The organism is Achromobacter pulmonis (assembly GCF_902859765.1).
GTDB classification, from domain to species: Bacteria; Pseudomonadota; Gammaproteobacteria; order Burkholderiales; family Burkholderiaceae_B; genus Achromobacter; species Achromobacter pulmonis.
Genome location: NZ_CADIJV010000023.1, coordinates 1 through 54,285 on the forward strand (window position 1 = coordinate 1; position 54,285 = coordinate 54,285).

Consider the following 54,285-nt stretch of genomic DNA (forward strand, 5'->3'; position numbering starts at 1 on the left):
GTCTCGGGCGGCGGCGCCGCCTCGGGCGCGGTCACGGCCGGGGCGACGGCATCGTTGGCGGCGTCGGGCGCGTTGGTCCAGGGGTCGCCGCGGCGGGCCACCGTAATCCAGACCGGGCCCAGCGGCACCGGGCGGTTGAACGGGGTGGCGGGCGTTTGGGCCGGCGCGGCGTCGTCCAGCGCCAGGTCCCAGCCGCCCTCGCCGATGCGCACGCGCGCGGCGCGCGGCCCCATGCCGTCGTCGGCCAGCACGATGTCGCAGGCCGGATCGGCGCCCAGCACCGAGCCATCGGCCACCAGGCAGCGGGCGTCGCGGTGCAGGCCGGACAGCACGCGGAGTTCCAGCGCTTCGCTCATGACAGGGCTCCGGTTGCGGGCGGATTCACAGGTCCACCCTGGCCAGCGGCTGCACGTTGATTTCCTGGGTCAGCTCCTGGTAGGACAGAACCGGCAGTTCGTACAGGTCCTGTTCGATCATCTTGCGCAGGTAGCGGCGAATGTCCATCGAGGTCAGCAGCACCGGCTTTTGCGCTGCCGCCGCCAGGTCGCCGGTGACGCGCTTGATGTTGTCCACCAGCTTCTTGGAGGCATTGGGGTCGAGCGCCAGGTAGCTGCCGGCGGAGGTCTGGCGGATGGCGCCGCGCACGGTTTCCTCGACATTGGGCGCGAGCAGGTAGGCCGGCAGGATATTCTGGCCGCTGGAGTATTTGTAGCTGATATGGCGCTTGAGCGAGACGCGCACGTATTCGGTCAGCAGCACCGAATCTTTTTCCTTCTGGCCCCATTCGATCAGGGCTTCCAGCACCGCGCGCAGGTTGCGCACCGAGATGTCCTCGGACACCAGCCGCTGCAGGATTTCGGCGATTTTCTGCACCGGCATCACGCGCAGCGCTTCCTTGACCAGGTCGGGGAAGCGGTCTTCCATGGCGGTCAGCAGGAAGCGGGTTTCCTGGATGCCGATGAAATCCGACGAGTATTTTTTCAGTACGAAGGCCAGGTGCCAGGTCAGCACCTGGTGCGGGTCCAGGAAGGGAATGCCGGCGGCCGACAGGGTCGGGGCCAGGCCGGCCTCGACCCACAGCGTGGGGATGTTCGGCAGGAAGCGCTTGTCGGTTTCATACGGCACCTGCAGCGCCTGCAGGTTCTGCTCGGTATCGCGCACCAGCACCGACCCCGGGCGCAGCTTGCCCTGGGATACCGGTACCTCGGACAGCAGAATGTTGTAGCTGTCCGGCGGCAGGGCGTCGTTGAAGCGCAGTTGGATGCCGGGGAATGGCACGCCCAGGTCGAAATACAGGGCGCGGCGGATCTTGAGCAGTTCGTCGTTGAGCTCATCGGCATCGAAGCTGCGCTGCAGCGCGGCGGCCACGTCGATCATCAACGGCAAGGTGGGCGCGAATTCGGCGCTGCCATCGGTGCGCGGCTTGGCCTGCGGTTTCTGGCCGTCGGCGGCCAGCGCCGGAATCTCGGTGATTTCGCCGGTCTTCTCGTCCACCACCTTGCGGGTGCCGCGCAGCAGTACGAAGCCGACGGTGCCGACCACCGCGGCCAGCGCCAGGAAGGTCAGGGTGGGCATGCCGGGGATCAGGCCCATGCCGATGGCGATGGCGGCCGCGATCAGCAGCGCGCGCGGCTGGGCCAGCACCTGGGCGCCGATGTCCTTGCCGACGTTGGAAGGGCCGTCGCCGGTCTGCACCCGGGTCACGATGATGCCGGCGCAGATGGCGATGAACAGGGCCGGAATCTGCGCGATCAGGCCGTCGCCGATGGTCAGGATCGAATACACCTGCACCGCTTCGCCGGCGGACAGGCCGCGCTGCATGGTGCCGATGAGAATGCCCCCGAGCAGGTTGACCGAGACGATGATGAGCCCGGCAATGGCGTCGCCCTTGACGAATTTCATGGCGCCGTCCATGGCGCCATAGAGCTGGCTTTCCTTTTCCACCAGCGAGCGGCGCTTGCGCGCCTCGTCCATGTCGATGGTGCCGGCGCGCAGGTCGGCGTCGATCGACATCTGCTTGCCGGGCATGGCGTCCAGCGAGAAGCGCGCCGCCACCTCGGCCACGCGTTCGGCGCCCTTGGTGATGACCACGAACTGCACGATGGTGAGGATCAGGAACACCACCAGGCCGACGATCAGGTTGCCCCCCACCACGAAGTTGCCGAAGGTCTCGATGATGTGGCCGGCATCGCCCTGCAGCAGGATCAGGCGGGTGGTGGCAATCGAAATGCCCAGGCGGAACAGGGTGGTGACCAGCAGCACCGAGGGAAAGGAGGAAAAGGCCAGCGGCGACGGCAGGTACATCGCCACCATCAGCAGAATCGCCGACAGCGTCATGTTGGTGCCGATCAGCACATCGACCAGGGCCGTCGGCAGCGGCAGGATCATCATGAAGATGATCGAGACGATCAGCACCGCCAGGACGATATCGTTGCGGCTGGTGGCGACGGCGACGGCGCGGTTCAGGGCTTGCATGGGACGGCTCAAGTCGTTTCTGCTTCGGTAGAGGCGGCCGCCGGGACGGGCCGCAGGGCAACATAGGCACGCATGGCCGCGGCGGCCTCGTCGCGGCGTTCCAGGGCCAGCAGCGCCTGCGAGCGGATCAGGTGGAAGGGCGCGTCGACGCCGCCCTGCATGGCCAGCTGGTCCAGGGTCGACAGGGCCGCGTCCGGCTTGCCGGCGCGCAACTGCGCCAGTGCCAGCGTGGCCAACTGGCGGCCGTCGGCCAACCCCAGCGTGCGCAGGGCATTCAGCAACACCGCGGTCTTTTCGGGCCGGTTGTTTTCGAGATAGACGTAGGCCAGCAGGCTGAGCAGCTCGCGGGCATCGGGCGGCAGGAGCATGGACGCGTTCATCCCTGGTACAGCGCGCTGCGATACATGGTGACCAGGTCGCGCAGTCCGGCTTCGTCCTTGAGCAGCCGCACCGCGCGGTTCAGCGCGCGCGCCTCGTCCGGACTGGCGTCCTGGCGCTGCTCGGCCGCGGCGGCCAGGCTGTCCAGCGTCGCTTGCAGGGTCTGCGCGAACTTGCCGGGCAGCAGCAGGTCGCGGTTGGCGATGGCGGGGCGCAATTGCTGGTCGAGGTAGCGGCCGGTATTGGGCGTGTCGAGCAACTGAGCCAGTTGCGCCTTGACGCCGTCGGTGGGCGGCGCCAGCTCCTGGCGTTCCGGCAGGTGTTGGCCGGCGGCTTCGCGGCCGGCATAGGAAATGCCGTCCAGCCCGCGGTCGAAGGCGAAACCACTGATGCGCATATCGGACATGGTGTGGGGGTCTCCGTCGCCAGGGTCAGTCGGTGCGGGTGTCGTCGAGCCAGCGCGCCAGCCGCTCCACCGCCTGCCGCAGCGCGGGCGCGTCGCTGTGGTCGATGGGCAGGCGGGTCAGGGCCAGCAGGCGGGGAATGCCGTCCTGTTCGCGCAGGGCGGCCTGCACCGGGGCGCCGTCCAGGTGCGCATGGTGCGCGCGCCGCCAGGCCCGCAGCAGGCGCGGTGCGGCGTCGTAGGGCACCGGGTCCGACACATAGACCAGCACCTCGGTCGCGGCCGCCTCGATGGCGACCCGGCGGCCCGAGTCCAGTTGCAGCGCCAGGTTGCCGCGCGGACCCAGGGCCAGCCGTTCCAGGCCGATGCTTTCGCCGAAGGCGCCGAGGGCGCGATCCAGGCTGTTCATTCGTATTCCTCGTCGATGGCCGCGTCCAGGGCCAGTTGCGCCGCGCCCAAGGCCGACTGGCGGGCATCCATGTCGGGGAACATCGGCAGCGGCAGGTCCTTGAGCACCGCCCGCACGCCGCCCAGGAAAGCGATGCGCGCGGCGACCGAATCGGCGCCATGCGAGGCCGCCAGGGCGGTGAAGCGCGATTCCGACAGCCACTTTTCGTTGCTGATGTTGACCAGGTCCTGCATCAGCCGCTCGGCCGCCAACGGCTTGCCGTGTTCGCGCGCCATCTTTTCGCCGAGTTCGCCGCAGCCGTCCAGCACGGTGACGGCCACGCCCAGTTGATACAGGTCCTGCATCAGGGCCTGCAACCGGTCGGGGCTGGTGGAGGGGCGCGCCGCGGCCAGGTCCAGGCCCAGCGCCTGGATCAGTTGTTGCAGGCCGCGCGTCACGTCCTGTCCGCCGAAACGTTCCAGCGCCAGCGAGAGGGTCTTGGCCAGCGAGTTTTCGCCCAGCACCACGTCCTGGTAGGTGCGCTGGAAATCTGCTACCCCTTGGGCGTCGTCGGCGTAGCCGGCGGCCGCGCCGACGGTGTTCAGGCTGGCGCGGATCTGCGGACCGCTTTCCAGTTCCAGGTCGGCCAGCGCCTCGCGCAGCCCGTCGAGCACCGCTTCGGGCGCGCCCTCGCGCTCGCCCTGGCGCAGCGCGTATTGCAGGCCGAGGTATTGCCGGGCCGGATCGCCGAATGCCTGGGCCGCGGCCTGGCGCGGATCGGCGCGGCCGGCCAGCAGATGGCGCGCCAGCTCGATCAGCTTTTCCTGGGCATCGGCGTCGTGCGATTCGGCCAGATAGGCCACGATGGCTTCGGTGCTGAGCAGTTGCAGCGGCGCTTCGCGGCCGATCTTGCGCTCGGCGTGGTGTTTGTCCTCGGTTTTCTCGGCCATGTGCAGGCTGAGTTCCTCGGCAGCATCGGCCAGCGAGACTTCGCCTTCGACCGCCATGGCGGCCTGACCCAGCATCGTGCCGACCTGCTGCTGGCCGTGCTGGGAGTCGGCATGCGAGGTCGTGGACGAGAAGGCGGAGGCGGGCAGGCCGGCGTCGATACGGTTCATGAGGGCGCGGGAAAGGGCGGCTGACAGCCGCGCATGGTCTGGGGTAGTAACGGCTGGGCGAGGAAAGTTCCATCCTGTCTGCATGGAACCAAGGCCGGCCGCCGGTTACGTACACCGGCAGGCCGCGGATTCCCCGGAACCCGGACGCGCCGCACCGAATTTCAGGGTTAACCCGTGCCGTCCAGGCGCCGTGCAGCGGCGCCAGCGGCCGAATCAAGGAGAAAGGAATGGCTACGGTTTCCGGAGTGGGAGTCGGGAGTGTCGCGGGCATGGACCTGTCGAGCATGGATCTGGAGACCGCGCTGATGGCGGTGCAGACCCAGCGTTCGCAGTTGCTGGAGGACGCCCTGCGCCAGCAGCTGGATTCGGTCAACGGCCGCAATGCGCAGATGGCGGGCCTGAACGAGTCGATGAATGCGAAGAACGCCGAGAACCTGAAGCTGGAGTCGTCCAGCGTGGCGCTGCAGGGGCAGATCGACCAGCTCAAGGATCTGCAGGGGCGCCTGTCGGCGAGCAAGTGTCCGAACCCCGAGGGCTGGTACGGCTTGTCCTGGGGGGGCAGGGCGACGACAAGGCGCTTTCGCACGCCACGCTTGACCAGATCAAGGCGGCGGGGCTGACGATCCCGACCGGCGACGACGCGCCCCGCGATGTCGATCGCAACGGCACCATGGACGCGAAGGGGCGGGTGGTGCAGGGCTTCGTCGACCAGCTGGGCGCCAAGATTTCGGCGCTCGAGGCCCAGATCGCCAGCAATGGCAAGACCATCGAGGCCAACAAGCAGGCGGTCACCGAAATCAAGAGTTCGCTCGACAACCTGAGCAACACCCAGCAGATGGAGATGCTGCGGCTGCAGGGGCTGACCGGCAAGCGCAACGAAGCCTTCGATGTGATGACCAACTTCATCAAGAAGATGCAGGAAAGCCGGTCGTCCATCATTGGCAACATGCGTTGATGGCGTGAACGGGGGCGGATGATGACCGGACCTGTGAGCGGCAGCCAGCCCAACCTGGGGGGGGCGTGGGGCTGGAGAGTTCCAGCGGTGTGCGTGGCGCCGACCTGGTGGGCGCCGACCAGGAGACTGCCATGCTCAGTGTGCAGGGCGAGCGTGGGCGGCTGCTCGACAAGCAGGTCGAGACGCAGATCCAGGAATTGCGCGCGCTCAACCGCCGCCTTGAGCTGCTCAACACGGTGCAGGCCGGCCTGAAGGCGGTGCAGGCGCAGTTCAACGCGGGCGCCAAGTACGACAAGGAATGGGACGACGCCAGCGGTGGCTGGAGCTTCGCGCTGGCCGATCGCATCAATCGGGCGGCGGCCGAGGCTGGCCTCAACCTGGGGTTCGCCGCCGACAGCAACTCCTGGCGCCTGTTCGGCCACATGGGCGACATGAAGGACTTTGCCCGCGCCTACCTGCCTGCCGATCAGGCCGATCAGTTGGCGCATTGGCGCGACGAGGGCGACCTGGGCGGCTATCTGCTGGCCGCGGAGCTGGTCGACCAGATGGCGGGCCACGATGGCTTCATGACCCCCGACTACCCCGGGCAAACCCTTAATCGCTGCCCGGGCGGCATCCGCTACGACTCGGAATATGGCGAGCTGCGCCAGGCCGTGACCCGGGTCCAGGGCGCCATCGACGAGGCTTCGAGCCTGCAGCAGGACCAGATGCTGCGGCTGCAGGCACTGATGAACCGCCGCAACGAGTCGGCCGACATGCTGAGCAATTACGTCAGGAAGATGCAGGACAGCCGGATGGCGATTTCCGAGAAGATTCGTGGAACCTGAAGCCGGGTTCCGTTACTTACGCTGCATAGTCGGTCAACCGCAACATCGAACCCGGACGATAGGGCCGGACCAGGAGCTTCTTCCATGAGCGTGAACATGAACCCCGCCGGCGTCGGCGCCATCAACATGACCGATCTTTCGGGCATGGACATCGAGACCGCCCTGATGATGGTGCAGATCGAGCGCACCAAACTGCTGGACAGCCAGCTCAAGAGCCAGATCGAGGAAGTGCAGAAGCGCAACGAACTGACCGGCGCGCTCAACGACATGCAGGCCAAGCTCAACGGCATGAAGGGCACGCTGGACTCCAAGGACGCCAAACCGGGCGACAGAGTCAGCGAAGGCGCCGGCACGCCCACCAACAAGACGCTGGCCACCGAATACGCGACCCAGGCGTTCAAGCTGGGCATGGATCCGGCGCCGGTGACGGCGACGCCGATCAAGGATGCCGCCGGCAATGTCGTCGGCGCCACCGTGACCGGCATGCCGACCCGTGAAGGGCTGGAAAAGGCCATTTCCGACCTCAAGAGCAAGCTCGATTCCGCCAGCAACAGCCAGCAGATGGACATGCTGCGCCTGCAAAGCCTGTCGAACAAGCGCAACGAGGCCTTCGACACCATGACCAATTTCATCAAGAAGATGCAGGACAGCCGTTCGTCGATCATCGGCAACATGCGCTGATCCTCCTTCCTTTCCACCTGCCCGCAATCCGGAGAACGGCAATGGCCGACACCCAAGACCAGAACATCCAGGACCTTATCGAACGCGCCGACGCCGCCGTGCGCGAAGCCCAGCGGTCCATCGAGGCATCCGACGACAACCTGCGCAAACTGGGGCTGGATCCGGACAAGGTCCGCGCCACGCTCCAGGCGCAGCCGATGGACGAGCGCCAGCGCGAGGAAGCCGAGGCGCTGTTCCGCCAGGACATGGAGGCGGTCGACCGCGAGGTCGAGCAGGAAGCCGCTTATGCGCGCCAGCGCAGCACGCCGCGGGCGCCGGGCGCCCCGGTCAAGCGTCCGCGCACGATGGTCTGACCCAGCCGCCCGGGAGCCCGCCATGAATACCGCCGCCCAGGCGCCGATGACCGGCGCGGAATACGCAGCGCTGCATGATCAGATCGTTGACCAGATGGCCCGGGGCGGCAGCCTGGGCCAGCTCAAGGGCATGACCGCCGACGAGTGCGAGGCGCTCTACGCCCTGGGCTATGGCCTGTATGAAAAGGGGCGCTATGCCGATGCGCTCAAGGTGCTGGCCTACCTGGTGACGCTGGACCACACCGAGCATCGCTACCTGGTGGCGCTGGGCGCCACGGCCCAGGCCATGGGCAAGCACGCCGATGCGCTGCAGCAGTACATGGCCGCCACGCTGCTTGACCCGCTGGAGCCGGCGCCCGTGTTCCATGCGGCCCAATGCCTGCTCGAAATGGGACAACCCGCCGCCGCCCTGCAGTCGTGCGACCTGGCGCTGGCCATGTGCAAACCGGATCGCCATGCCGCGCTGGCCGAGCGCGCGCGCGGCCTGCGCGATCTGCTGGCGGCGCGTGGCGCCAAGGAGAATTGAGATGATCAACGTCAACAACCCGGGCGCCATCAATCCGGCGCTGCTCGATCCGCTGGCCGGCGCGGAAGCCGCGCAGGCGGCAACCCCCGGCTATACCTCGCTGGATGCCACCCAGTTCGTCGGCAAGGGCGGCGCCGCCGACAAACTGGCGTCCCTGGGCCTGCCGCCGCCTGGTCAGGGGGACATCGCGGGCGCGGCCGATGCGCTGAACAAGCTGATGGCCAATGCCGATACCGACATGTACGCGGTGATGGCCCTGCTGCAGAAGATCTCGCAGGAACAGCGCAACGCGGCCCGGGCCGACCGCGCCGCCTCGCTGGATGCGCAGACGCAGTCGCTGCTGGCCGCGGCCGACAAGATCAAGGAAGCGGCCGAAGAACGCTTCAAGGGGGCGCTGGCGCAGGGCATCAGCCAGATCGTCGGCGGGGCCATGCAGGCCGGCATCGGCGCCGCGGGCGTGGCGGCCACGGGGGCCTCGGCCCGCATGACCACCACGTCCAGCCCGTTGACCGCGCAGCAGACCGTGACGCAGGCCAGGCTGGATGGCTTTGCCACCAATTCCGCCGGCATCGGCCAGGGCTTGAGTGGCATGACCGGCGGCGTGGGCGGCATTGTCCAGGCGGCCTATGACCAGAAGGCGGGCCTGGCCGACGCGGAGCGATCGCGGCTGGAAGCCGATGCCAAGGTCGCCGAATCGGGGGCGCAACACGCCAACGACGTGATGCAGCAGATGATGGACGTCATCCGCGATATCCGCGACAAGCTCGGCGCGATCGAACAGAGCCGCAGCGAAACCAATCGCGGCATCGCCCGCAATCTCTGAGCCTGCCAGGGGAGCCAAGATCATGGACATCCGCCCTTCCACCGGCAATGCCGGGCTGACGCCGGCGCTGGACCCGTCCGGCGCGGGCGCCGCCACGGGCGCGGCGGCCGAAGCCGCCCTGCGCGCCGCCAGCGGCCTGGACCTGGCCGCCCTGGCCTCGCAGTGGGCATCGAGCGTGGCGCAGGCGCGCAGCGGCGGCGGCGACGGCGTCACCAACGCCAATGGCAAGCCCGCCATCGCTCCGCCGAGCCGCGAGTTTTCGGCCGCCGAAATGGTGGACCTGCTGCGCGCCCTGCAGGGCAAGACTCAGGATGCGCAATTGCGCTCGGCCAAGGAGAACATCGAGAACAACCGCATCGAGCAGGCCAAGAACAACGAAGAGCAGGCCCGCAAGGTCGATGAATGGATCCAGAAGAGCAAGGAAGCCGAGAAAGGCGGCATCCTGGGCAAGATATTCGGCTGGATCGGCGCCATCGTGGCCGCGATCGCGGCGGCGCTGATGGTGGTGGCGGCGGTGGCGGCCACGGCCGTCACGGGCGGCGCCGCCGGTCCGGTCATGGTGACGCTGGCGGCGATCGCGGTGGCGGGCGCGGTCAGCCTGTTGGCGAACCAGATATCGGCCGAATGCGGCGGCCCCGAGATCAGCATCAGCAATCTGATCACCCAGGCCGTGAGCAAGCTGCTGCAGGCCTTCGGCGTCGAGCCCGAACTGGCCGAGAAGATCGGCAACATTGTGGCCGGCGCGTCCATGCTGATGACGGGCGCGGTCCTGATCGAGCCCGGCGCGCTGGGCAAGATGGCCGGCGCCATCGCGGTGGTGGCCGGGGCCGACCCGCAGACCGCGGGCTATATCGCCATGGCGGTCGGCTTGGCCGCGACGATCACGGTCGGGGTGGTGATGGCGGTTGCCTCGTTCGGCGCCGGCGCCGTGTCGGCCGGGGCCAACGCGGCCGCCAACGTCGGCTCGCAGACCGCGCGCAGCGTGGCCGATACCGTCAAGACCGCTGGCCAGGTGGCATCGGGCGCGGCCGCCGTGGCCAAGGGGACGGGGCAGGTCATCACCGGCGCCGAGACCATCAAGTCGGCGCAGGCGCAGGAGGCGGCCGACAAGGTGCTGGCCGACAAGAAGGCGCTGGAGGCCTTGCTGGTCAAGCTGCAGGCCTCGATGGAAGAAGACCGTGACCGGATCAAGAGCGTGATGCAGGCCATGGACGAGTCGATGCAGATGGTCAGCAAGATGATCAATGCGGCGGCCGACAGCATGAGCCAGGTCACCGCCAATATCGGCAAGCGCGCCATGGTCTGAATGGCATCAATATCGGAGCGAACCAAGTGTCCCTATCCTCACCCGCGACCTCGCGCAGCGCCTTCGGGCAGCAACTGTATGACGGCCTGGCCGCCTTGCCCGGCAGCCAGCGGCTCACCGCCGACCAGCTCGAGGTGATCTACGCCATGGCCTACGCCCACGTGGCGCAGGCCCAGTACGCCCAGGCACTGCCGCTGTTTGCCTTCCTGTCGCAGTACGGTCCGACCCGCAAGCATTACCTGACCGGGCTGGCGCTGTGCCTGCAGATGCAGGCCCGTTTTGACGAGGCGATCCGGATTTATTCGCTGATCGGCGTGTTGTACCCGTTGGCGCCGGAGGCCACGCTGCGCGTGGCCGAATGCCAGCTGGCGCTGGCGCAGACCGGGGCGGCGCGCGAATCGTTGCAACTGGTGGCGCAGGCCGCCCAGGCTGACAGTAGCCATGCGCCATTGGGGGCGCGCGCGGCCAGCCTGTTGGCGCTGCTCGACAAAGGCGCCCTGCCGTGAACCGGAAACGATATGAACGATAGGGTCGAAGCAGGCTCGGCAGCAGCCGTCTCGGATGAGACGGCTTTTGTGCTTGATGCCGACGACGCGCGCGTCTTGACCGAAGTGGGATTCCTGGCCGCCGGCCGCGGTGACGTGGCGCGCGCCGATGTCATCTTCCAGGCGCTGCGCGCCTTGCGGCCGGGCCGCGCCTATCCCTGGCTGGGACTGGCGGTGGCGCGCCTGAACGCGGGCCGGGCGGACGAGGCGGTGCGGCTGCTGGAGCAGGGCGAGGCCAGCGCGGCGGCTGAACGCGGGCTGCTGGCGGCCTGGCGCGGGCTGGCGCTGCAACTGGCTGGCCGCACTGCTGAAAGCACGCGCCTGCTGCAAGCCTGCGCGCAAGGCGGCGAGGGCGCGGAGGGCATCGCGCTGGCCCGTTCGCTGCTGGGCTTGCCGGCCGAAATGAACGACGACCCTTCCCGTGTGAACAAGTCCTAGGATAAATATGGAGATCACCGCGCTTTCCGCCGCAATGGCGCCCGTGCTGGACACGGTCAAGACCGCGCCGTCCGAGCTGGTCACGGAACGCTTCGCCCAATTGATGGCCGCGCCCGAAGCGGGCGCGCCCGCGCTCACCGGCCTGCAGGCTGCTTTGCAATCGGCCTTCACGCCCGCGATCGACGCCGCGCCTGCCACGCTCGGCAACCAGATTCTGGCCAGCCTGCGCAGTACCACCACCGAGTATTCGGAGAAGTGGCAAAACATCGCCGGCCGTCTCGATGCCATGTCGTCCGCGCCGGCCATTGCCGACATGCTGCGGCTGCAGGCCGACCTGGTGCAGGTGTCGGTGCAGTACGAACTGGTCGGCAAGGCGGTCTCGCGCACCACGCAGAACGTCGATTCGCTTGTCAGGATGTCCTAATGCACGCTGTTTCAACCCTGTCTTTTCCCGCGGCGCTGTCGCGCCTGCGCTGGCTGCTGCTGGGCCTGGCGCTGTTGCTGGCCGCTTGCGGCTCGCGCGTGGAGCTGTTCTCGGCCGCCAACGAAAGCGAGGCCAACGAGGTGCTGTCGGTGCTGCTCGATGCCGGCATCGCCGCGCAGAAGGCCGCCACCAAGGCCGGCGTGGCGGTGTCGGTGGACGGCGCGCAGGTGGCGCGCGCACTCGACATCCTGCGGGCGCGCGGCCTGCCGCGCGAACGCTTCGACGGCATGGGGCAGATCTTCCGCAAGGAAGGGCTGGTGTCCTCGCCGCTGGAAGAGCGCGCCCGCTACATCTACGCGCTGTCGCAGGAGCTGACCAACACGCTGTCGCAGATGGACGGCGTGCTGGCCGCGAGAGTCCACGTGGTGTTGCCCGAGCGCGGTGGCGTGGGTGAAAACACCACGCCCTCGACCGCCGCGGTCTTCATCAAGCACCAAACGGGCTACAACCTGGACGCGCTGCAACCGCAGATCCGCAAGCTGGTGACGCACGCGATTCCAGGATTGACGGAAGACCGGGTCTCGATCGCCCTGGTGTCGGCGCAACCGGCGGCCTCGGCGCCGGCCGCCGGCATGGCCACGCGGCAGGTGCTGGGCATCGAGGTCGGCGCGGATTCGTCGGCGACGTTGCTGGCCTGGCTGGTGGGGCTGATTCTGCTGGTGCTGATCCTGGCCGCCGCCCTGGGCTACCTGCTGTGGCGCTATGGCATGCCTGGCCGCGCCCAGCCCGCGCGCCGCGAGCCCGCGGCCGAGGCCCGTTGACGATGGCTTACGCGTCGGCCGTGCTGGATCGCAGGCTGGTTGCATTCAACCAGCTGCCCAGCCACACCCTGCACCCGAGCCGCCATGAACGCCATGCGCCGCCGGCCGCGTTCGCCGTGATCGCCGCGGCGCCTGCGCTGGCGCCGGCCTGGCATCGGCACTGGTCGCGCGACATCCTGGAGACGCTGGGCCTGTGGCAGCGCCCGGTCATCGATGCCACCCGCCCCGAACTGGCGTTGGCGCTGCTGGCGCCGGATGCGCTGGCACGCTGCGCGCGCCAGCTGGGCGCGGTGCTGTGCGGCCCATGGCTGCGCCGCGTCATCGCCGGCGACGACGTGCGCACGCTGATCGGCCGCTTCGGCGCCGACCTGCTGGATTTCACCCGCCGCACCGCCGGCGGCCTGCATGCAGGCCTGGCCGAGACGGCCGCCTGGTCATTGGACGACACTGCCGCCGCGGTCGACACGCTGGGCCTGGGCGCGCTGCGCGCGGCCCTGAGCGACGGCGGTCCCGAGCTGGCGCAGCGGGCCGAACTGAAACTGCCCGACCTGCCCGCGGCGCCCGCGCCGCTACCGGCAGCGCAGGCGCTGTCGCTGGGCTTGTCCCTGCTCAAGCAAACGGATCCCACATGGCTTTCCTCATTCCCCGCGATCCGCTGACGCCGCGCGCCGCGGACACCGGCGGCGCCGGGCGCATCGACCCCGCCGCGCGCATATTGCGGGCCGCCGAAAGGGCGGCCTGGGCCGATGCCGGCCAATTGCTGGCGCGGGCGCAGGCGCAGGCCGACGCCATCGTCGCCGGCGCTCAGGCGGCGTTCGAGGCCGAGCGCCAGCGCGGCTATGACGAAGGCCACGAAGCAGCGCTGCTCGACCAGGCCGAGAAAATGATCGAGACGGTCGGCCGCACGGTGGAGTATTTCGCCGGCGTCGAAAACGAAATGGTCGAGCTGGTGATGTCGGCCGTGCGCAAGGTGGTCGATGGCTTCGATGACCGCGAGAAGGTCATGGTGGTGGTGCGCAACGCCCTGGCGGTGGTGCGCAACCAGAAGCAGATGACGCTGCGCCTGAATCCGGCGGAAGTCGATACCGTGCGCGAGCAGATCAATGACCTGCTGGCGGCCTATCCCGGCGTCGGCTACCTGGACATCCTGGCCGACGGCCGGCTGGCGCGCGGCGCCTGCATCCTGGAAAGCGAGATCGGCATGGTCGAAGCCAGCCTGGAAGGGCAGATCCAGGCCTTGCGCCAGGCATTCCAGCGCACCCTGGGCAGCCGGGTCTAGCGATGCGTCAGTTCGACTACATCTCCGAGATGATGGCGCTGGCGCTGCAGGACACGCCGACGCTGCGCATCAAGGGCCGCGTCACGCAGGTGATCGGCACCATCATCAAGGCGGTGGTGCCGTCGGTGAAGGTGGGCGAGGTCTGCATCCTGCGCAACCCCGGCGAGAACTTCGAGATGAAGGGCGAGGTCGTGGGTTTTGCCCGCGATGCCGCATTGCTGACGCCGATTGGCGACATGTATGGCATCTCCACCGCCACCGAGGTCATCCCCACCGGCCGCGCCCACATGGTGCCGGTCGGGCCCGGCCTGCTGGGCCGGGTGCTGGACGGGCTGGGCCGGCCGCTGGACGAGGCCGAGCTGGGGCCGCTGGAGGCCAGCAAGTTCTACCCCGTGTTCGCCGAGGCGCCCGACCCGCTCAAGCGCCGCATCATCTCGCAGCCGCTGGAACTCGGCGTGCGCGCGCTGGACAGCGTGCTGACCTGCGGCGAGGGCCAGCGCATGGGGATCTTCGCGGCCGCCGGCGGCGGCAAATCGACGCTGATGGGCATGTTGGTCAAGGGCGCGGCGGTCGACGTGACGGTGGTCGCGCTGATCGGCGAACGCGGCCGCGAAGTGCGCGAATTCCTGGAACATGAGCTGGGTCGCGAAGGCCGGCGCAAAAGCGTGATCGTCTGCGCCACCAGCGACAAGTCGTCGATGGAACGGGCCAAGGCCGCCTATGTGGCCACCGCCATCGCCGAGTACTTCCGCGACCAGGGCAAGCGGGTGCTGTTCCTGATGGATTCGGTGACGCGCTTTGCCCGCGCCCAGCGCGAGATCGGCCTGGCGGCGGGCGAGCCGCCCACCCGCCGCGGCTATCCGCCTTCGGTGTTCGCCACGCTGCCCAAGTTGATGGAGCGCGCCGGCATGAACGAGCACGGCTCCATCACCGCCCTGTACACGGTGCTGGTGGAGGGCGACGACATGACCGAGCCCATCGCCGACGAGACCCGTTCCATTCTGGACGGCCACATCGTGCTGTCGCGCAAGCTGGGCGCGGCCAATCATTACCCCGCCATCGATGTGCTGGCGTCGGCCAGCCGCGTCATGAATGCGGTCATCACGCCCGAGCACAAGCGCGCCGCCGGCCGCCTGCGCGAACTGATGGCCAAGTACCAGGAAGTCGAGCTGCTGGTGAAGATCGGCGAATACAAGCGCGGCGGCGATGCGGTGACCGACGAGGCCATCGACAAAATCGGCGCCATCAACCAGTTCCTGCGCCAGCGCACCGATGAACGCGCCACGCTGGCCGAGGCGCTGGCGCAGATGAGCGGCATCGTGGGGACGGCATGAGCGTGTTCGACGAGCTGCTCGCCATCAAGCGCTTTCGCGAAGGCCAGGCCGAAATCGCGGTGTCGCGCCAGCGTCAGCGCCACGCCGAGGCCGAGGCCGCGCGCCAGGCGTCCGAGCAGGCGCTGGCGGATTTCCGCGACGAATCCGCGCGGCGCGAGCGCGCGATGTACCGCGACCTGTGCAGCCGCGTGGTGCGGGTGCGTGAGATCGAGAACGTGCTGCAGGGCGTGGCCGGCCTGCGCGACGGCGAGCGCCGCTGCGAACAGGCATTGGAGCAGGCGGCGCAGCGCCTGCGCGACGAAGCCCGGGCGCTGGCCGAGCGCCGCGAACAGCACCAGCAGGCGGTGCGCCTGACCGGCAAGTTCGTGGAACTGGCCAGCATCCACCTGGCCGAGCATCTCAAGGCGCTGGAGCACAAGGAAGACCAGGAAATGGAAGAGGCCGCCTCGCTGTCGCGCGATCGCGAGGACTGGGAACAGCACGAGGAGTTCGAACCGGCATGAGCATAGACCGACGCATCGGACTGGACACCGCCATCGCCCAGGGGTCGGGGTTGGCCCAATCGGACGGCCAGGCGCCTGGCCGCCAGGCCAGCGATGCCGACCGGCGCGCGTTCGAGCAGGCCATGGCGCAGGGCGGCGAGGCCGCGCCGGCCGATGCGCCGGCCACGCCGTCGCCGTTTTCGCTGTTCGGCGCCGGCCGCGCCGAGACCGCCCAGCCTGCCGCCGCGCCGCCGCAGGCATTGACGCAGGCGCTGCTCGGCAGCGCCGAGCAACTGCAGGTGGCCGATGGCAGCCAGGGCCGGCGCCAGGTGCGAGTGGAATTGAAGGATGAGGTGCTGCCCGGCGTCAGCGTGTCGGTCTACGAGGCCGAGGGCCGCGTCGTCGCCGATTTCAGCTGCGCCAGCGAGACCTCGCGTGAACGCCTGGCCAGTCTGGCGCGGCCGCTGGCCGAGCAACTGGCCGAGAGCCTGTGCCGGCCGACGCGCGTGCGCGTCGGCACCGATGACCCGGAAGACCCCTGCCTGGCGGAGACCGACGCCGACGCGCCGCTCCGTTGATCCCTGGAACCCATGACCGCAAGTACTTCATTTTCCCCTTCTCCGCTGCCGTTGCCGCGCCTGTCCGGCAACGAGGCCCGCGCGCGCTCGCTGATCGCCCGCCATGGCGCCGACCTGACGGTCATGCTGGCGCCGCTGGCCGGCAGCGATGCCGAACCCGCGCGCTGGCGCCTGGGCTTCACGCCTGGCGTGCCCGACGCCGTGCGGCAGTCGGCCACGCTGTCGGCCGATCTGGAATGGGCCGGCGCGCGGCTGCGCCTGGGCCTGCCGGCAGGCGCAGCCGAGGCCTGGCTGGCGGCGCGTCTGCCGGACCTGGATGCCGGCGAGCTGCCGCCGGCCCTGGCGCTGGCTGCCATCGAGACCTTGCTGGCCGAAGTGGTCGCGGGTCTGGGCCAGGCATCGCCCGGCGGCCCGCTGCGGGTGGTCGGCCGCGACACCCCGGCGCCGGCGCTGCCGCATGACTGGACGCTCGCCGCGCGCCATCCCGCCAGCGGCGATACGGTCTACGCCACGCTGGCGGCCGATGGCCTGGGCCTGATGCTGTTGGCCGGCCTGATCGGCCGTGCCGCGCCCGCGGCCAACGATATCGACGCCGACGCCGTGCCGGTGCGCCTTGCCGCCTGCCTGGGATGGACCCACCTGGGCGCGGCCGAGTTGCGCAGCCTGGCGCCGCGCGACACCGTGTTCCTCGACCATTGCCTGATCTCGCCCGACGGCGAGCTGTGGCTTGGCGCTGGCGGCCAGGGGCTGCGCGTGCGCCGCCAGGATTCCTCATACCTCGTTACCCAAGGCTGGACCTCCCTCATGACCGAGACGCCGCAACCGCCGCTGGACGCCGACGCGGGCGATCAGACGCCGCTCGATATCGACGCCATCCCCGTCCGACTGACTTTCGAACTGGGCGAACGCCAGATCACCCTGGGCGAGCTGCGCCAGTTGCAGCCTGGCGAGACCTTCGACCTGGCGCGGCCGCTGGCGGACGGGCCGGTGCTGGTGCGCGCCAACGGCGCGCTGGTGGGCAGCGGCGAGTTGGTCGAGATCGATGGCCGCATCGGCGTGACGCTGCACCGCCTCGGCAAGGCAGGCGCATGAACGGCGCGGATCCGATCAGTCTGGCGGTGGTCCTGGCGCTGCTGGCGCTGGTGCCGCTGGCCGCGGTCATGACCACGTCGTTCCTGAAGATCGCGGTGGTGCTGACGCTGGTGCGCAATGCCCTGGGGGTACAGCAGGTGCCGCCCAACATGGCCTTGTACGGGCTGGCGCTGATCCTGTCGGCCTACGTCATGGGGCCGGTGGTGATGCAGATCGGTGACGAACTGCGCGCGCCGCCGGCGGCGGTGGCGCCGGGCGCGCCCGAGCCGGACCGGCTCGAAGGCATCCTCGACGCGGTGACGCGCGGCGCCGAACCGATGCGCGCATTCATGCTGAAGAACAGCCGCGCCGAGCAGCGCGATTTCTTCCTGCGCACCGCCCGCGGCCTGTGGGGCGAGCAGCAGGCCCGCAACCTGAAGGAAGACGACCTGCTGGTGCTGATTCCGTCGTTCCTGTTGTCGGAGCTGACCGCGGCTTTCCAGATCGGCTTCCTGCTGTACCTGCCGTTCGTCATCATCGACTTGATCGTGTCCAACATCCTGCTGGCGATGGGCATGATGATGGTGTCGCCGGTCACGATCTCCATGCCCCTGAAGCTGTTCCTGTTCGTCATGGTCGACGGCTGGACGCGGCTGATCCAGGGCCTGGTGCTGTCCTACACCTGAGGCCACCATGGGAACCGTCGATCTTGTCTCGTACATGACCCAGGCGCTTTACCTGGTGCTGTGGCTGTCGCTGCCGCCGATCGCCGTGGCGGCGATCGTGGGTACCCTGTTTTCGCTGTTCCAGGCCCTGACGCAGATCCAGGAACAGACGCTGTCGTTCGCCATCAAGCTGATCGCGGTGTTCGCCACCATCATGCTGACGGCGCGCTGGCTCAGCGCCGAGCTGTACAACTTCACGATTTCCGTGTTCGACCTCTTCTACAAGATCCATTAGGAGCGGCCGGCCATCATGATCTCGGGCATCACTTACGCCGAAGCCAAAGTCTTCCTGGGGACGCTGGCGCTGACGCAGCCGCGCATTCTGGCGCTGTGCGCGATGCTGCCGCTGTTCAACCGCCAGCTGCTGCCCGGCATGCTGCGCTACGCCCTGTGCGCCGCCATCGGCCTGGTGCTGGTGCCGGCGCTGGCGCCGCGCTACGCCGTGATCGAGCTGAGCGCGGTCGATCTGGTGCTGCTGGTGGCCAAGGAAGTCTTCATCGGCCTGGTGATGGGCTTCCTGGTGGCGATTCCGTTCTGGATCTTCGAGGCGGTGGGCTTCGTGGTCGACAATCAGCGCGGCGCCAGTCTGGGCGCCACCATCAACCCGGCCACCGGCAACGACTCGTCGCCCCTGGGCATCCTGTTCAACCAGGCGTTCATGGTGTTCTTCCTGGTGGGCGGCGGCTTCATGCTGATGCTGACCATGCTGTACGACAGCTTCCGTCTGTGGGACCTGTGGGACTGGGCGCCGACCCTGCGGCGCGAAAGCGTGCCGCTGATGCTGGACCAGTTGGGCCGTTTCCTGCGGCTGACGCTGCTGTTCGCCGCGCCCGCCATCATCTCGATGTTCCTGGCCGAGGTCGGGCTGGCGCTGGTCAGCCGCTTCGCGCCGCAATTGCAGGTGTTCTTCCTGGCCATGCCGATCAAGAGCGCGCTGGCATTGCTGGTGATGGTGCTGTACATGAGCACGCTGTTCGAGTACGCCGCCGAGGCCACCGGCCAGATCGGCGTGGCCTTGCCGTTCCTGGACAACCAATGGCGGGCGCCATGAGCGGCGAAAAAACCGAACAGCCAACCCAGAAGAAGCTGCGCGAAGCGCGCCAGAAAGGCGACGTCGCGCACAGCAAGGACTTCACCCAGACGCTGCTGGTGCTGGCGTTGTTCGGCTACATGCTGGGCAATGCCCACGGCATCATCGAGGCCCTGGGCCGGCTGGTCCTGATTCCGTCGACGCTGGTGGGGCAGCCGTTCGAGCAGGCGCTGCCGGTGGCGCTGGAGGCGGCCCTGCGCGAGGCCGTCTACCTGGTGCTGCCGTTCGTGCTGATCGTGCTGGTGATCGGCATGTTCGCCGAGTTCCTGCAGGTGGGGGTGGTGCTGGCGTTCGAGAAGCTCAAGCCTTCAGCCAAGAAGCTCAATGTGATGAGCAACCTGAAGAATATCTTCTCCAAGAAAAACCTGGTGGAGTTGCTGAAATCCATCATCAAGATCGCGTTCCTGTCGGTGCTGGTGACGCTGGTGGTGCGTGATGCGTTGCCCGAGCTGATGGCGGTGCCGCACAGCGGCCTGGCCGGGCTGGAGGCGGGCGTGGGCGGCATGATGCGCACGCTGATCGTGAACATCGCGGTGGCATATGTGGTGATTTCCCTGGCCGATTTCGTCTGGCAGCGCATGCAGTACCGCAAGGGGCTGATGATGAGCAAGGAAGACATCAAGCAGGAATTCAAGGAGATGGAGGGCGACCCCCACATCAAGCACAAGCGCAAGCACCTGCACCAGGAAATGGTGATGCATGGCGCCGTCGCCAGCACGCGCAAGGCGTCGGTGCTGGTGACCAATCCCACCCACCTGGCGGTGGCGATCTACTACGAACCCGACGAAACGCCGCTGCCGGTGGTGCTGGCCAAGGGTGAGGGCGCGCTGGCCGAGCAGATGATGCAAGCGGCGCGCGAGGCTGGCGTGCCGGTGATGCAGAACATTCCCCTGGCGCGGGCGCTGATGGCGTCCGCGCAACCCGATCAATACATTCCCAGCGAGCTGATCGAGCCGGTCGCCGAAGTCCTGCGGCTGGTCAGGAAGCTGGCTGGCAATCCGGAAGACCCGACATGAATGCATCCCAGCACCCCCTGATTTCGGCCTATGCGGCGCGCCACGGCCTGCCGCCTTCGACCCGCGCCGATGGCCGCCTCACCGTGGTGATCGACCAGGCCTATCGCGTGCATCTGCAGCCGGCGCGCGATGGGTGGCTGGCCCTGAGCGCGCGCCTGTGCCCGCTGCCGGCCGGGCAGGCCGAGCGCGATGCCCTGGTGATCGAGCTTGGCAAGCTGGCCGCCGGCATGCTGTCGCGCCATGCGGCCTGCTGCGTGGTCGACCCGCAGGACCGGGCCCTGTGGCTGCAACAGACGCTGCAGCCGGCCAGCGGCGATCTGGCGCTGGACGAGGCCGTGGGGGCTTTTGCCAATGCACTGTCTTTTTGGGCCGGCGCCGTGCGGCGGCTGGCATGAATACGCGTTACGGGCATGCGGCCCGAGGAGAAAGAGTGTTGAAGCGGATGATTCTGGCGACCGCGCTGTCGCTGGGCCTGGCGGCCGGCGCGCAGTCCGCGCCCAACTGGCCGAACGTGCCCTACAGCTACTATGCCCGCGACGAGAACCTGCAGACGCTGCTGCGCGAATTCGCCGGCGGCTTCAGCCTGTCGCTGCAACTCGGGCCCAACGTCAATGGCACGGTCAACGGCAAGTTCAACGCCAATTCGCCGACCGAGTTCATGGACCGGCTGGGCGGGGTGTACGGCTTCAACTGGTTCGTCTACGCCGGCACGTTGTTCGTCAGCCGTACCAACGACATGAAGACGCGCTCGGTCAGCGCCATGGGCAGCTCCATCAGCGCGTTGCGCCAGGCGCTGCAGCAGCTCGGCGTGCTGGACCCGCGCTTCGGCTGGGGCGAGCTGCCCGATCAAGGCATCGCGCTGGTGTCCGGCCCGCCCGGTTACGTCGACCTGGTCGAACGCACCGTGGCCGCCTTGCCGATGGGGGCGGGCGGCCAGCAGGTGGCGGTGTTCCGACTCAAGCACGCCTCGGTCAATGACCGCACCATCAGCTACCGCGACCAGAAGGTGGTGACGCCGGGCCTGTCGACCGTGCTGCGCAACCTGATCACGGGCGGCGGCGGTGGCGCCAACAATGAAACCCTGGCCGCCATCGCGGCGCCCTTGCGCGACAATCCGCCGGCCTTTCCGCAGGTCAATGGCAGCGATGGGGCCGCCGGCCAGGCCGGGGCCCAGCCGGCCGCGCCCGCGGCCACCGGCAAATCCGGGCTGCGCCTGCGCGAACCCACGGTACAGGCCGATGCGCGCCTGAACGCCATCATCGTGCAGGACATTCCCGACCGCATCCCCATCTACCGCAGCCTGATCGAGCAGCTCGACCTGCCCAGCACGCTGGTCGAGATCGAAGCCATGATCGTGGATGTGAATTCGGACCTGGTCAGCGAACTGGGCGTGACCTGGGGCGCGCGCGCCGGTTCGACCACGTTCGGCTATGGCAACCTGGGCCTGGGCACCAGCGGCGGGCTGCCGCTGGAAAGCGGCGCGGCGCTGTCGCCCGGCACCATCGGCGTGAGCGTCGGCAACACGCTGGCGGCGCGCTTGCGCGCCCTGCAGACCAAGGGCCAGGCCAACATCCTGTCGCAACCGTCGATCCTGACTGCGGACAACCTCGGTGCCATGATCGACCTGTCCGACACCTTCTACATCCAGACCCGCGGCGAACGCGTGGCGACGGTGACGCCGGTGACCGTGGGCACGTCGCTGCGCGTGACGCCCCGCTACATCGAGTCGAAGGACGGCGCGCGCGTCGAATTGACGGTCGATATCGAGGACGGCCGCATCCAGGAAGAACGCCAGATCGACAACCTGCCGACCGTGCGCAAGAGCAATATCAGCACCCTGGCCATCGTTGGCAACGACCAGACCCTGCTGATCGGCGGCTACAACAGCAGCCAGAATTCCGAGCAGGTCGACAAGGTGCCGATTCTGGGCGACATCCCGGGCCTGGGACTGCTGTTCTCGAACAAGTCGAAGACCGTGCAGCGGCGCGAGCGCCTGTTCCTGATCCGGCCCAAGGTGGTGGCGATCAATGGCGAAGTGGTGGCCACGCCCGGCGTGTCCGGCACCGGCCCCATGCTCAACGCCACCTGGGGCGGCGAAGGCCGCATGACGGCGGGGCAGTATCTCGACCTGGCGCAAAGCCAGCGTACCCGCATCGTGTTCGGGCCGAACGTGCAATTGCGCCGCAGCAACGGGCCGGTGCGCGCCTCCGAATGGCTGGATGGCACGCCCTCGGCGGCGCCGCTGCTGGAAGGCAAGTCCAGCGCGCAGCAAGGTCCGGTGATCCAGGTCGAGCCGGTGGCGGCGCCGGGGACGGGCAGGGCGCCCTAGCCGGGGCGCGTGGCCATGCGGAGGGATGCCTTCGGATGGCCGCGGAGGGGGCGGCTCAGTCGTCGAGCCGCAGCCCTTTCTGGGCCAGCTTCTCGCGCAGGGCCGCACGGGCGCGCGACAGGCGGCTGCGCACGGTGCCGACCGGCACTGTCAGCAGCGCGGCGGCGTCTTCGTACGAAATCTCGTCGATGCCGACCATGAGAAGGATGTCGCGCATGTTTTCCGGCAGTTCGTCCAGCGATTCCTGCAGCAAGGCCAGGGTCTGGTTCTGTTCCAGCACGCGATCGGGGGACAGGTCGCTGGTGGCATGCTCGGCCAGCAGGCTGTCGCTGACGAAATCATGGCGGCGCTCGGGGGCGCGCGACAGATAGTTGCGCACCAGGTTCAGCGCGATGCCGTAGAGCCAGGAGGAGAGTTGCGATTCGCCGCGGAAGCTGCGGTATGAGCGGGCCGCTTCGACAAAAGCCTGTTGGGCCAGGTCTTCGGCCTCGGTGGTGTTGCCGATGTGCTTGATGATGAAGCGCTGGAGCCGGGTGGAGTGCTCCCGCACCAGGTCGCGCAGCAGATATTGTTCATCCATGTCCCAACCCCGCCCCTCGCCGTCAGCGCGAACGGGCGGCAAATCCGTCTCGGCGGAAGCGGCTGTGCAGTCGCTGGGATGGGTCATGGATTGGGAAAAGAAACGTGTATTCAGCTACAAGTTACGACCGGTCTGCGGCGAATTATCGCAGCTTACCGGTGTCACAATATTTCGAAAATCGAAATATTGAGGCAAAAGTAAGATTTTTTGCGTCAGATATGTAAAAACAAGTAATCGATGGTGGCGATATTCCGGAGAACGGAATCTCGATCGGCGGGGGGGCCGGTGTCAGCCGGATTTGAGTTGGTCGCGCAACCAGGCGGCGGCGGTGGCCAGCGAAACCGGGCTCTGCCCCGACAGGGCCGCCTGCTCGAAGCGTGCCTGCATGGCTTGGTCGAGCGCATCGCGGCGGCTGGCGTTCAGGCTGGCGGCAGCCACGCCTGTGTCGCGACAGGCTTGCTGGAAGGCGGGGGTATCGGCGCTGGCCGAGACCGCCAGGCGGGTCAGGAAGTCGACGCCCGAGAGGGCATCGCGCGAGGTCTGCGCCATGTCCAGCGCCTGCACGACGGTGCGGGCCGCCAGCGGTTTGCCGGGGTTGGGTTCCAGCCCGAGCTCGCGCGACACCGCGCTGGCGATGCCCTGGCCATAGCTGTGGGCCAGCGCCTACGCGAACAGGCTGGTGGTGTCGACATTCGGCGCCACCCACGCCACGCTGCGGCCGCCGGGCGTGGTCCCCATGCCCAGGACCTGCAGCTTTTCGCCGGCGATGTCGACATAAACGTCCTGGCCGCTCTGCGCCGCCTTGGCGAAGGCTTCGAGAGAGACGAACGGCGAGGAAGGGGTAACCGATGAAATTGTCATGCAGCCAATAAATCCGGCGTGTCCAAGGTCGGGCCCGTAGGAGATTCAACAGCCCCTGTGGTTGAGTAACCCGGCTGGCGCTTTGGTTCCATCGCCGCGACACGTACGCGGATTTTATGCTATCGCGCGGTTTTCCCGCCGAGGTCTGGCAACGGAGCGTTACCGCGCCTCGTAGACTTCGTCGGCCGCCAGCAGAATATCCACCGGCGGATCGAAGCCGATGACACGCGCGGTCTGCAGGTTCAGGGCGATCTTGGCCGGATCGATCCAGACCTGGCTCAATTCGCGCGCCTTGGCGCCGTTGAAGATCCGCGCCATGGTCTCGGCGTAGAACAGGCCGACATAGGAATAGTCGGCCTGGGCCAGGCTCAGCAGCAGCCCGTGCTTGACCCCTTCGGAGCCCAGCATCGAGAAGCTCGGCACGCGCGCCTGGCGCAGGATCTCGGCCACCGTGTCGATCGAAGCCGGGGTCACGCCCCGGTGCACCGTGACGTAGGCGGCATCGATCTGCGGCGCCAGCTTGGCATAGCATTCGAGCGCATTGCGGGTCGCGGCTTCCTGCGGGATGCCATTGGATGGCGCATTGCAGGTCACCACCTTGAAGCCCTGCTCGCGCGCCACCTGCTCGACCGCGTCGACCGCGCTGTAGGTACGGCCTTCGGGGCTGTCTTCGTACACCAGGCCGAGACGCTTGAACGGCACGATTTCGTGGAACAGGCGCACCTGGCGCTGATAGCGCTCGGGCTGCACGCGGGCATGCAGGTTGTCCAAGCCGCTGTCCTGCGCCGAACGGGTGATGCGGGCGCCGATCGCGTCGCTGGTCGAAGCGACGATGGTGGGCACCGGCGCGCCCATCGCGGCCATGTCCTGCCCGGCCCAGGTGCCCATGGCGATGATCAGGTCGATATCCTTCCTGCTCTCCAGCCGCTGCTTGATGGCCTCGCGCACCGCGGGCCGCTGGGCGGCGTCGAAGTTGCCGGGCTGCCACCAGGCGTCGCGCACGAATTCCAGCGTGTCGCTGTGGGCGTTGTCGGCCAGGTAGTTCCACATCTGCCTGCCGTTCAGGCCATCGGGAATGGCCGGCACGGTGATCCAGCCCAGCTTCTGCAGGCCCTCGACCGTGACGCGCAGGGTGCGGGGATACTCGCTGTAGTCGCCGCTCTCGAAATAGCCGATGCGCCATTTCTTGCCGTCCGGGCGTGTCACGGGGTGGGTCGGGAACACCTGGGAGGGGGCAGTGGCGGCCGGGGACGGCGCCGCCCCGGCCTGGGCGTGGCTCGCGGCGGGCGCCAGCAGGGCCAGGCTCAACAAGAGGGTGGACAGCGAAGTCTTCATGGGCGGCGGATCACGATCAGGGTGATGTCATCGGATTGTTCCGCGCCGTCGGCGAACGCCTGCACGTCTTCCAGCAGACGCTTGGCCAGGCTGGCCGCCGGCACGGGAGGGTTGGACAGCACGGCCAGCAGGCGCGGATCGCCATACTGCGCATTGTGCGGATTGACGGCCTCGGTGATGCCGTCGGTGTAGCCCACCAGCATCTCGCCCGGCGCCAGCACCGTCGACAGGCAGCGGTATTGCAGGTCTTCCTGCACGCCACAGGCCGGGCCGCTGCGGCCTTCCAGCAGCCGCACCACGCCATCGGCGCCCACGATCGCCGGCGGCAGATGGCCGGCATTGGCCCACTTGAGTTCGCCCGTGGTCAGGTCGAGCACGCCGACCAGCAGCGTGACGAACATCATGTTGGGGTTGTTCTCGGACAGGCGGTTGTTGATCTTCTGCATGATCAGCGCCGGATCGGTCTCGTCCTCGGCGGTGGCGCGGATCAGCGTGCGGGTGACGGCCATGAACAGCGCCGCCGGCACGCCCTTGTCCGACACGTCGCCAATGGCCAGGCACAACCGGCCGTCGGGCAGGGTGAAGTAGTCGTACAGATCGCCGCCGACTTCCTTGGCCGGCAGCATCACCGCGTTCAGGTCGACCTGTTCGCGCGTGAGCGGCGACAGCGGCACCGGCAGCAGGCCGAGCTGGATCGCGCGGGCGATGTTCAGTTCGCTCTCGAAGCGTTCGCGCGCGGTGGTCTCGCGCATCAAGCGGGCCACGTTCTCGCGCAGCTTGCGGTCCATGAACAGGAACGACGACGCCAGGCGTCCGACCTCGTCCTTGTGCTTGTCCGGCAGCGCGGCGATATGGGCCGGCACGCTGGCGGCCGCGGTCAGGTCCTGCTCGGGCAACTGGCGGGCATAGTGGGTCAGTGTTTCCAGCGGCCTGACGATGCGCGCCGCCACCAGCCAGGCACACACCAGCGCCACCAGCATCATGCCCACGAAGATCAGCGCCTGCCGGTTCAGCAGTTCGCGCGCCGGCGCCGTCAGGTCGCTTTCGGGCACGGCCGCCACCACGGTCCAGCCCAACGGCGCGAAGCGCGCGCTGTCGATCCGCCAGGTGCCGTTGCCGCCATCGAACCGCAGGCTTTGCAGCTTGCCATTGGCGTCCTGGCGCGCCAGCAGCGTGCGCAGGGGCGTGCCGCCCTGGTCGCGGACCTCCATCAGACCGGCGCGGGCCTCGGGCGGGGGCACGATCATGCGGCCGTCGTCGGCCACAATGAAGATGAAGCCGGACTGTGCCAGGGTCAGCTTCGTCAGCGTGTCGCGCACCGAGTTTTCCAACTGGGTGCGGCGGTTGTCGACCTGCTCGATGACATCCTGGGCGCTGTCGGAAATGGCGAATACCCAGTTCCAGGGACGGAAATAGCCGAAATAGGCATAGCGCGTTTCGCCGTCGCCGCGCTGGGCCGACGGCGGCCAGCGATAGATGGCGAAGCCATAGCCCGAGGTACGGCTTTCCTCGAGCAACGCTTGCGCCAGCGGCCGGTTCTTGAAGTCGGACAGCGTCGACAGATCGCGGTCGATCATGTCGGGGTCGCCGCTGGCCAGCACCCGGAAATCGGCATCGTAGACAAAGGCGTAGCGCCGGTCGTTGAGCTTGAGGCGGTTGATCCAGGCGCGCGCCATGCCCTTGGCCGCGCCCGGCGTCACCAGGCCGCGGTCGGCCAGGTCGGCGTAGGTGCCGAGCGCCGCCGCGACCACCGTGCCGCTTTGCATCAGCTGGCGCCGGCCGCTGCGCACGGTGGAGATCTTGTCCGCCAGCAGCGCGCCCCAGCGGGCCTCGGCATCGCGCAGCACCAGTTCCATCACGTTGCTGACGGCATGGCGTTCGCTGTTCATCACCGTGCGCGTGACGTTGCGCTGCGAGGTCAGCATCACGAATGCCGCCACCGCCAGAAGCAGCGCTACGACCAGTAGAAAAATCTTGCTACGGAGCGAGCGCAACGACATGGGGGCAAGGGGAGGCGGATGAGGTGAAGGCGTGAAATAAGATGCAATTTGCATTAATTGTAAATACCATTGGTGCCCGTGTGTAAATACTTTGCGACGGCGTGGCCTCATGCGTAGCGAACCAATACAAATAGTGCTCGATGGGTTGCGTCGCCGCCCGGTCCTGGAAGTCACGCTGGCCTGTCTGGCCGTGCTGCTGCTGGCGCAGGCGCTGATCGGCGCGCTCAGCCTGTCGGCCCTGAACCGCCTGGTGGTCGACACCACCGCCGATCGCGTCGAAGTGGTGGCGCGGCGCGTGGCCGGCAATATCGAGAATGGCCTGCGCCTGGGCAAGCCGCTGGAACAGTATTTCGGCCTGCGCGACACCTTGCGCGATGGCCTGGCCGGTTCGCGCGGGGTGCAAGGCGCCGCGGTGCTGCTGGCCGATGGCCAGGCGCTGGCGACGCAGGGCGAGTTGCCCGAGGACGCGGCACACCTGGCGCGCACCCTGGACGCGGGGCGCGCGACCGCCGCCGGCGTGGCGCGGCGCGGTTCCGGCGCCCTGGTCGCGGTGGCCGGCGATCGCGTGACCGTCGCCGTGCCGCTGAGCGCCGCGGGCGGCAAGGCGCTGGGGGCCGTGGTGCTGTCGGCCAGCCAGGACGGCGAGGCCAGCCGCCGCTTGCTCCTCGACAACCTGCAGGTGCTGCTGGCCGTTACCGCGCTGGTGGGGCTGGGTCTGGCCGCCGTCTTCAAATACATCGTGCCGCTGACCTCGCTGGCCGCTGGCGGCCGAGCGCGTTTCGTCGTGCCGCTGCTGGCTCTGATGCTGGCGCAGGGCGTGTATGCCGCCTACACCATCTCCACTTTCCGCAGCGGCTGGCTCGAGGTTACGCGCAACAACGTCGGCCTGCTGGCCGAAGGCCTGCAGCGCGACCTGAACCGGGTGCTTGGCTACGGTCTGGAAGTGGACCGGCTGCGCGGCGTCGAGGCGCCGTTCACGCGCCTGGCCGCGACGTTTCCGGCGGTGGCGCAGATCGAACTGACCGATCGCGACGGCCGCGTCCTGTATGGCGCCGACGCGCGCGGCGCGATCGACGTGGCGGGTCTGCCGCCGGTCCGCCCGCAGGCCGACGACCTGACGCTGGTGCTGCCGGTGGGCGCGGCGCTGGCCGATCCGAAGGCGCATGGCGATCTGGTGTTGCGCCTGTCCGGCGACGTCATCGCCGCCGGCGTGCGCAGCCGCGCGCTGGACGCCGTGACGGTTGTGGCGGTGGCGTTGGTGGCCGCGATCGAAATGTTGCTGCTGCTGGCGTTGTTGATGAACCGCGCCTTTGCCGCGCGCGCCACGTTGCCGGACGGCAGCCGCGTCGGCCCGGACGATGAGTCCGAGGTGGGCCGTATCGCGCGGCCGGTGATGTTCGGCTTCCTGTTCGCCTGGGCGCTGCCGCTGGGCTTCCTGCCGCTCTATGCGCGCAGCCTGCCCGCGGGCGGGCTGGACCTGCCGGCCAATCTGTTGCTGGCCCTGCCGATCTCGGTGGAGATGGGCTGCGGGCTGCTGACCTCGCTGCTGGCCGGCCGCCTCACTGACCGCAAGGGCTGGCAGGTGCCGGTGCTGGCCGGCCTGGGCGTATCCGCCGCCGGCATGCTGGCGTGCGCCGCGGCCGCCAATCTGTGGATGTTCAGCGCCGCGCGCGGCCTGGTGGGATTGGGCTACGGCCTGACCTGGATGGGCCTGCAAGGCTTTATCGTGACGCGCAGTCCGCCGCTGTACCGCGGCCGCAACATGACCGGCGTGATCGCCGGCCTGTTCGCCGGGCACCTGTCGGGCGCGGCGGTGGGCGCCATGTTGATGGAGCAGGTGGGCTTTCGCGCGGTGTTCGCGGTCGGCGCCGTGATGCTGGTCATGCCGCTGGCCGGCGTGCTCATCCTGATGCGCCCCTACATGGAGCGCGGCCGCAAGTCGGCCACGCAGGCCGCGGTCCGCGCCCACGCGCATCTCTCGCAGACGCTCAAGCTGTTGTTCACGCGCGATTTCGGCCTGTTGCTGCTGGGCAGCGTGATTCCATTCTCGATCGCGCAGGTCGGGCTGCTGTCGTTTGCCCTGCCGCTGTACCTGGAGGCCGAAGGCGTGGCGGCTTCCAGCATTGGCCGCGTGCTGATGATCTACGGCCTGTGTGTCATCTACGTCGGACCATTGATGGGCCGCGTGGTGGACCGCAGCAGCATCAAGAAAAGCTGGATCGTGTTGGGCGGCCTGGTGGGCAGCCTCGGCATGCTGGGCCTGTACTTCAACAGCGGCCTGCTGGCCGCCGCCGCCGCGGTGCTGTTGCTGGCGCTGGCCAGTTGCTTTGCCGGCGCTTCGCAATCGCCCTACATGCTGGCCTTGCCCCAGGTGCAGCGCTACGGCGCGGCCGGCGCCACCAGCGTCATGCGCGCCGCCGACAAGCTTGGCCAGATGGCCGGGCCGCTGGTGGTCGGCGCGATGTTCGGCGCCGCCGGCATGGGCGCGGGGCTGGCCGCGACCGGTGTGATCTATCTGGCCGCCACCGTGCTGTTCCTGTTGTTCGCGCCGGCCCGGCCGCGCCAGGACACGGCCTGAACCTGCGGCCCCGGCGCGCGCCGCCGCGGCGGTTCGACGGTCGCTGCGGTGCCGGGGCGCTGCCATTCAACGCGCGCCGGCCAGTGCCACCGGCACGCGCGCACTCAGTCCCGTGAGCAATTGCGCGGCAATGGTGCCCGCCGCCAGCGCCACTTCCTCGACCGGCAGGCCATCGGCGCCCCATAACGTCACGGGCGCGCCGATCGCGGCCTGGGGCACGGGACCGAGATCCACCGCCATCATGTCCATCGACACGCGTCCCAGCAGGCGCGTGCGCGCGCCGGCCACCACCACCGGCGTGCCGGTGGGCGCATGGCGCGGATAGCCATCGGCATAGCCGCAGGTGACGATGCCCACGTCCATTGCCGTGGGCGCGATGAAGGCGGCGCTGTAGCCGACCCCGGCACCCGCCCGCACGCGCTGGATGCCCACGACCTGCGAGTGCAGGGACATGGCCGGCAGCAGACCGAGCCCGGCCGCGCTGCATTCGGCGAAGGGGCTGGCGCCGTACAGCGCCAGGCCCGGGCGGACCCATTGGGTGGCGGCGGCCCGCGCGGCATGGCCCAGCATCGCCGCGGAATTGCTGGTGGAGACCGGGCCGGGCAGGCCCGCGATCACGTCGCGAAAGCGCGCGTCGGCCTGCGCCACGCCGTCGGCTTCATCGGCGCGCGCATAGTGGTTCAGGTGGCCGACTTCGCTGATCAGTCCGCGTCCGGACAGCTCGCGCGCCAGCGCGAATGCGGCGCGGTAGTCATCGGCGCAGAAACCGGTGTGGTGGATGTCGCCGGCAAAGCGCAGCCAGACCGCCGGCCGCTCGGCGGCGGGCGCCTGCGCCAGCCACTGCAATTGCGCGGCGTGCGTGATCACCAGGTGCAGGTGCGGCGAGTCCAGCAAGAGCGTGTCGGCTTGCGAGTACAGCCCGCCATAGACCAGTATCGGGCCGTCCCAGCCCAGCCGGCGGCAGGCGCGCGCTTCATCCAGGTGCAGCACCGCCAGGCCGTCAGCCTCACGCAGCGCGGGCAGCACGCGCGCCAGGCCATGGCCGTAGGCATCGGCCTTGACAGTGGCCCACAGCCGCGGCGCGCCCGCGGCGGGCAGGGCGGCGCGCAAGCGCGCCAGGTTATGGGCCACGGCGCCCGCGTCGACGCGGGCATACAGGGGGCGGGCAAGCAATCCTTCTGGACGATAGGGAGCGTTCACGGGCGGCATCTGGACGTGGGCTGCGCGCAACCGGCGCGCAGTCTATGCATGAGTGACAGATGACCGGCTCTGGTTCGGTACTTTCTGTCTATGTGTTGCTCAAACTCGATAGCGCGTCTTGATATGGCGCGCCGGTGAAGTCATGCGGCGCGCATCACCAGCGTCAGGTGGTTCTCGTTGCCGGCGCGCGCGTAGCGCAGGTCATGCAGATAGTGCTGCATCAGCCGCACGCCGTGGCCGCCGATTTCGGCATCATCGAGCGAGGCGGCCAATGGGGGAGGCGGGGTCAGGGTGGGATCGTACGGCCGGCCATTGTCGAGGATCTCCAGCGAGATCCACTCGGCGTCCTGGCGGCAGGCCAGGTGGACGCGGGCCGGTTCGGGGGCCTGCAGGGGATCGTCGAAGGCGTATGAAACGATGTTCGTCAGCGCTTCGTCCAGGCTCAAGGACAGACCGAAACTCAGCTTGGGCGACCAGGCCTCGCGCTCGGCGATGGCTTCAAGCCATTCAATGGCGCAAGCGACGGCGCGGGAGTCGGGGACGAGGTCAAGCGTATCGGACTGAGGGGGCATGGTCGCCTTGCGTTCAGGGGTACACGTGCAGGTGGAAGTATGCCCGATTGCGGCCGGCTGGCGTATGGGGGGCGCGCATCGTGCTTGTCCTGGCACAATTTCGCGCTTGGCCGCGCGGGCGCCTCGCGTATCATCTCGGCATTGCGCCGCGGCCGAATTGCAGGGATCGGGGCGCTGGTCAATTTCCGGGAACCACTATGAATCTCGCAGTCGAGAAAGTCGGGGAAGTGCTGGTTGTCGCGCCCGAAGGTCAGATCAACAGCGGCAACGCCGCGGGCATCGAGGCGGACTTGCTGTCGCACGTGGAAAAGGGCGAGCGCCGCTTTGTCCTCGACATGTCGAACCTGAACTACATTTCCAGCGCCGGCCTGCGCGTGGTGCTGGTATTGGCCAAGCGGCTCAAGCAGGCCTCGGGCGCGCTCGCGCTCTGCGCCATGCAGCCGCATGTGCGCGAGGTATTCGATATCAGCGGATTCCTGGCCATCCTCACGGTGGTCGACACGCGCCAGGAAGCGGTCGCCAAGGTCGGCTGAGACGCCGCGCGCAGCCTGCCGGCGCGCGCGGCCCGCGCGTCAGCGCTTGCGGTTTTCGTGCGAGGTATCCAGCACGTCATCCTCGGGTGTAATGACCCCGGGATCGCCGGGCGGCTCGATGGCGCGGCCTTGCCGCGGCATGCCCGCCACCGTGGGACTCTGGTCGGGCATCGGCAGGATTTCGGTGCCCTTGCGCGGATCGACGGCCGGCGTCGGCGGGGGTGCGGCGCGGGAGGAATCGCTGGCGGTTTTCAGCATGATGAAGTCTCCGGTTGCGGGCGTCCCGGGATGGCGACGCGCCAGGGATCTCTCCTCATCTTAGGGCCGCGGGCGGCGCGCCGCGCGGATTGCGCTGTCACGTTTGCAAGGGGCTGTTGCAGCACCCGGGCCGCCTTTGCCGCCGGCCCCGGCCCTTATAATGCCGAGCGCGTGTCCCCGTCGCGCCAGCGCCACTGCCGGGGGCGGCGCGACACCGCGCGACCGCGCCCGGCCTTCTTCATTTCCAGCTGCCTACCTTGACCGAATCCGTCGAACGCTCCTTGCATGCCGAACTCGTCGCCGTCCTGGTCGCCGTCACCCATGGCGAGCCGCGCGTGCTGACGACCGAAGACGCGCGGGCGCTGCCGGCCGGGCCGTTCGAACTGTCCCACCGTTCGCTGCAGGCCGGCCTGCGCGCCTGGGTCGAGGCGCAGACCCATCATCCGCTGGGTTATGTCGAGCAGCTCTACACCTTTGCCGACGGCGACCGCTCCGACGAGTCGGGCGCGCGCGTCATGTCGGTCAGCTATCTCGGCCTCACGCGCGAGGCTGGCGAGACCGGCGTGGCGCAAGTCGGCTGGCAGGACTGGTACCGCTATTTCCCCTGGGAAGACCGGCGCGCGGACACGGCGCTGGTCGACGATCTGATCGTGCCGCGCTTGCGGGCCTGGTGCGACGATACCGCCGACGCCGCGCTGCGCAAGCGCCGCCAACAGCGTGTCGCCATCACCTTCGGGCTCGACGGCGCGGCCTGGAACGAAGACATGGTGCTGCAGCGCTATGAATTGCTGTTCGAGGCCGGCCTGGTGCCCGAGGCGGCGCGGCGGCAACCGGGCGCGGCGGCCGCGCTGGTGCCGGGCGAGCCGATGCGCCACGATCATCGCCGCATCCTGGCCACCGGCATCGCGCGGCTGCGCGCCAAGATCAAGTACCGGCCGGTCGTGTTCGAACTGATGCCGGCGCAATTCACCCTGCTGCAACTGCAACAGGCGGTCGAAGCCCTGGCCGGGCGCGGCCTGCACAAGCAGAACTTCCGCCGTCTGATCGAGCAGCAGGCGCTGGTGGAAGAGACCGGCGACATGGCGACCGGCACGGCGGGCCGGCCTGCCAAGCTGTTCCGCTTCCGCCGCGACGTATTGCTCGAGCGCGCCATCGCCGGCAGCAAGCTGCCCTTGTCGCGCAGCCTGTGACGCTTGACAAGCGCATATACTCATCTCTAGCATAAGTGCCTGCGCATCGTGTGCGCGCCTTTTTTTAACCACAAAATACTCAAAATGAGCATTAAAGCTGAAGCGCCTGCCCCCCGTTTGGCCATTCCCTCCCTGCCGGATGTCATGCTGGAGCCGCTGGTGCGCGCGGCCCTGCTCGAAGACCTGGGCCGCGCCGGCGACCTGACCACCGACGCCATCGTGCCGGCTGACGCGGTGGCGCATACCCGCCTGGTGGCGCGCCAGGATGGCGTCCTGGCCGGGCTCGACCTGGCGCGCCTGGCGTTCCGCGCCCTCGATCCCGCCATCGAGTTCAGCGTGGCGCAACGCGATGGCGCGGATCTGGCGCCCGGCACCGAAATCGCCACGCTGCGTGGCAATGCCCGCGCCATGCTCAGCGCCGAACGGGTGGCGCTGAACTTCCTCTGCCACCTGAGCGGCGTGGCCACGGCCACGGCCTCCATCGCCCGCGCCATCGCCGGCTACGGCGCCCGCGTCACCTGCACCCGCAAGACCATGCCAGGCCTGCGCGCGGTGCAGAAGTACGCGGTGCGGGTGGGGGGCGGCAGCAATCACCGGTACGGCCTGGACGACGCCGTGCTGATCAAGGACAACCACATCGCGCTGGCCGGCGGTGTCGAGACCGCCGTGCGGCGCGCCCGTGCCGGCGTTGGCCACATGGTCAAGATCGAACTGGAAGTGGACACCCTGGCGCAGTTGGAAACCGCGCTGGCGCTGGGCGTGGACGTGGTGCTGCTGGACAACATGAGCCTGGACGAGCTACGCCAGGCTGTCGCCATGGCGCGCGGCCGCGCCATCACCGAAGCATCCGGCCGCATCACCCCCGACACCGCCGCCGCGGTGGCCGCCACCGGCGTCGACCAGATCGCGGTGGGCTGGCTGACCCACAGCGCCAAGGTGCTGGACATCGGCCTGGACGCCTGAGCCCGGCCCGCCGCCACGGACACGCATCATGAAACGCGCGCTTCGATTTTCCCCCTTGCTGCTGGCCCTGGCGCTGGCCGCCTGCGGCAACCCGCCATCCGGCGACACGCCGGCCGACGCGGCCTACCCCGGCCGCCCGATCACCATCGTGGTGACTTTCCCGCCCGGCGGCGGCACCGACCTGCTGGCGCGGCGCCTGGGCGCCAGCCTGCAGGAGCAGTTCGGCCAGCCGGTGGTGGTCGAGAACCGGCCTGGCGCCAGTGGCAACATCGGCGCCCGCATCGTGGCCGAAGCGCCGCCCGATGGTTACACCCTGCTGATGGTCAACAGTTCGTTCGCGATCAACCCGGGGGTTTACCGCAATCTGGGCTTCGCGCCCAAACGCGACTTCGCGGCGGTGATCAACGTGGCCTTCGTACCGTCCGTATTCGTGGTGCCGGCGGCATCGCCGCTGCGCACGCTGGACGATGCGCGCAATGCCGCGCGGCGCGATCATCCTTTGGCGTTCGCCTCCTGCGGTAACGGCACGCCGCAGCACCTGGCGGGCGAGATGCTGGCCCGGGCCAGCGGCGCGGTGTTGCAGCATGTGCCCTACAAAGGCTGCGGGCCGGCCCTGACCGGCGTGGCGTCGGGCCAGGTCGGCATGGGCGTGGTCACGGCTTCCAGCGCCGCGCCCCTGATCGCGGCGGGTAAGCTGCGCGCCCTGGCGGTCACCTCGCCGCAGCGTTCCCCGCTGCTGCCAACCGTGCCGACGGTGGCCGAACAGGGGGTGGCCGGGTATGCGCTGGATCAGTGGCATGGCTTGCTGGCGCCTGCCGCCACGCCGCCGGCCGTCATTGCCAAGCTCAATGCCACGGCCACGCGCGTCATGCAGCGCGCTGATGTGCAGAACGCCCTGCGCGAGCAGGGCTTCACACCCGCCACGAGCACGCCGCGCGGGTTCCAGGACATGATCAATGCCGATATCGACCGCTACACGGCGCTGACCGCCGCGATCGGCCTGCGGGCCGATTGAGCCGGCTTCACCCAGGCCTGCCCGGGCGCATGGCGCCCAGCCAGGCCGAGGGTTGCGGCCCCCGGTCGCGCCATGGCGACCGTCAGGCCGCGGCGCGGGCGTGCTGCTCCAGCTGTTCCTTCAGGCCGGGCTGCAGCTTGAGCTGGCGCGCCAGTTCATCCAGGTAGGCGCGTTCCATATAGCTTTCCTCGTCCACCACCAACAGGCTGGCCAGGTACATCTCGGCCGCCATTTCGGGCGTCCTGGCGGCCCGCGCGATCTGGGCCGGATCGAGTGGGCGCGACAGCTCGGCTTCCAGCCAACCGCGGTCCTGCGCGTCGTTGGACAGCTTGGCCAGCTCCGTTTCCAGCAGGCTGCGTTCTTCGGGACCGATATGGCCGTCGGCCTTGGCCGCGCCGATCATCGCGCTCAGCACCGCCGAGCTGTGCTGCTCGGCCTCGGGCGCGGGCAGGCGGTCCAGCGTCTGCGGCGGCGCGGCCGCCGCGCCGGCCTGGTTGCGCTGCCAGTCGCCGTAGGCCCGGTAGGCCAGGGCGCCGAGGGCGGCCATGCCGCCATACATGGCGACCTTGCCGCCGATCTTGCGGGCCTTCTTGCTGCCCAGCAGCAGGCCGAGCGCGCCGGCCCCCAGGGCGCCGCCGCCCAGGCCGGCCAGGAGCGAGCCACCCTTGCCGCCGGTGGCGTTTTTTACGGTCGAGCCGGCGTCGGCCAACAGGCCCTGGCCGGATTGCAGTAATTGGTCTAGAAGTTGTCTGGCGCTCATGCGGGTTTCCTGTGTGTGCAAGCCTCTTGCGGACAGGAATGTCCGACCGCCGTTCCGGACGGAAGTTCAGCTTACAGTCAGAAATGGATGTTGCACCGGGGCGGCCCGATGGCGGCGGATGCTACAACCTGGGTTGGGGCGGCCGCGCGCGCCGCCCGCAACGCGAGGACTTCCGCCCATGACTATCCACGTGCGCCAGAACGCGCCCAACACCCTGCAATTCACCGCCACGGCCGAAGGCCGCGACCTGCCGCTGGACATGCCGCAGCCGCAAGGGGCCGGCCCCGATCCGCACGACTATTTCGACACGGCGCTGGGCGGCTGCAAGGCCATGACCCTGATGGTCTATGCGCAGCGCAAGGGCCTGCCGCTGGAATCGGTGGGGGTGGACGTGGTGCGCGACGCGAGCGAAGAACGCAAAGGCATTTATCGCCTGACAGCCAAGCTGACGCTGCATGGCGAGTTGTCGGACGCGCAGATCGACGAATTGCTGGCCGTGGCCGAGAAGTGCCCCATCCACAAGCTGATGACGGCGGTGGACGTGCAGGTGTCCACGCTGATCGTGCGGCCGGCCTGAGACGCCGGCGTGCCGGGTGGGGGGCCACCCGGCACGGAACGTGACCGGGCAGGGCGCCCGGCCCACCCGCGGAATTACTCTTCCATGCCCGGGACGACGGTCGAGAAACCGGCGTCGACGTGGGTGATTTCGCCGGTGACGCCGGCGGCCAGATCCGACAACATGAACGCGGCCACGTTGCCGACATCGTCGATGGTGACGTTGCGGCGCAGCGGCGCCTGGGCCTCGACGAACTTCAGGATCGCCGAGAAGTCCTTGATGCCGCTGGCGGCCAGCGTCTTGATCGGGCCGGCCGAAATGCCGTTGGCGCGGATGCCGCGCGGGCCCAGCGCCGTGGCCAGGTAACGCACGCTGGCTTCGAGCGAGGCCTTGGCCAGGCCCATGGTGTTGTAGTTGGGCACCACCCGCTCGGCGCCCAGGTAGGTCAGGGTCAGCACCGAGCCGTTGCGGCCTTCCATCAGCGGCAGCGCGGCCTTGGCCATGGCTGCGAAGCTGTAGGCGGAAATGTCGTGGGCTATGCGAAAGCCCTCGCGCGACAGGCCGTCCAGGAAGTTGCCGGCGATGGCTTCGCGCGGCGCGAAGCCGATGGAATGCACCAGGCCGTCCAGGCCGTCCCAGCGCTTGGCCAGGTCGGCGAAGGTGGCTTCGATCTGGCTGTCCTCGGCGACGTCGCAGGGCAGCACGATGTCGCTGCCGAATTCGGCAGCGAATTCGGCCACGCGGTCCTTGAAGCGGTCACCGACGTAGGTGAAGGCCAGTTCGGCGCCCTGCTGGTGGCAGGCGCGCGCGATGCCGTAGGCGATGGAGCGGTTGGAAAGCACCCCGGTGACCAGGATGCGTTTGCCGGCGAGAAAGCCCATGTGTGGTTCCTTTGATTTTTTTCCTGCTGGAGACCGCCTATTTTAAGGAGTTTGGCGGCCGCGCGGACAAAACAGCGCGGCGCCCTGGGGGGGCGCCGCTGCGAAAGACGGATCGGACGGGATCAGCCGCGGGCGTTGGTGCCCGGCACGCGCAGCCGCACGCCGATCTTGAGATTGCTGCCCTTGAGGTTGTTGAGGGCGCGCAGCGCCTGGACCGAGGTGCCGTACTGCTTGGCCAGCGAGAACAGGGTGTCGCCCTGGCGCACCTTGTGAGTGCGCACATTGGGACGGGCGGCGGCGCGCGCGGACGGCGCGACGGCCTTGCCGCGTGGCGCCTTGCCGCTGTCGGCCGAGGCCGCGTCCAGGGCGCCGACCGGCGCGGCCAGCGAGGCCAGTTGCACGCCGCTGTTACCCGGGTCGCCCGGCACCAGCAGCGATTGGCCCGAGGCGGTCTTGTGGCGCGAGCCGATGTCGTTGATTTCGCGCAGCTTGGATTCGGTCAGGCCGAAGCGCTTGGCGATCGAGGCATAGGATTCGCCCCGGCGCGAGTGGTAGACCTTCCAGGCGCTCAGGTCGCCCTTGTAGTTGGTCAGGTTGGCGTTGAAGATCTCGACCCGATCGGCGGGCAGCAGCAGCGTGGGTGCGTGGTCGCCACGGATCACCGGCCGGTTGAACGACGGGTTCAGGGCCTTGAATTCGTCCAGCGGCATTTCGGCCAGCTTGGCGGCGATTTCCAGGTCGATGTCGCTGTTCTTGCGCACCGTCACGAAATACGGGGTGTTGCCGACCGGCGGCAGCACCACGGCGTAGCGCTGCGGGTCGGCGATGATGTTCTTGATGGCCTGCAGCTTCGGCACGTAGTTGCGGGTCTCGTCCGGCATGTTCAGGGACAGGTAGTCCGTGGGCAGGCCGGCGGCTTCATTCTTGGCCATGGCGCGCTGCACCGAGCCTTCGCCCCAGTTGTACGAGGCCAGCGCCAGGTACCAGTCGCCCTGCATTTCGAACAGCTTTTCCAGGTAGTCCAGCGCCGCGTTGGTCGAGGCGATGGGGTCGCGGCGCTCGTCGCGCCACCAGTCCTGCTTCAGGTTGAAATGCTGGCCGGTGGCCGGCACGAACTGCCACAGGCCTGAGGCCTGGGCGCGCGACAGCGCGGTGGGGTTGTAGGCGCTCTCGACGAACGGCAGCAACGCCAGCTCGGTCGGCAGGCCGCGGCGGTTGATCTCGTCGACGATGAAATACAGGTACTTGCCGGCGCGTTCGGCCATGCGCTGCACCGCCTCGGGGTGGGACGCGTAGTAGTCGGTCCACTGCTGCGAGAGGTCGGTGTTCAGGTTGGGAATGGCGAAGCCGCGGCGGATGCGGTCCCAGGCATCGATCGGCGGGTTGGTCAGGTCGACCGTGCGGGACGTGTCGCGGGCGATATAGCGCCCTTGGGAGTTGGTGGTGAGGTTCTTGCTGTCGTGGGATTGGGTTCCTGCGCAACCGGCGAGGACTGCCAGCAGAAGCGGCAGAAGGAGTCGGGAGAAATTCATCGGGCGGTCACTTGAAATCGTTCTTCCATTCACGAAGGGAGGCAAACACCTCTACCGGCGTCGGGTGGTCGTGGCCGGCCCAGTGGTCTGCGGCGCGGACGACGTCAGCTTGCTGCGTACGCAAAAACGGATTGGTCGCGCGTTCCTGGCCGATGGTCGACGGAAGCGTGGGGAGACCTTCTGCGCGTAATTGCCGGGCCCGCTGATACCACTGTTGCAGGGTGCGGTTGGCGGGTTCGACCGCCATGGCCCAGCGCAAGTTGGCTAGAGTGTACTCGTGTGCGCAAAAAACCTGTGTATCTGGCGGTAAAACAGAAAATTTTTCCAAGGAATCAGACATTTGCTCGGGAGTTCCCTCGAAAAGCCGGCCACAGCCGCCGGCAAACAGGGTGTCGCCACAGAACAGCACAGGCTGTTTTCCCGCCGCCCGGCCGATGTAGGCGATGTGGCCGGTGGTATGCCCCGGCACGTCCAGCACGCCCAGGTCCAGGTCCAGTTCCGGCAGCACCACGCGGTCGCCTTCGACCAGTGGCACATCGCAGCGCGGCAGCTTTTCGCGCGCCGGGCCATACACCGTGACGTCGCCGGTGCGGGACAATTCCAACACGCCGCCCACATGGTCGCCGTGATGGTGCGTGAGTAGAATGGCGCGCAGTTGCAGGCCTTCGCGGGCCAGCCATTGCCGCACCGGGCCGGCTTCGCCGGGGTCGACCACGGCGGCCTGGCCGGCGCGCGCGATGGCCCAGATATAGTTGTCGCTGAAGGCGGGCAAAGGCAAGACCGCGGCGTTGCTTTCGCGGCCGCCTGCGGGGGCGGTCAAGGCTTGCATGGGATTCGAAGGAAATGGACGTGGCAGAAGAGACTCCGCCGATTGTAGAACTGGCCGAATGGTTCCAGACGCCGCCAGGGCAATATGCCCTGGCCTGGGAGCGCGCGCAGTTCGACGCAGCGGTGGCCGATGTCTTCGGATATTACGCCTGGCAGGTCGGGCTGGCCGACCTGAACCTGCTGCGCGCCAACCGCATGCCCTTCAAGGGCTACGTCGGCACCGAGACCCCCACGCCCGAGAACATCGCCGGCTGGCAGTCGCGGGTGGTGCTGGCCCAGCCCGAGGCGCTGCCGTTCGAATCGCAAAGCGTCGATCTGCTGATCCTGCCGCATGCCTTCGAGTGCACCGACGAGCCGCACAACGTGCTGCGCGAGGTCGAGCGGGTGCTGGTGCCGGAAGGGCGGGTGGTGATCTCCGGCTTCAACCCCTGGAGCATGTGGGGCGCGCGCACGCGCATGCCGGGCATGGAGCCCTGGCTGCCGCAACCGCCTGCGTCGCAGGTGTCGCTGCCGCGCCTGAAAGACTGGTTCAAGCTGCTGTCGCTGGAGGTCGAACAAAGCCATTTCGGCTGCTACGCGCCGGCCTGCCGCAGCGAGAAATGGCTGCAGCGCTGGGGCTTCCTGGAGTCGGCGGGCGCCCGCTGGTGGAGCGTGGGCGGCGCGGTCTACCTGGTGTCGGCCGTCAAGCGCGTGGCCGGCATGCGTATCATCGGCCCGGCCTGGAAGACCAAGCCCAAGCGCGCCCGCGCGGCCTCCGTGGTGGTCAACCGCCAGGCGGGCGACGGCTTGGACCGTTCCTGAGCGCCGCGGCCGCCCTCCCCATCGTGAAAGAACAAGGACATACAAGCAGCACCATGCAGGACAACAACGCGAACGAGCAAAAAGTGGAAATGTGGACCGACGGCGCCTGCAAGGGCAATCCCGGTCCGGGCGGCTGGGGGGTGCTGATGCGCGCCGGCGCGCACGAAAAGACCATGCACGGCGGCGAGGCCCAGACCACCAACAACCGCATGGAACTGCTGGCCGTGATCGAGGGCCTGCGCGCGCTCAAGCGCCCCTGCCTCGTCACCATCCACACCGACTCCCAGTACGTCATGAAGGGCATGACCGAATGGCTGGCCAACTGGAAGCGGCGCGGCTGGATGACGGCCGACAAGAAACCGGTCAAGAATGCCGAGCTGTGGCAGGCGCTGGATGACCAGGTGCGCCGCCATACCGTGTCGTGGCGCTGGGTGCGCGGCCATGCCGGCGATCCCGGCAACGAACGTGCCGACCAATTGGCCAACCAGGGCGTGGAGTCCGTGCGGCGCGGTTGACGCGCCGCCCCGCATCGGGAAATACCCTGGGTCGGCCAGTTTCGTGCTTTCAGCCCGCTTCAGGAATGTTCCAGGTTGTAAATCCGGTGCTAAAGTGCCAAGCCTTGTTCCTGTTCCAGCGGCGCCGTTCCAGCGGGGGATGCCTGGCGCGCGCCGCGATACCGCCACAATCGCATGAAAAAAACAGCATTGCTGGCCGCCATCGCGGCCGGAGTGGCCGCGGGGGCCGCTCTGGGCGTATACGTGCCGCGCTGGCTGGCGCCCGCGCCGGCCGCCGTTGGCAGCGCCGTGTCCGCCAGACCTGCGGCCAAACCCGTCGCGGTGCGGGTCGAGGTGGCCGCGGTCACGGAAATCCCGTTTGCCCGCGGCCTGTCGGCGGTGGGCAGCCTGCGCTCGAATGAAGCGGTGATGCTGCGGCCGGAGGTCGCGGGCCGGATTCAGTCGATCGAATTCGAGGAAGGCCAGCCGGTCAAGCGCGGCCAGGTGCTGGTCCGCCTGGACGATTCCGTGCCGCGCGCCGAACTGGCGCAGGCCCGCGCCAATCTGACGCTGGCGCAGAGCCATTACCGCCGCGCCGTCGAGTTGCAGGGCAAGGGCTTCGTCAGCCAGCAGGCGCGCGACGAGTCGGCCAGCAATCTCAAAGTGCAGGAAGCCGCGGTGGCCCTGGCCCAGGCGCGGCTCGACAAAATGACTATCACCGCGCCGTTCGCCGGGTTCGCCGGTCTGCGCAGCGTGTCGGTGGGCGACTACGTGAACCAGGGCCAGGACTTGGCGCCGCTCGAGGCGATCGACCCGCTCAAGGTGGATTTCCGGGTGCCCGAAATGTATCTGAACAAGGTCGGCGTGGGCCAGCAGCTGACGCTGCGCATGGATGCGCTGCCCGGCCAGGAGCGCCCCGGCCTGGTGTACGCGGTCAGCCCGCTGGTCGATGCCGGCGGCCGCTCCATCCTGTTGCGCGCCACCGTGGCGAATCAGGATTCGCTGCTGCGCCCAGGCATGTTTGCCCGCGTGCAGCTGCTGTTCAACCAGGACAAGGCGCTGGTCGCGCCCGAGGCGGCGCTGGCGCCGTCCGGCGAAACGCAGTACGTCTACCGGGTCAGGGACGGCGTGGCCGAGCGGCGCGAGGTCACGATCGGCGAGCGCCGCGAGGGCAAGGTCGAGATCCTGACCGGGGTCGCCGTCGGCGATCAACTGGTGGTGTCCGGGTTGCAGCGCGTCACCGACGGCGGCCCGGTACAGATCGTCAAGACCGGCGCCTGACGCCATCCTTCCAGCGAACGGCGGCCTCTCATGCGTATCTCGGAAACCTGTATCAAGCGGCCGGTGTTCGCATCGGTGCTGTCGCTGGTCATCGTGTTGATCGGCCTGATCTCGTATTCGCGGCTGACGGTGCGCGAGTATCCCAAGATCGACGAGCCCATCGTCTCGGTCGATACCACCTACAAGGGCGCCTCGCCCGAAGTGATCGAGTCGCAGGTGACCAAGCCGCTGGAGGACCAGTTGGCCGGTATCGAGGGGGTGGACGTGATGACTTCGCGCAGCCGCTCCGAGCGCAGCCTGATCAACATCAGGTTCAACCTGTCGCGCAATCCCGACGCGGCCGCCGCCGAAGTGCGCGACAAGGTCTCGCGCGCGCGCCGCTTCCTGCCCGACGAGATCGACGAACCCATCATCGGCAAGGTCGAGGCCGATTCGCAGCCCATCATCTACATCGCGGTCGAGTCCGGTACATATTCGGCGATCCAAACCTCCGACTACATCAACCGCTACATCAAGACCCGCCTGTCGGTGCTGCCCGGGGCGGCCGAGGTGCGGGTATTCGGCGAGCGCCTGCCGTCGATGCGCATTTATGTCGACCGCGACAAGCTCGCGGCCTACGGCCTGACGGTGCAGGACGTGGAATCCGCGTTGCGCAGCCAGAACGTGGAAATTCCGGCCGGCCGCATTGAGTCGCGGGCGCGCGAGTTCTCGGTGGTGTCGTCCACCGACCTGCAGACGCCGGCGCAGTTCGAGAACGTCATCGTCGCCAACGTGAAGGGCTATCCGGTGCGCCTGCGCGACGTCTCCAAGGTCGAGATCGGCGCGGCCAACGACCGCATCCTGTCGCGCTTCAATGGCAAGCCGGCCATCAATATCGGCGTGACGCGCCAGTCCACCGCCAATCCGCTGGAACTGTCGAAGGCCGCGCGCGAGGAGGTGGCGCGGCTGAACGAGAACCTGCCGGCCGGCATGAAGCTGAATATCGCCTATGACTCGTCGGTGTTCATCGAGCGTTCCATCGACTCGGTGTTCCACACCATCGGCGAGGCCATCGTCCTGGTGGTGCTGGTGATCTTCTTCTTCCTGCGCAACCTGCGCGCCAGCATCATTCCGATTGTCACCATCCCGGTATCGCTGGTGGGCGCCTGCGCCCTGATGTACCTGTTCGGCTTTTCCATCAACACGCTGACGCTGCTGGCGATGGTGCTGGCCATTGGCCTGGTGGTGGATGACGCCATCGTGGTGCTGGAGAACATCTTCCGCCATATCGAGGCGGGCATGCCGCGCAGGGAGGCGGCATTGCGCGGCTCGCGCGAGATCGGCTTCGCCGTGGTGGCCATGACCATGACCCTGGTCACGGTGTACGCGCCGCTGGCGTTCGCCACCGGCCGCACCGGCCGCCTGTTCATTGAGTTCGCGCTGGCATTGGCCGGCGCGGTGCTGGTGTCCGGCTTCGTGGCGTTGACGCTCACGCCCATGATGTGTTCGGTGCTGCTGCGCCACCAGAGCAGTCACAGCCGCTGGTACAACCTGATCGAAGGCTGGCTCGATGCGATGAGCAACGGCTACCGCCGCGCCCTGGGGCTGGCGTTGCGCCACCGCTGGGTGGTGGTGGCGGTCGGCCTCGCGGTTGCGGCCGGCAGCGGCGTGCTGTTCAAGGTGGTGAAGAGCGAACTGGCGCCGGTCGAGGACCGCGGCGTGGTGTTCGGCTTAGTCAGCTCGCCCGAGGGCGCCACGCTCAACTACACCCTGGACAGCATGCTCGGCATCGAACAGTTCTATGCCGCCATCCCCGAGGCCAGCGGCAGCCAGGTGACGGTGGGCTTTCCCACGGTCACCGACGGCACCGCGATCCTGCGCCTGAAGCCCTGGGAACAGCGCGAGCGCCGGCAACAGGCCATCACGCGGGAGTTGCAGCCGTTGTTCGCGTCGCTGCCCGGCGTGCGCGCCTTCCCGACCAATCCGCCGTCGCTGGGCCAGTCGGCGCGCTCCAAGCCGATCGAATTCATCATCATGAGCCAGGCCTCGTACGAGGAGCTGGCGCGCCTGACCGCGGTGTTCCTGGCGGAATTGCGCAAGTATCCGGGCCTGCTCAACCTGGACACCGATCTGCGCCTGAACACGCCCGAGCTGCGGGTGCGGGTCGACCGCGACAAGATGGCCGACGTCGGCGCCAACGTCGATACCGTCGGCCGTACGCTCGAATCGATGCTGGGCGGGCGCCAGGTCACGCGCTACAAGGACCAGGGCGAACAGTACGACGTGATCGTGCAGGTCACGCCGCGCGACCGTGCCAATCCCACCGACATCTCCGGCATCTACGTGCGGGCGCGCGACGGCAGCATGGTGCAGCTGGACAATCTGCTGGGCGTGCACGAGGGCGTTTCGCCACAGTCGCTCAATCACTTCAACCGACTGCGCGCGGTCAAGATCGACGCCGCCGTGGCGCCGGGCTACGCGCTGGGCGAGGTGCTGACGCACATGCACCAAGTGGCGCGCGATGTGCTGCCCAACACCGTGGTGACCGACCTGGACGGCCAGTCGCGCGAATTCCGCGATTCTTCCGGCAGCATCTACCTGGTGTTCGCCATGGCGCTGGCCTTCATTTACCTGGTGCTGGCGGCCCAGTTCGAAAGCTGGCGCAATCCCTTCATCATCATGCTGTCGGTGCCGCTGTCCATGACCGGCGCGTTGCTGGCGCTGTGGCTGACGGGGGGCACGCTGTCGATCTACAGCCAGATCGGCCTGATCACCCTGGTGGGCCTGATTACCAAGCACGGCATCCTGATCGTCGAGTTCACCAACCAGTTGCGCGACGAGGGCAAGGCGCTGTTCGAGGCCGTGACCGAGGCCAGCGTGCTGCGCCTGCGGCCGATCCTGATGACCACGGGCGCCATGGTGCTCGGCACCGTGCCGCTGGCGTTGTCCTCGGGCGCGGGCGCCGAATCGCGCCAGCAAATCGGCTGGGTCCTGGTGGGCGGGCTGATGCTGGGTACACTATTGACCTTGTTCGTCGTGCCGGTGGCCTACACCCTGATCGCCACCGCACGCAGGAAACCCGGCCCGGCCGGCAGCGCAGCGCATCCTTCGGCCGAGCCGCCGGATGACCCGGCGCCGCCGGCGTCCGCGGCCCACGCGTCGGAATAGCTTTATGCGCCAGATCATCTTTGACACTGAAACCACCGGGCTGGATCCGGCCCAGGGACACCGCATCGTCGAAATCGGTTGCGTCGAACTGGTCAACCGGATGGCCACCGGCAACAACCTGCATATCTACCTGAATCCGGACCGCGACAGCGACCCCGAGGCTTTGGCGGTGCACGGCCTGACCACCGAGTTCCTGTCCGACAAGCCGCGTTTCGGCGATATCGCCGATGAGTTCGTCCAGTTCATCCAGGGCGCCGAACTGATCGCGCACAACGCGTCCTTTGACGTGAAGTTCTTCAACGCCGAGCTGGCCAAGACCGGCCGCGGCCAGATCACCGAGTACTGCGAGACCATCACGGACTCGTTGCTGCATGCCCGCTCCCTGTTCCCCGGCAAGCGCAACTCGCTGGACGCCCTGTGCGACCGCTTCGGCATTTCGAACGCGCACCGCACGCTGCACGGCGCATTGCTCGACTCGCAGCTGCTGGCGGAAGTCTGGCTGGCCATGACCCGCGGCCAGGACGCGCTGCTGATCGATGTCGACGACAACGACTCCGGCGCCGGCAACGGCGTGGTGCTGGCGAAATTCGATGCCTCCGGCCTGCCGGTGGTGAAGGCCAGCGACGCCGAACTGGCCGAGCACGAAACCTACCTGGCGGCGCTGGACAAGTCGGTCGGCGGCGAGTGTGTCTGGCGCAAACTGGACGCGCCGGTGGCGGCCGCTTGAAGTTTTTTCGAGGCGACTTGCGCACTTGCAAAAAAGCGTGCTAATATTTCGCCTCTTTCGGGGTGGTTAGCTCAGTGGTAGAGCACTGCCTTCACACGGCAGGGGTCACTGGTTCGAACCCAGTACTACCCACCAAAGACCCTCGAAACGCATCGCCAGGCTGTACCGTGGCAATCGCGATTCGAGACGGGTCGAAGGCAAGCCTCATGGCAAGCCCGACGCCACAGCAATGAAGCCAACCCTAGCGGTTGGCTTTTTTGTTTTTGCGCGTCTTGGGGAGGTTCTATCTGTCGCAAGCGAGGTTGCGCTTGATTTGTCGCAAGCGTGATTGCCGGGTTTGCGTCCCATCGTGTCGCGGGTTGTCTATGATGTGCAGGCAGGGCGGCCCCGCATGCCTTGGCCGGAACAAAGACGCGTCGCTTACCGGGAGACCCCACTATGCACCCCAGCACCAACACCATGTTGATCATCATCGTCACGGGCGTGGCGCTCATGCTGCTCGGGTTTGGCCTGCGCGACCGCAACATCGGCATGGGGCTCATGGGCATTGGCCTCATCACGGCCATCGGCACCATCATCTACAAGGCGTACATCACCTTCTATTGAGGCCGACGCCGCGTCCACCCGCGGCGGCTCGGGGCCTCGGCGCGTGTCAGGCGCCGGGCGGGGCCAGCCGCGCCGCTCGCGCCAGCAGGGTGTCGAGCTGATTGGCGAACGCCTTGCGGTCGGCCTGGCTGAACGACGATGGCCCGCCCGTGTCTACGCCACTGGCCCGCAATTCCTCCATCATGTCGCGCAGCGCCAGCCGTTCGCGGATGGTTTCCGGCGTATAGCGTTCACCGCGCGGGTTCAGCGCCAGTGCGCCTTTCTCCAGCACTTGCGCGGCCAATGGAATGTCGCCGGTGATCACCAGATCGCCCGCCACCGCGCGCTCGGTGATGTGCGCGTCGGCCACATCGAAGCCGCGCGGCACCTGCACCGCGCGTATCAGTGGCGACGGCGGTGTGCGCAGTGCCTGGTTGGCCACCAGGGTCAGGGGCAACTGCCAGCGCTGGGCGGCGCGGAACAGGATGTCCTTGATGACTCCGGGGCAGGCATCGGCGTCGACCCAGATGTGCATCAGCCCAGGGCCTTCTGCAACGCCTCTGCGACGATGTCGTTGGTGCTCAGGCCGCGTTCGGCGGCCGCGGCCCGCAACTGATCCGCCTGCGCCTGCGACAGCTTCAGCGGAAAGGGCACCAGGCCGGCGGCCTGGTCGAGCTTGCGCTGTTCGCGCCGGTCGGGCATTTGCGAGGCCGTGCCGAAACGGTCGGGCGTGGCGGCTTGCTTGAGCTGGCCGGCCAGCTTCAGCGCCTGGTTCTTTTGCAGATCGAATTTATTCATGAGGATTCCTGAGAGGGAGCGCCATCATAAGCGCAAGCGCCGTCAGCGGGGTTTGGCGTTCTCGAGCGCGGCCAGGCCTTCCTCGGCGCCATCGTGCAGCGGCACCGTCAGGCCGCGCCGGGCGTTGGCGACATTGACCTGGGCGCCCTGGGCCGAGCCTGCGGCCAGCAGGTCCTGCCCGGTCTGGTAGACCGCGCGCACCACTTGCAGGGCCTCGTCGCGGGTCAGGTCCGAAGTGGTCAGCAGCAGGGCCGCGGTGCCGATCGTGGCGACCGGCTCGGGCTGGTTCGGGTAGGTGCCGGCCGGGATGGCCAGCGACATCAGCGCGTCGTTCTGCGCGGCCAGGGCCTTGATCGCGGCCGGATCGAGCGGCAGCAGTTTCAGGTGCGCTTGTGTCAGCGCATCGCGCAAGGGCGTGGCGGGGATGCCGATCACCTGCGCGGCGGCGTCGATCGCGCCGGCATTGAGCGCCGGAAGCGAGGCGGCGAACGGGGTCGCAACGGCCTCGTAGTCGCGTCCGGCCTGCAGGCCGTGCGCCGCCAGCACCGCCTGCAGCGTGGTGCGTACCGCCGACCCTTCGGCGCCGAGCGCGATCTTCTTGCCTTTCAGGTCGCGCACCGCGCGCAAGTGGGTGTCGTCGCGCACCACAATGTGCACCATTTCGGGATACAGGCTGCCCAGCGCGCGCAGGCTGGCGAATGGCCCTTGGTCGGCGAACGGGCCGCGGCCTTCGTAGGCCAGCTTGGCGGTATCGGCCTGGGCCAGCCCGACCACCGCGTCGCCGCTGCGTAGCAACGCGATGTTCTCGGCGCCGCCCGTGGTGATCAGCGGCGTGACGCGGATCTGGCGGGCCTGGCCGACCGCGGCCAGGGCGCGCGCGAACGTGACGTATTCGCCGCGATCCGGGCCGCCCGCCAGCGGGTAGCCCTGCTGCATACGCGCCAGGCGGCCGTTGATGCGGGCGACCGAGCGCTCCAGTTCCTGCTGCACCACGTGCTGGGCCGTGCTGGACGCGCTGTAGGCGACCGAATGGGTGATCTGGTCGAGCGTGTCGAGCAGCCGCTGCGTGACGGGCGGGGGCGCGCCGGTGTCGAGCGACGGCGCTTCGGCCGCCTTGAAGCCGGCCGGCGTCACCAGCGTCCAGGTATCGCCGTCCTTGCGGTAGATGGCGCTGGCGTGCGCGACAATCAGGTCGCCGGCGTGGTTGCCGCTGGATGTCACGCCGCTGATGCTGCGCGGGCCTGCGCCCAGCAGGGTCACCAGTGCCGCCGCGCCGGGCTGATCCCAGGCGCCCAGGGAGATGTCGCGGGTGACTTCCAGCCGCAGGTCGTAATAGACCACGCGGCGGGTTTCGCCGGCGGGGGCATTGCTGTCGGTGGCGGAGCCCATCCGCTTGAGTTCGTCGATGCGGAACAGGCCCGCGCCATAGGTGGCCGCCAGGCCGCGCTCGACATCCGCGCGCAGCATGTCGCTGTCGGGCGCGCGGCTGCACGCGGCAAGCAGGAGGCACAAGGCCAGCAGCAGGATACGCTTGAGCATGTTCATATCCCCCCCACGAATGGCAAGGAGATCAACGAGGTCAGCACGATCACGTTGAGGATATCCACCAGGAACGCGCCCGTCACCGGCACCACGATGAAAGACTGCGGCGCCGGGCCATGGCGCCGCGTCAGCGCCTGCATATTGGCGATGGCGGTCGCGGTGGCGCCCAGCGAAAAACCGCAGAACGCGGCCGACATGATCGCGGCCTCGTAGTCGCGCTTGAGCAGGCGGAACACTACCAAGGCCGAATACAGCGCGCAGAACAGCATCTGCACCGCCAGGATCAGCGCCAGCGGTCCGGCCAGCCGCGCCACGCTGCTCAGGTCCAGGGCCATCATGGTCATGGCCAGGAACAAGGACAGTGCGATGGTGCCGATGATCTCGGTGGCGCGGTCGTCCAGCTTCAAGCCGAGGCGCTCGCCGCCGTTGCGGATCAGCACGCCGGTCGCCAGGCACCAGAGAAAGTTGGGCAGGCTCACCGGTGCGCCTTCCACCAGCGTGGCCAGATAGCCGCCCGCCACCAGGCAGATGAAAGCCGCCGTCATGGAGGTGATGAACGAGGCGGCGCTCGAGGGCGGCTGAGCCTCGCTCAGGTCCGGCACCGCGTGGCCCGCCGCGGCCTGGCGATCCAGGCTGCCCGCCAGCTTGTGACGCCGCATCAGCCATTCCGCGACCGGGCCGCCGACCACGCCGCCCAGCACCAGGCCCATGGTTGCCGCGGTCATTGCCAGGGCCATCACATCCTGGATGTTGTTGACGTCGGCGAAGCGGCTGGCATAGGCCGCGCCCGTGCCGTGGCCGCCGACCAGGGTGATGGTGCCGCCCAGCAGCCCCATCAGCGGGTGCATGTCCAGCAACCAGGCCATTCCCAGCCCGACCAGGTTCTGCAGCACCAGGAAGGGGACCAGCGCCAGCAGGAAGGCGATCAGGCGCGGGCCGCCCTTGGCCAGCAGCTTCAGGTTCGCCGTCAGGCCGATGCAGCCGAAGAACAGCAGCAACAGGGTCGGCTTGATGCTGGTCTCGAGCGAGATGGCGTGGCCGCCCCAGGTCGACAGCGCATAGGCGCCGATCGCGAACAGCAGGCCGCCGACAATGGGGTCCGGGATGCTGTAGCGGCCCAGCACCCCGATACGGGAGGTCAGGACGCGACCGATGGCCAGGACCAGGCAGCAGGCCAGCAGGGATTGGACGGGCGAGAGTGAAATCATGGAAACCTTCGCGCCCCGGCGGGACGCAGCGAAGTCAGGCTGTCGGGATTGTTGCCACCCTGTTTTTCCGGGATTGCGTTCCCATCTTAACGGGGTGCCGCCCATGCGGCACGCGTGGCAACGGCGGGAGGAGGGCGCGCCTCCTTCCTGGCTCAGAGTGGAAAGGCGCGCGTCATGTAGGTGGCCTGTGGCCCGTAGCCTTCGAGCTTGGCAGTCAGGCTGCGGCTGTCATCGGCGACCGGCGTGTAACCGTGGCGGCTCCAGTAGCCCACGGCCGTGCCCAGCGACACCAGGCTGGCGCGGCACAGCCCCGCCTGCGCCGCGTGTCTGGCCGCCATCCGCAGCAGGGCCTGTCCTACACCCAGTCCCTGTGCGGCCGGGGCCACGGCGCAGTCATGCAGGAACCAATGGTCGGCCGCCTCGGGCAGGGCGGTCAGCGGCGCATCCAGGGTGGGCGGCAGGCCCGCGTCCCAGGGATACGACACCAGATAACCCAACAGGCCATGCGCGGCGGAGCCGTGGGCAGCTTGCGCCACCCAGCAATGCGCCGGCGCCAGCGCCAGCCGGTTCAGGAAGAAGCCGGCGCTTTCCAGCAGGAAATCCGGATAGGCGCGGGCCTGGATGTCCAGGATGCCGTCCACGTCACCGCTCAGCATGGGGCGGACTCGATATTGCATAACCATCAGTGAAAACAAGAACTTTGCGCATTTTACCGATGCCTGGAGGACGCCGCTTTACGCACTTAAAAAATAGGGACGTATAAAAATACGGTCTGCGCGCCGCCTTGCCGCGGGGGCGCCACCGTCCCCGGAATCGGTGTGCTTGCCCTTGGTCCGATAGGCTTGGCATTTGATGAAAATTCAACGTCGGCTTACGCATACTGCGCGGCATAGACTCCCGCATTCCCATTGCCGAGCATCATGCATATCCAATTCCGGTCCGAGCCCCTGGGGCAACAAGTGCTGGCCAAACCGCTGCCCGTGGACGCGGTCTGGCGCACAGCCGCCGCCAACGTGCCCTACGACGCCTGCGTCACCTGCGTCATTCCCTGCCTCAACGAATGCGAGAACCTGCGCGTGCTGCTGCCGCTGCTGCGCAGCCGCCTGGCGGCCCTGTGCACCGGCTGGGAGATCATCGTCGCCGATGACGGAAGCACCGACGGCACCGAGGCGCTGATGGCCGAATGGTCGCAATATGACGGGTTCCGCTACGTGCAGCTGTCGCGCAATTTCGGCAAGGAAGCCGCGCTCAGCGCCGGCCTGGAAAGCGCGACCGGCGATGTCGTCATCTGTTTGGACGCCGACATGCAACATCCGCCCGCGCTGATCGAGCAGATGCTGGCGCGCTGGGCCGCCGGAGCCGAAATGGTCTATGCGGTGCGCGAAGGCCGCAACGATGAATCCTGGATCAAGCGTACCGGCGCCCGCTGGTTCTACAAATTGCTCAGCGGCGCCAGGGGCGTGGATGTGCCGGCCCACGCCGGCGATTTCCGCCTGATGAGCCGCAACGTGGTCGATGCGCTGAACGCGCTGCCCGAACGCACCCGCTTCATGAAAGGCCTATATGCCTGGGTCGGCTTCAAGGGCGAAGCGCTGCCCTACATGCCCGACGAGCGAATGCATGGCGACAGCCGCTTCGGCGGCATGCGCCTGGCGCGGCTGGCGCTGGACGGCCTGACCGCATTCACCACCTGGCCGCTGCGCCTGGTCAGTCTGGTCGGCGTGCTGTTCGCGGTGGTGGCGATGGCCTATGCCACCTTCCTGGTGGTCGACTATCTGGTGTCGGGCAATCCCGTGTCAGGCTGGACCACGATCGTCACCGCCGTCCTGTTCTTCGCCGGCGTCAACCTGATCTCGCTGGGCGTGGTGGGCGAATACGTCGCCCGCATCTTCGACGAGGTCAAGGGACGGCCGCTATTCGTGGTGCGTCGCCGCCAAGGGCAGGCCGCCCGTAACGGCAAGGTACCGCACTGATGGCCGCCGTCAAGCAAGACCCGGCGCGTTCCAACTGGATCCCGCCGGCGGGCGGATTGCTGCTCGCCATCGGCTTCTGGCTGGCCTTTCTGGCCTGGGTGCGGCCCCTGACGCTGCCCGACGAGGGCCGCTACGCCGGTGTCGCCTGGGACATGCTGCGCAGCGGCTCGCACATGGTGCCGTTGCTCGACGGCATGCCTTACTTCCACAAGCCGCCGCTCTATTACTGGCTCACCGAATTGTCGTTCAGCGTGTTCGGCGTGCATCCGTGGGCCGCGCGCCTGCCGTCGTTGCTGGTTGCCTGGGCCGCGCTGGCCGCGCTGTATGGCTTCGTGCGGCGCTATCGGGATGCCGCCACCGCCACGCTGACCGCGCTGGTGCTGGCCACCATGCCTTTTTTCTACGGCGGCGCGCAGTTCGCCAACCTGGACATGCTGGTGGCCGGCATGATCACGCTGTGCGTGCTGGCCGCGGCCGATGCGGTGTTGCGCCTGGAGCGCGGCCAGGCCTACCGCTGGATGTCGTTGGCCGCCGCGGCGCTGGCCGGCCTGGCGGTGCTGGCCAAGGGGCTCATCGGCCTGGTGCTGCCCGGCGCCATCCTGTTCATCTGGCTGGTATGGGGCCGTCGCTGGCGTGCCCTGGCCGCGCTGCTGTGGCCGCCGGCGCTGCTGGTGTTCGCGGCCGTGGCCGTGCCGTGGTTCGTGCTCATGCAGATCCGTTACCCCGGCTTCTACGACTACTTCTTCGTCTACCAGCATTTCCAGCGCTTCGCCGCCAGCGGTTTCAACAACGCCCAGCCGTTCTGGTTCTACCTGCCCGTGGTGGTGGGTCTGAGCCTGCCCTGGTCGCTGTGGGGCGGGGGGGCTGCTGCGCAAGGCCTTCTGGGGCGACGGTCCGCAGCGCGACCTGCGGCGCCTGGCGCTGATCTGGTGCGTGGTGGTGGTGGGCTTTTTCTCGCTGCCGCATTCCAAGCTGATCGGTTATGTGGTGCCGGCGCTGCCGCCCCTGGCGTTCCTGCTGGCTGAAGTGATCGCCGCCGCCGGGCGCCAGAAGTCCGACGCGCTGTTTTCGCGCCTGGTGCGGATTTGCGCTGGCGTGGGCGCTGGCATCTGCGTGGTGGCCATTGGCATCGCCGCCCACAGCGCCCGGGGCAGCGCGGGACCGCTGGCCGCCGTGATCCGGCCGCTGGCCCAGCCAGGCGATACCTATGTCTCGCTGCACACCTACCCGTTCGACCTGGCGTTGTATGCCCAGGCGCCCAAGCCGAGCTGGGTGGTGGACGACTGGCTCAATCCGGAAGTGCCGGTGCGCGACAACTGGCGCAAGGAGCTCTATGACGCGGCCAAGTTCGAGCCCGCGGTCGGCAAGCAGGTCCTGGTCAGCTCGGATGAATTCCATGCCCGCCTGTGCGCGGCGCCCGACGGCGCCCGCTACTGGGTCTGGGGCACCCGGTCGGATTCGGGCAATTACCGCGCGCTGGCCGGCCTGGAGCCGGTGGCGACCAGTGTGAAATACGTGATGTGGCTGGTGGTGTCGGATGCCGCCTTCAAGCAGCGGACTTGTGGCGGAACGCCCAAAGCCGGCTCGTGATGAAGGTGGCGAACGCCAGCACGATCAGGATGAGGGCCAGCAGGATGTCATAGCGAACCGCCGTTACCCGCAGCAACCAGGCGTACGCGGATTCATTGATGATGAAGCCTGCGGCTGAAATGAAGAAGAAAC

At 68.2% G+C, this 54,285-nt stretch carries 60 protein-coding genes, 1 tRNA gene and 2 pseudogenes (1 of these 63 only partly in view); 39 read left to right on the plus strand and 24 right to left on the minus strand.

The genetic code is table 11. The annotated features are described in order from the left end of the window. From HV701_RS18315 to sctW, 6 genes and pseudogenes are all read right to left on the minus strand, one after another. Positions 1–356, minus strand: a pseudogene (locus tag HV701_RS18315) (type III secretion system inner membrane ring subunit SctD); the annotation flags it as partial. Positions 357–381: 25 nt separating this feature from the next. Then, complete coding sequence (sctV, locus tag HV701_RS18320) at positions 382–2,475, minus strand: type III secretion system export apparatus subunit SctV (RefSeq protein ID WP_175134450.1); 2,094 nt, start codon at positions 2,473–2,475, stop codon at positions 382–384. Positions 2,476–2,483: 8 nt separating this feature from the next. Further along, a complete protein-coding gene (gene sctY / locus HV701_RS18325; RefSeq protein WP_175134451.1) occupies positions 2,484–2,843 on the minus strand; it encodes a type III secretion apparatus assembly chaperone SctY in 360 nt (119 codons plus the stop codon). Between the two features lie 8 nt (positions 2,844–2,851). Then, positions 2,852–3,259, minus strand: a complete 408-nt coding sequence (gene sctX, locus HV701_RS18330) for a type III secretion apparatus assembly protein SctX (RefSeq protein ID WP_175134452.1) — start codon at positions 3,257–3,259, stop codon at positions 2,852–2,854. Between the two features lie 25 nt (positions 3,260–3,284). Then, positions 3,285–3,665: a hypothetical protein gene (locus tag HV701_RS18335; RefSeq protein ID WP_175134453.1), complete on the minus strand. Its 381-nt coding sequence runs from the start codon at positions 3,663–3,665 to the stop codon at positions 3,285–3,287. Continuing rightward, positions 3,662–4,762, minus strand: coding sequence for a type III secretion system gatekeeper subunit SctW (gene sctW / locus HV701_RS18340; protein ID WP_175134454.1), 1,101 nt, complete (start codon positions 4,760–4,762; stop codon positions 3,662–3,664). The genes HV701_RS18335 and sctW overlap by 4 nt, the downstream gene beginning before the upstream one ends. 227 nt (positions 4,763–4,989) lie before the next feature. Here sctW and HV701_RS26840 point away from each other — a divergent pair, with 227 nt between their 5' ends. The 24 genes from HV701_RS26840 (at position 4,990) to sctC (ending at position 22,365) form a co-directional block, all read left to right on the plus strand. Further along, complete coding sequence (locus HV701_RS26840; RefSeq protein WP_254595204.1) at positions 4,990–5,382, plus strand: hypothetical protein; 393 nt, start codon at positions 4,990–4,992, stop codon at positions 5,380–5,382. Beyond that, complete coding sequence (locus tag HV701_RS26845; protein WP_254595205.1) at positions 5,280–5,717, plus strand: hypothetical protein; 438 nt, start codon at positions 5,280–5,282, stop codon at positions 5,715–5,717. The genes HV701_RS26840 and HV701_RS26845 overlap by 103 nt, the downstream gene beginning before the upstream one ends. An 89-nt stretch (positions 5,718–5,806) precedes the next feature. After that, positions 5,807–6,544: a hypothetical protein gene (locus HV701_RS18350; RefSeq protein WP_175134455.1), complete on the plus strand. Its 738-nt coding sequence runs from the start codon at positions 5,807–5,809 to the stop codon at positions 6,542–6,544. 84 nt (positions 6,545–6,628) lie between these two features. Further along, entirely contained in the window at positions 6,629–7,225 is a 597-nt protein-coding gene (locus HV701_RS18355) for a hypothetical protein (RefSeq protein WP_175134449.1), read from the plus strand. Between the two features lie 41 nt (positions 7,226–7,266). Then, on the plus strand, positions 7,267–7,578 hold the full coding sequence (locus HV701_RS18360) for a hypothetical protein (protein WP_175134456.1): 312 nt from the start codon (positions 7,267–7,269) through the stop codon (positions 7,576–7,578). 22 nt (positions 7,579–7,600) lie between these two features. Further along, positions 7,601–8,104, plus strand: a complete 504-nt coding sequence (locus HV701_RS18365) for a SycD/LcrH family type III secretion system chaperone (RefSeq protein ID WP_175134457.1) — start codon at positions 7,601–7,603, stop codon at positions 8,102–8,104. Between the two features lies 1 nt (position 8,105). Further along, complete coding sequence (gene sctB, locus HV701_RS18370; RefSeq protein ID WP_175134458.1) at positions 8,106–8,927, plus strand: type III secretion system translocon subunit SctB; 822 nt, start codon at positions 8,106–8,108, stop codon at positions 8,925–8,927. Between the two features lie 22 nt (positions 8,928–8,949). Continuing rightward, entirely contained in the window at positions 8,950–10,233 is a 1,284-nt protein-coding gene (gene sctE / locus HV701_RS18375) for a type III secretion system translocon subunit SseC family protein (protein WP_175134459.1), read from the plus strand. 26 nt (positions 10,234–10,259) lie between these two features. After that, the gene (locus HV701_RS18380) at positions 10,260–10,739 is read left to right on the plus strand and encodes a SycD/LcrH family type III secretion system chaperone (RefSeq protein ID WP_276512730.1); all 480 of its coding nucleotides are present in this window, start codon (positions 10,260–10,262) and stop codon (positions 10,737–10,739) included. A gap of 12 nt (positions 10,740–10,751) precedes the next feature. After that, positions 10,752–11,216, plus strand: a complete 465-nt coding sequence (locus tag HV701_RS18385; RefSeq protein ID WP_244957902.1) for a tetratricopeptide repeat protein — start codon at positions 10,752–10,754, stop codon at positions 11,214–11,216. Between the two features lie 7 nt (positions 11,217–11,223). Then, positions 11,224–11,640 carry a type III secretion system inner rod subunit SctI gene (gene sctI / locus HV701_RS18390; protein WP_175134460.1) on the plus strand — a complete coding sequence of 139 codons (417 nt, stop codon included), beginning with the start codon at positions 11,224–11,226 and terminating at the stop codon, positions 11,638–11,640. Beyond that, positions 11,640–12,461: a type III secretion system inner membrane ring lipoprotein SctJ gene (gene sctJ, locus HV701_RS18395; RefSeq protein ID WP_175134461.1), complete on the plus strand. Its 822-nt coding sequence runs from the start codon at positions 11,640–11,642 to the stop codon at positions 12,459–12,461. Before sctI ends, sctJ begins: the two co-directional genes overlap by 1 nt. 2 nt (positions 12,462–12,463) lie before the next feature. Beyond that, positions 12,464–13,120 carry a SctK family type III secretion system sorting platform protein gene (locus tag HV701_RS18400; RefSeq protein WP_175134462.1) on the plus strand — a complete coding sequence of 219 codons (657 nt, stop codon included), beginning with the start codon at positions 12,464–12,466 and terminating at the stop codon, positions 13,118–13,120. Continuing rightward, the gene (locus HV701_RS18405) at positions 13,090–13,740 is read left to right on the plus strand and encodes an HrpE/YscL family type III secretion apparatus protein (protein WP_175134463.1); all 651 of its coding nucleotides are present in this window, start codon (positions 13,090–13,092) and stop codon (positions 13,738–13,740) included. The genes HV701_RS18400 and HV701_RS18405 overlap by 31 nt, the downstream gene beginning before the upstream one ends. A 2-nt stretch (positions 13,741–13,742) precedes the next feature. Further along, the gene (sctN, locus tag HV701_RS18410; protein ID WP_175134464.1) at positions 13,743–15,074 is read left to right on the plus strand and encodes a type III secretion system ATPase SctN; all 1,332 of its coding nucleotides are present in this window, start codon (positions 13,743–13,745) and stop codon (positions 15,072–15,074) included. Then, entirely contained in the window at positions 15,071–15,577 is a 507-nt protein-coding gene (locus tag HV701_RS18415; RefSeq protein WP_175134465.1) for a type III secretion protein, read from the plus strand. Before sctN ends, HV701_RS18415 begins: the two co-directional genes overlap by 4 nt. Continuing rightward, positions 15,574–16,134: a hypothetical protein gene (locus HV701_RS18420; protein ID WP_175134466.1), complete on the plus strand. Its 561-nt coding sequence runs from the start codon at positions 15,574–15,576 to the stop codon at positions 16,132–16,134. Before HV701_RS18415 ends, HV701_RS18420 begins: the two co-directional genes overlap by 4 nt. A gap of 12 nt (positions 16,135–16,146) precedes the next feature. Further along, entirely contained in the window at positions 16,147–17,226 is a 1,080-nt protein-coding gene (sctQ, locus tag HV701_RS18425; protein WP_175134467.1) for a type III secretion system cytoplasmic ring protein SctQ, read from the plus strand. Continuing rightward, complete coding sequence (gene sctR / locus HV701_RS18430) at positions 17,223–17,891, plus strand: type III secretion system export apparatus subunit SctR (RefSeq protein ID WP_175134468.1); 669 nt, start codon at positions 17,223–17,225, stop codon at positions 17,889–17,891. Before sctQ ends, sctR begins: the two co-directional genes overlap by 4 nt. 7 nt (positions 17,892–17,898) lie before the next feature. Continuing rightward, positions 17,899–18,165, plus strand: a complete 267-nt coding sequence (sctS, locus tag HV701_RS18435) for a type III secretion system export apparatus subunit SctS (protein ID WP_175134469.1) — start codon at positions 17,899–17,901, stop codon at positions 18,163–18,165. A 15-nt stretch (positions 18,166–18,180) separates the two neighbouring features. Further along, positions 18,181–18,981, plus strand: a complete 801-nt coding sequence (sctT, locus tag HV701_RS18440) for a type III secretion system export apparatus subunit SctT (protein WP_175134470.1) — start codon at positions 18,181–18,183, stop codon at positions 18,979–18,981. Next, complete coding sequence (gene sctU, locus HV701_RS18445; RefSeq protein WP_175134471.1) at positions 18,978–20,036, plus strand: type III secretion system export apparatus subunit SctU; 1,059 nt, start codon at positions 18,978–18,980, stop codon at positions 20,034–20,036. Before sctT ends, sctU begins: the two co-directional genes overlap by 4 nt. Beyond that, positions 20,033–20,431 carry a CesT family type III secretion system chaperone gene (locus tag HV701_RS18450; RefSeq protein WP_175134472.1) on the plus strand — a complete coding sequence of 133 codons (399 nt, stop codon included), beginning with the start codon at positions 20,033–20,035 and terminating at the stop codon, positions 20,429–20,431. Before sctU ends, HV701_RS18450 begins: the two co-directional genes overlap by 4 nt. 47 nt (positions 20,432–20,478) lie before the next feature. Beyond that, positions 20,479–22,365 carry a type III secretion system outer membrane ring subunit SctC gene (gene sctC, locus HV701_RS18455; protein ID WP_175134545.1) on the plus strand — a complete coding sequence of 629 codons (1,887 nt, stop codon included), beginning with the start codon at positions 20,479–20,481 and terminating at the stop codon, positions 22,363–22,365. 55 nt (positions 22,366–22,420) lie between these two features. Here sctC and HV701_RS18460 read toward each other — a convergent pair whose 3' ends face one another. From HV701_RS18460 to HV701_RS18475, 5 genes are all read right to left on the minus strand, one after another. Continuing rightward, positions 22,421–22,945 carry an RNA polymerase sigma factor gene (locus HV701_RS18460; protein WP_236755121.1) on the minus strand — a complete coding sequence of 175 codons (525 nt, stop codon included), beginning with the start codon at positions 22,943–22,945 and terminating at the stop codon, positions 22,421–22,423. A 288-nt stretch (positions 22,946–23,233) separates the two neighbouring features. Next, positions 23,234–23,605, minus strand: coding sequence for a BspR family type III secretion system anti-sigma factor (locus HV701_RS26850; RefSeq protein WP_476929140.1), 372 nt, complete (start codon positions 23,603–23,605; stop codon positions 23,234–23,236). Positions 23,606–23,608: 3 nt separating this feature from the next. Next, complete coding sequence (locus tag HV701_RS26855) at positions 23,609–23,806, minus strand: hypothetical protein (RefSeq protein WP_254595207.1); 198 nt, start codon at positions 23,804–23,806, stop codon at positions 23,609–23,611. A gap of 159 nt (positions 23,807–23,965) precedes the next feature. Beyond that, entirely contained in the window at positions 23,966–25,141 is a 1,176-nt protein-coding gene (locus HV701_RS18470) for an ABC transporter substrate-binding protein (protein WP_175134474.1), read from the minus strand. Further along, entirely contained in the window at positions 25,138–27,141 is a 2,004-nt protein-coding gene (locus HV701_RS18475; RefSeq protein ID WP_175134475.1) for a SpoIIE family protein phosphatase, read from the minus strand. The genes HV701_RS18470 and HV701_RS18475 overlap by 4 nt, the downstream gene beginning before the upstream one ends. Positions 27,142–27,250: 109 nt before the next feature. Between HV701_RS18475 and HV701_RS18480 the strand changes: the two genes are divergently transcribed. After that, positions 27,251–29,719 carry an MFS transporter gene (locus HV701_RS18480; RefSeq protein ID WP_175134476.1) on the plus strand — a complete coding sequence of 823 codons (2,469 nt, stop codon included), beginning with the start codon at positions 27,251–27,253 and terminating at the stop codon, positions 29,717–29,719. Positions 29,720–29,785: 66 nt separating this feature from the next. Here the strand turns inward: HV701_RS18480 and alr are convergent, their stop codons facing one another. Together alr and HV701_RS18490 are read right to left on the minus strand one after the other, a co-directional pair. After that, positions 29,786–30,928: an alanine racemase gene (gene alr / locus HV701_RS18485; RefSeq protein WP_175134477.1), complete on the minus strand. Its 1,143-nt coding sequence runs from the start codon at positions 30,926–30,928 to the stop codon at positions 29,786–29,788. Between the two features lie 131 nt (positions 30,929–31,059). Then, complete coding sequence (locus tag HV701_RS18490; RefSeq protein ID WP_175134478.1) at positions 31,060–31,491, minus strand: ATP-binding protein; 432 nt, start codon at positions 31,489–31,491, stop codon at positions 31,060–31,062. Between the two features lie 197 nt (positions 31,492–31,688). Here HV701_RS18490 and HV701_RS18495 point away from each other — a divergent pair, with 197 nt between their 5' ends. Continuing rightward, positions 31,689–32,024 (plus strand): STAS domain-containing protein, encoded by a 336-nt coding sequence (locus HV701_RS18495; RefSeq protein WP_175134479.1) that lies wholly within the window; start codon positions 31,689–31,691, stop codon positions 32,022–32,024. Positions 32,025–32,063: 39 nt separating this feature from the next. Here HV701_RS18495 and HV701_RS18500 read toward each other — a convergent pair whose 3' ends face one another. Further along, positions 32,064–32,282, minus strand: a complete 219-nt coding sequence (locus tag HV701_RS18500; protein ID WP_175134480.1) for a hypothetical protein — start codon at positions 32,280–32,282, stop codon at positions 32,064–32,066. A gap of 257 nt (positions 32,283–32,539) precedes the next feature. Between HV701_RS18500 and HV701_RS18505 the strand changes: the two genes are divergently transcribed. From HV701_RS18505 to HV701_RS18515, 3 genes are all read left to right on the plus strand, one after another. After that, positions 32,540–33,472, plus strand: a complete 933-nt coding sequence (locus tag HV701_RS18505) for an NUDIX hydrolase (protein WP_175134481.1) — start codon at positions 32,540–32,542, stop codon at positions 33,470–33,472. Between the two features lie 84 nt (positions 33,473–33,556). Next, the gene (nadC, locus tag HV701_RS18510) at positions 33,557–34,435 is read left to right on the plus strand and encodes a carboxylating nicotinate-nucleotide diphosphorylase (RefSeq protein WP_175134482.1); all 879 of its coding nucleotides are present in this window, start codon (positions 33,557–33,559) and stop codon (positions 34,433–34,435) included. Positions 34,436–34,463: 28 nt separating this feature from the next. After that, positions 34,464–35,450 carry a tripartite tricarboxylate transporter substrate binding protein gene (locus HV701_RS18515; protein WP_175134483.1) on the plus strand — a complete coding sequence of 329 codons (987 nt, stop codon included), beginning with the start codon at positions 34,464–34,466 and terminating at the stop codon, positions 35,448–35,450. 82 nt (positions 35,451–35,532) lie between these two features. Here HV701_RS18515 and HV701_RS18520 read toward each other — a convergent pair whose 3' ends face one another. Beyond that, a complete protein-coding gene (locus HV701_RS18520) occupies positions 35,533–36,210 on the minus strand; it encodes a tellurite resistance TerB family protein (protein WP_175134484.1) in 678 nt (225 codons plus the stop codon). A gap of 178 nt (positions 36,211–36,388) precedes the next feature. Here HV701_RS18520 and HV701_RS18525 point away from each other — a divergent pair, with 178 nt between their 5' ends. Further along, positions 36,389–36,787, plus strand: coding sequence for an OsmC family protein (locus HV701_RS18525; RefSeq protein ID WP_175134485.1), 399 nt, complete (start codon positions 36,389–36,391; stop codon positions 36,785–36,787). 74 nt (positions 36,788–36,861) lie between these two features. Here HV701_RS18525 and fabI read toward each other — a convergent pair whose 3' ends face one another. The 3 genes from fabI to gloB form a co-directional block, all read right to left on the minus strand. Continuing rightward, on the minus strand, positions 36,862–37,647 hold the full coding sequence (gene fabI / locus HV701_RS18530; RefSeq protein WP_175134486.1) for an enoyl-ACP reductase FabI: 786 nt from the start codon (positions 37,645–37,647) through the stop codon (positions 36,862–36,864). Between the two features lie 122 nt (positions 37,648–37,769). Beyond that, positions 37,770–39,179 (minus strand): transglycosylase SLT domain-containing protein, encoded by a 1,410-nt coding sequence (locus HV701_RS18535; protein WP_175134487.1) that lies wholly within the window; start codon positions 39,177–39,179, stop codon positions 37,770–37,772. Between the two features lie 7 nt (positions 39,180–39,186). After that, positions 39,187–40,008 (minus strand): hydroxyacylglutathione hydrolase, encoded by an 822-nt coding sequence (gene gloB, locus HV701_RS18540; RefSeq protein ID WP_175134488.1) that lies wholly within the window; start codon positions 40,006–40,008, stop codon positions 39,187–39,189. Between the two features lie 20 nt (positions 40,009–40,028). Between gloB and HV701_RS18545 the strand changes: the two genes are divergently transcribed. From HV701_RS18545 to HV701_RS18575, 7 genes are all read left to right on the plus strand, one after another. Next, a complete protein-coding gene (locus tag HV701_RS18545; RefSeq protein ID WP_175134489.1) occupies positions 40,029–40,808 on the plus strand; it encodes a class I SAM-dependent methyltransferase in 780 nt (259 codons plus the stop codon). A gap of 53 nt (positions 40,809–40,861) precedes the next feature. After that, entirely contained in the window at positions 40,862–41,323 is a 462-nt protein-coding gene (gene rnhA, locus HV701_RS18550; protein WP_175134490.1) for a ribonuclease HI, read from the plus strand. 174 nt (positions 41,324–41,497) lie between these two features. Further along, positions 41,498–42,583: an efflux RND transporter periplasmic adaptor subunit gene (locus HV701_RS18555; protein ID WP_175134491.1), complete on the plus strand. Its 1,086-nt coding sequence runs from the start codon at positions 41,498–41,500 to the stop codon at positions 42,581–42,583. A gap of 30 nt (positions 42,584–42,613) precedes the next feature. Beyond that, complete coding sequence (locus HV701_RS18560) at positions 42,614–45,730, plus strand: efflux RND transporter permease subunit (protein WP_175134492.1); 3,117 nt, start codon at positions 42,614–42,616, stop codon at positions 45,728–45,730. Positions 45,731–45,734: 4 nt separating this feature from the next. Next, positions 45,735–46,457 carry a DNA polymerase III subunit epsilon gene (gene dnaQ, locus HV701_RS18565; protein ID WP_175134493.1) on the plus strand — a complete coding sequence of 241 codons (723 nt, stop codon included), beginning with the start codon at positions 45,735–45,737 and terminating at the stop codon, positions 46,455–46,457. Between the two features lie 60 nt (positions 46,458–46,517). Then, positions 46,518–46,592: transfer RNA gene (locus HV701_RS18570), tRNA-Val, on the plus strand. Between the two features lie 303 nt (positions 46,593–46,895). Further along, on the plus strand, positions 46,896–47,063 hold the full coding sequence (locus HV701_RS18575) for a hypothetical protein (protein WP_006388695.1): 168 nt from the start codon (positions 46,896–46,898) through the stop codon (positions 47,061–47,063). A 46-nt stretch (positions 47,064–47,109) separates the two neighbouring features. On the opposite strand, the gene HV701_RS18580 is transcribed toward HV701_RS18575, so the two are convergent. The 5 genes from HV701_RS18580 to HV701_RS18600 form a co-directional block, all read right to left on the minus strand. Beyond that, on the minus strand, positions 47,110–47,577 hold the full coding sequence (locus HV701_RS18580; RefSeq protein WP_175134494.1) for a YaiI/YqxD family protein: 468 nt from the start codon (positions 47,575–47,577) through the stop codon (positions 47,110–47,112). Further along, the gene (locus tag HV701_RS18585) at positions 47,577–47,840 is read right to left on the minus strand and encodes a hypothetical protein (RefSeq protein WP_175134495.1); all 264 of its coding nucleotides are present in this window, start codon (positions 47,838–47,840) and stop codon (positions 47,577–47,579) included. The genes HV701_RS18580 and HV701_RS18585 overlap by 1 nt, the downstream gene beginning before the upstream one ends. 42 nt (positions 47,841–47,882) lie before the next feature. Then, positions 47,883–49,385, minus strand: coding sequence for a TAXI family TRAP transporter solute-binding subunit (locus tag HV701_RS18590; RefSeq protein ID WP_175134496.1), 1,503 nt, complete (start codon positions 49,383–49,385; stop codon positions 47,883–47,885). After that, positions 49,382–50,590, minus strand: coding sequence for a sodium/glutamate symporter (gltS, locus tag HV701_RS18595; protein WP_175134497.1), 1,209 nt, complete (start codon positions 50,588–50,590; stop codon positions 49,382–49,384). The genes HV701_RS18590 and gltS overlap by 4 nt, the downstream gene beginning before the upstream one ends. Positions 50,591–50,742: 152 nt before the next feature. After that, positions 50,743–51,246 (minus strand): GNAT family N-acetyltransferase, encoded by a 504-nt coding sequence (locus HV701_RS18600; protein ID WP_175134498.1) that lies wholly within the window; start codon positions 51,244–51,246, stop codon positions 50,743–50,745. Between the two features lie 264 nt (positions 51,247–51,510). Here HV701_RS18600 and HV701_RS18605 point away from each other — a divergent pair, with 264 nt between their 5' ends. Further along, a complete protein-coding gene (locus HV701_RS18605) occupies positions 51,511–52,563 on the plus strand; it encodes a glycosyltransferase family 2 protein (protein ID WP_175134499.1) in 1,053 nt (350 codons plus the stop codon). Next, a pseudogene (locus HV701_RS18610) lies at positions 52,563–54,153 on the plus strand (glycosyltransferase family 39 protein). The gene HV701_RS18605 and the pseudogene HV701_RS18610 overlap by 1 nt, the downstream one beginning before the upstream one ends. On the opposite strand, the gene HV701_RS18615 reads toward HV701_RS18610, so the two are convergent. Beyond that, positions 54,110–54,285, minus strand: the end of a protein-coding gene (locus HV701_RS18615) for a GtrA family protein (protein ID WP_236755114.1). It continues 220 nt past the right edge of the window; only the last 176 of its 396 coding nucleotides appear in the window; its start codon lies beyond the right edge, outside the window; the stop codon is at positions 54,110–54,112. The pseudogene HV701_RS18610 and the gene HV701_RS18615 sit on opposite strands and share 44 nt — an antisense overlap.

Bases quoted from the DNA above. Each gene is read 5' to 3' on its own strand.
- sctQ (WP_175134467.1), top strand. From the start codon at position 16,147: ATGACCGCAAGTACTTCATTTTCCCCTTCTCCGCTGCCGTTGCCGCGC.
- HV701_RS18560 (WP_175134492.1), top strand. From the start codon at position 42,614: ATGCGTATCTCGGAAACCTGTATCAAGCGGCCGGTGTTCGCATCGGTG.
- HV701_RS18600 (WP_175134498.1), bottom strand. From the start codon at position 51,246: ATGCTGAGCGGTGACGTGGACGGCATCCTGGACATCCAGGCCCGCGCC.
- sctW (WP_175134454.1), bottom strand. From the start codon at position 4,762: ATGAACCGTATCGACGCCGGCCTGCCCGCCTCCGCCTTCTCGTCCACG.
- HV701_RS18335 (WP_175134453.1), bottom strand. From the start codon at position 3,665: ATGAACAGCCTGGATCGCGCCCTCGGCGCCTTCGGCGAAAGCATCGGC.
- HV701_RS18495 (WP_175134479.1), top strand. From the start codon at position 31,689: ATGAATCTCGCAGTCGAGAAAGTCGGGGAAGTGCTGGTTGTCGCGCCC.
- HV701_RS18420 (WP_175134466.1), top strand. From the start codon at position 15,574: ATGAGCATAGACCGACGCATCGGACTGGACACCGCCATCGCCCAGGGG.
- HV701_RS18515 (WP_175134483.1), top strand. From the start codon at position 34,464: ATGAAACGCGCGCTTCGATTTTCCCCCTTGCTGCTGGCCCTGGCGCTG.
- HV701_RS18490 (WP_175134478.1), bottom strand. From the start codon at position 31,491: ATGCCCCCTCAGTCCGATACGCTTGACCTCGTCCCCGACTCCCGCGCC.
- gloB (WP_175134488.1), bottom strand. From the start codon at position 40,008: ATGCAAGCCTTGACCGCCCCCGCAGGCGGCCGCGAAAGCAACGCCGCG.
- HV701_RS18520 (WP_175134484.1), bottom strand. From the start codon at position 36,210: ATGAGCGCCAGACAACTTCTAGACCAATTACTGCAATCCGGCCAGGGC.
- rnhA (WP_175134490.1), top strand. From the start codon at position 40,862: ATGCAGGACAACAACGCGAACGAGCAAAAAGTGGAAATGTGGACCGAC.
- HV701_RS18535 (WP_175134487.1), bottom strand. From the start codon at position 39,179: ATGAATTTCTCCCGACTCCTTCTGCCGCTTCTGCTGGCAGTCCTCGCC.
- HV701_RS18450 (WP_175134472.1), top strand. From the start codon at position 20,033: ATGAATGCATCCCAGCACCCCCTGATTTCGGCCTATGCGGCGCGCCAC.
- sctV (WP_175134450.1), bottom strand. From the start codon at position 2,475: ATGCAAGCCCTGAACCGCGCCGTCGCCGTCGCCACCAGCCGCAACGAT.
- HV701_RS18480 (WP_175134476.1), top strand. From the start codon at position 27,251: ATGCGTAGCGAACCAATACAAATAGTGCTCGATGGGTTGCGTCGCCGC.
- sctI (WP_175134460.1), top strand. From the start codon at position 11,224: ATGGAGATCACCGCGCTTTCCGCCGCAATGGCGCCCGTGCTGGACACG.
- HV701_RS18585 (WP_175134495.1), bottom strand. From the start codon at position 47,840: ATGAATAAATTCGATCTGCAAAAGAACCAGGCGCTGAAGCTGGCCGGC.
- sctY (WP_175134451.1), bottom strand. From the start codon at position 2,843: ATGCTCCTGCCGCCCGATGCCCGCGAGCTGCTCAGCCTGCTGGCCTAC.
- sctE (WP_175134459.1), top strand. From the start codon at position 8,950: ATGGACATCCGCCCTTCCACCGGCAATGCCGGGCTGACGCCGGCGCTG.
- HV701_RS18460 (WP_236755121.1), bottom strand. From the start codon at position 22,945: ATGGATGAACAATATCTGCTGCGCGACCTGGTGCGGGAGCACTCCACC.
- sctC (WP_175134545.1), top strand. From the start codon at position 20,479: ATGATTCTGGCGACCGCGCTGTCGCTGGGCCTGGCGGCCGGCGCGCAG.
- sctS (WP_175134469.1), top strand. From the start codon at position 17,899: ATGGGAACCGTCGATCTTGTCTCGTACATGACCCAGGCGCTTTACCTG.
- HV701_RS18355 (WP_175134449.1), top strand. From the start codon at position 6,629: ATGAGCGTGAACATGAACCCCGCCGGCGTCGGCGCCATCAACATGACC.
- gltS (WP_175134497.1), bottom strand. From the start codon at position 50,590: ATGATTTCACTCTCGCCCGTCCAATCCCTGCTGGCCTGCTGCCTGGTC.
- HV701_RS18555 (WP_175134491.1), top strand. From the start codon at position 41,498: ATGAAAAAAACAGCATTGCTGGCCGCCATCGCGGCCGGAGTGGCCGCG.
- HV701_RS18475 (WP_175134475.1), bottom strand. From the start codon at position 27,141: ATGTCGTTGCGCTCGCTCCGTAGCAAGATTTTTCTACTGGTCGTAGCG.
- HV701_RS18575 (WP_006388695.1), top strand. From the start codon at position 46,896: ATGCACCCCAGCACCAACACCATGTTGATCATCATCGTCACGGGCGTG.
- sctB (WP_175134458.1), top strand. From the start codon at position 8,106: ATGATCAACGTCAACAACCCGGGCGCCATCAATCCGGCGCTGCTCGAT.
- HV701_RS18360 (WP_175134456.1), top strand. From the start codon at position 7,267: ATGGCCGACACCCAAGACCAGAACATCCAGGACCTTATCGAACGCGCC.
- HV701_RS18525 (WP_175134485.1), top strand. From the start codon at position 36,389: ATGACTATCCACGTGCGCCAGAACGCGCCCAACACCCTGCAATTCACC.
- sctR (WP_175134468.1), top strand. From the start codon at position 17,223: ATGAACGGCGCGGATCCGATCAGTCTGGCGGTGGTCCTGGCGCTGCTG.
- sctX (WP_175134452.1), bottom strand. From the start codon at position 3,259: ATGTCCGATATGCGCATCAGTGGTTTCGCCTTCGACCGCGGGCTGGAC.
- HV701_RS18590 (WP_175134496.1), bottom strand. From the start codon at position 49,385: ATGAACATGCTCAAGCGTATCCTGCTGCTGGCCTTGTGCCTCCTGCTT.
- alr (WP_175134477.1), bottom strand. From the start codon at position 30,928: ATGCCGCCCGTGAACGCTCCCTATCGTCCAGAAGGATTGCTTGCCCGC.
- HV701_RS18500 (WP_175134480.1), bottom strand. From the start codon at position 32,282: ATGCTGAAAACCGCCAGCGATTCCTCCCGCGCCGCACCCCCGCCGACG.
- fabI (WP_175134486.1), bottom strand. From the start codon at position 37,647: ATGGGCTTTCTCGCCGGCAAACGCATCCTGGTCACCGGGGTGCTTTCC.
- HV701_RS18405 (WP_175134463.1), top strand. From the start codon at position 13,090: ATGGCTTTCCTCATTCCCCGCGATCCGCTGACGCCGCGCGCCGCGGAC.
- sctU (WP_175134471.1), top strand. From the start codon at position 18,978: ATGAGCGGCGAAAAAACCGAACAGCCAACCCAGAAGAAGCTGCGCGAA.
- HV701_RS18605 (WP_175134499.1), top strand. From the start codon at position 51,511: ATGCATATCCAATTCCGGTCCGAGCCCCTGGGGCAACAAGTGCTGGCC.
- nadC (WP_175134482.1), top strand. From the start codon at position 33,557: ATGAGCATTAAAGCTGAAGCGCCTGCCCCCCGTTTGGCCATTCCCTCC.
- HV701_RS18580 (WP_175134494.1), bottom strand. From the start codon at position 47,577: ATGCACATCTGGGTCGACGCCGATGCCTGCCCCGGAGTCATCAAGGAC.
- HV701_RS26855 (WP_254595207.1), bottom strand. From the start codon at position 23,806: ATGACAATTTCATCGGTTACCCCTTCCTCGCCGTTCGTCTCTCTCGAA.
- HV701_RS18470 (WP_175134474.1), bottom strand. From the start codon at position 25,141: ATGAAGACTTCGCTGTCCACCCTCTTGTTGAGCCTGGCCCTGCTGGCG.
- sctT (WP_175134470.1), top strand. From the start codon at position 18,181: ATGATCTCGGGCATCACTTACGCCGAAGCCAAAGTCTTCCTGGGGACG.
- HV701_RS26840 (WP_254595204.1), top strand. From the start codon at position 4,990: ATGGCTACGGTTTCCGGAGTGGGAGTCGGGAGTGTCGCGGGCATGGAC.
- HV701_RS18365 (WP_175134457.1), top strand. From the start codon at position 7,601: ATGAATACCGCCGCCCAGGCGCCGATGACCGGCGCGGAATACGCAGCG.
- HV701_RS18400 (WP_175134462.1), top strand. From the start codon at position 12,464: ATGGCTTACGCGTCGGCCGTGCTGGATCGCAGGCTGGTTGCATTCAAC.
- HV701_RS18385 (WP_244957902.1), top strand. From the start codon at position 10,752: ATGAACGATAGGGTCGAAGCAGGCTCGGCAGCAGCCGTCTCGGATGAG.
- sctN (WP_175134464.1), top strand. From the start codon at position 13,743: ATGCGTCAGTTCGACTACATCTCCGAGATGATGGCGCTGGCGCTGCAG.
- sctJ (WP_175134461.1), top strand. From the start codon at position 11,640: ATGCACGCTGTTTCAACCCTGTCTTTTCCCGCGGCGCTGTCGCGCCTG.
- dnaQ (WP_175134493.1), top strand. From the start codon at position 45,735: ATGCGCCAGATCATCTTTGACACTGAAACCACCGGGCTGGATCCGGCC.
- HV701_RS18415 (WP_175134465.1), top strand. From the start codon at position 15,071: ATGAGCGTGTTCGACGAGCTGCTCGCCATCAAGCGCTTTCGCGAAGGC.